Annotated in this window: 58 protein-coding genes and 1 tRNA gene (1 of these 59 only partly in view); 36 read left to right on the forward strand and 23 right to left on the reverse strand. The window is 70.7% G+C overall.

Annotation, left to right across the window (positions count from 1 at the left end):
• The 3 genes from ACZ7GX_RS29030 to ACZ7GX_RS29040 form a co-directional block, all read left to right on the forward strand.
• On the forward strand, positions 1-1,403 hold a 1,403-nt coding region (locus tag ACZ7GX_RS29030), incomplete at its 5' end, for a helix-turn-helix transcriptional regulator (RefSeq protein ID WP_498781202.1).
• Between the two features lie 71 nt (positions 1,404-1,474).
• Positions 1,475-2,050 carry a TetR/AcrR family transcriptional regulator gene (locus tag ACZ7GX_RS29035; RefSeq protein WP_498781203.1) on the forward strand — a complete coding sequence of 192 codons (576 nt, stop codon included), beginning with the start codon at positions 1,475-1,477 and terminating at the stop codon, positions 2,048-2,050.
• 75 nt (positions 2,051-2,125) lie between these two features.
• Positions 2,126-3,574: a carboxylesterase/lipase family protein gene (locus ACZ7GX_RS29040; protein WP_498781204.1), complete on the forward strand. Its 1,449-nt coding sequence runs from the start codon at positions 2,126-2,128 to the stop codon at positions 3,572-3,574.
• Positions 3,575-3,644: 70 nt separating this feature from the next.
• On the opposite strand, the gene ACZ7GX_RS29045 is transcribed toward ACZ7GX_RS29040, so the two are convergent.
• Both ACZ7GX_RS29045 and ACZ7GX_RS29050 read right to left on the reverse strand, forming a co-directional pair.
• Positions 3,645-4,118 (reverse strand): DUF2165 domain-containing protein, encoded by a 474-nt coding sequence (locus tag ACZ7GX_RS29045; RefSeq protein ID WP_498781206.1) that lies wholly within the window; start codon positions 4,116-4,118, stop codon positions 3,645-3,647.
• A 207-nt stretch (positions 4,119-4,325) separates the two neighbouring features.
• The gene (locus ACZ7GX_RS29050) at positions 4,326-8,348 is read right to left on the reverse strand and encodes an nSTAND1 domain-containing NTPase (protein WP_498781208.1); all 4,023 of its coding nucleotides are present in this window, start codon (positions 8,346-8,348) and stop codon (positions 4,326-4,328) included.
• Positions 8,349-8,699: 351 nt separating this feature from the next.
• Between ACZ7GX_RS29050 and ACZ7GX_RS29055 the strand changes: the two genes are divergently transcribed.
• The 3 genes from ACZ7GX_RS29055 (at position 8,700) to ACZ7GX_RS29065 (ending at position 10,969) form a co-directional block, all read left to right on the forward strand.
• Positions 8,700-8,864: a hypothetical protein gene (locus ACZ7GX_RS29055; protein ID WP_498781210.1), complete on the forward strand. Its 165-nt coding sequence runs from the start codon at positions 8,700-8,702 to the stop codon at positions 8,862-8,864.
• 137 nt (positions 8,865-9,001) lie between these two features.
• Positions 9,002-10,462: an AlkA N-terminal domain-containing protein gene (locus ACZ7GX_RS29060; protein ID WP_498781212.1), complete on the forward strand. Its 1,461-nt coding sequence runs from the start codon at positions 9,002-9,004 to the stop codon at positions 10,460-10,462.
• 15 nt (positions 10,463-10,477) lie between these two features.
• Positions 10,478-10,969, forward strand: coding sequence for a methylated-DNA--[protein]-cysteine S-methyltransferase (locus ACZ7GX_RS29065; protein WP_498781213.1), 492 nt, complete (start codon positions 10,478-10,480; stop codon positions 10,967-10,969).
• On the opposite strand, the gene ACZ7GX_RS29070 is transcribed toward ACZ7GX_RS29065, so the two are convergent.
• On the reverse strand, positions 10,943-11,650 hold the full coding sequence (locus ACZ7GX_RS29070; RefSeq protein ID WP_498781215.1) for a DUF2306 domain-containing protein: 708 nt from the start codon (positions 11,648-11,650) through the stop codon (positions 10,943-10,945). The genes ACZ7GX_RS29065 and ACZ7GX_RS29070 overlap by 27 nt on opposite strands.
• A 122-nt stretch (positions 11,651-11,772) precedes the next feature.
• On the opposite strand from ACZ7GX_RS29070, the gene ACZ7GX_RS29075 reads away from it, so the two are divergent.
• Genes ACZ7GX_RS29075 through ACZ7GX_RS29090 form a run of 4 tightly spaced genes read left to right on the forward strand, consistent with a single transcriptional unit; the run spans position 11,773 to position 14,545 of the window.
• Entirely contained in the window at positions 11,773-12,357 is a 585-nt protein-coding gene (locus ACZ7GX_RS29075) for an ArsR/SmtB family transcription factor (protein ID WP_498781216.1), read from the forward strand.
• A gap of 2 nt (positions 12,358-12,359) precedes the next feature.
• A complete protein-coding gene (locus tag ACZ7GX_RS29080; RefSeq protein WP_498781218.1) occupies positions 12,360-13,070 on the forward strand; it encodes an SRPBCC family protein in 711 nt (236 codons plus the stop codon).
• Positions 13,067-13,723, forward strand: coding sequence for a DUF998 domain-containing protein (locus ACZ7GX_RS29085; RefSeq protein ID WP_498781220.1), 657 nt, complete (start codon positions 13,067-13,069; stop codon positions 13,721-13,723). The genes ACZ7GX_RS29080 and ACZ7GX_RS29085 overlap by 4 nt, the downstream gene beginning before the upstream one ends.
• A 15-nt stretch (positions 13,724-13,738) precedes the next feature.
• Positions 13,739-14,545: an alpha/beta fold hydrolase gene (locus ACZ7GX_RS29090; RefSeq protein WP_498781221.1), complete on the forward strand. Its 807-nt coding sequence runs from the start codon at positions 13,739-13,741 to the stop codon at positions 14,543-14,545.
• A gap of 65 nt (positions 14,546-14,610) precedes the next feature.
• Here the strand turns inward: ACZ7GX_RS29090 and ACZ7GX_RS29095 are convergent, their stop codons facing one another.
• Positions 14,611-15,444, reverse strand: a complete 834-nt coding sequence (locus tag ACZ7GX_RS29095; RefSeq protein WP_498781223.1) for an SAM-dependent methyltransferase — start codon at positions 15,442-15,444, stop codon at positions 14,611-14,613.
• A 213-nt stretch (positions 15,445-15,657) separates the two neighbouring features.
• Here ACZ7GX_RS29095 and ACZ7GX_RS29100 point away from each other — a divergent pair, with 213 nt between their 5' ends.
• The 3 genes from ACZ7GX_RS29100 (at position 15,658) to ACZ7GX_RS29110 (ending at position 17,197) form a co-directional block, all read left to right on the forward strand.
• Complete coding sequence (locus ACZ7GX_RS29100) at positions 15,658-16,533, forward strand: Sco1979 family transcriptional regulator (RefSeq protein ID WP_498781225.1); 876 nt, start codon at positions 15,658-15,660, stop codon at positions 16,531-16,533.
• Positions 16,534-16,662: 129 nt separating this feature from the next.
• Complete coding sequence (locus tag ACZ7GX_RS29105) at positions 16,663-16,902, forward strand: DUF397 domain-containing protein (protein WP_498781227.1); 240 nt, start codon at positions 16,663-16,665, stop codon at positions 16,900-16,902.
• Entirely contained in the window at positions 16,886-17,197 is a 312-nt protein-coding gene (locus tag ACZ7GX_RS29110) for a hypothetical protein (RefSeq protein ID WP_230569898.1), read from the forward strand. Before ACZ7GX_RS29105 ends, ACZ7GX_RS29110 begins: the two co-directional genes overlap by 17 nt.
• Before the next feature lie 216 nt (positions 17,198-17,413).
• Here ACZ7GX_RS29110 and ACZ7GX_RS29115 read toward each other — a convergent pair whose 3' ends face one another.
• Together ACZ7GX_RS29115 and ACZ7GX_RS29120 are read right to left on the reverse strand one after the other, a co-directional pair.
• Positions 17,414-17,734 (reverse strand): TetR/AcrR family transcriptional regulator C-terminal domain-containing protein, encoded by a 321-nt coding sequence (locus ACZ7GX_RS29115; RefSeq protein WP_498781229.1) that lies wholly within the window; start codon positions 17,732-17,734, stop codon positions 17,414-17,416.
• Positions 17,659-18,072, reverse strand: coding sequence for a TetR/AcrR family transcriptional regulator (locus ACZ7GX_RS29120; protein WP_498781230.1), 414 nt, complete (start codon positions 18,070-18,072; stop codon positions 17,659-17,661). Before ACZ7GX_RS29120 ends, ACZ7GX_RS29115 begins: the two co-directional genes overlap by 76 nt.
• A gap of 74 nt (positions 18,073-18,146) precedes the next feature.
• Here ACZ7GX_RS29120 and ACZ7GX_RS29125 point away from each other — a divergent pair, with 74 nt between their 5' ends.
• Positions 18,147-18,689 carry a peroxiredoxin-like family protein gene (locus tag ACZ7GX_RS29125; protein ID WP_498781232.1) on the forward strand — a complete coding sequence of 181 codons (543 nt, stop codon included), beginning with the start codon at positions 18,147-18,149 and terminating at the stop codon, positions 18,687-18,689.
• A gap of 103 nt (positions 18,690-18,792) precedes the next feature.
• Here the strand turns inward: ACZ7GX_RS29125 and ACZ7GX_RS29130 are convergent, their stop codons facing one another.
• The 5 genes from ACZ7GX_RS29130 to ACZ7GX_RS29150 form a co-directional block, all read right to left on the reverse strand.
• A complete protein-coding gene (locus tag ACZ7GX_RS29130; RefSeq protein ID WP_498781233.1) occupies positions 18,793-19,566 on the reverse strand; it encodes an ABC transporter permease in 774 nt (257 codons plus the stop codon).
• Positions 19,563-20,489: an ATP-binding cassette domain-containing protein gene (locus tag ACZ7GX_RS29135; RefSeq protein ID WP_498781234.1), complete on the reverse strand. Its 927-nt coding sequence runs from the start codon at positions 20,487-20,489 to the stop codon at positions 19,563-19,565. Before ACZ7GX_RS29135 ends, ACZ7GX_RS29130 begins: the two co-directional genes overlap by 4 nt.
• A gap of 12 nt (positions 20,490-20,501) precedes the next feature.
• On the reverse strand, positions 20,502-21,671 hold the full coding sequence (locus ACZ7GX_RS29140) for a cytochrome P450 (protein WP_498781235.1): 1,170 nt from the start codon (positions 21,669-21,671) through the stop codon (positions 20,502-20,504).
• A gap of 27 nt (positions 21,672-21,698) precedes the next feature.
• On the reverse strand, positions 21,699-22,538 hold the full coding sequence (locus ACZ7GX_RS29145) for a DUF4097 family beta strand repeat-containing protein (RefSeq protein ID WP_498781330.1): 840 nt from the start codon (positions 22,536-22,538) through the stop codon (positions 21,699-21,701).
• A 76-nt stretch (positions 22,539-22,614) separates the two neighbouring features.
• On the reverse strand, positions 22,615-23,103 hold the full coding sequence (locus ACZ7GX_RS29150; protein WP_498781236.1) for a toxin-antitoxin system HicB family antitoxin: 489 nt from the start codon (positions 23,101-23,103) through the stop codon (positions 22,615-22,617).
• A gap of 433 nt (positions 23,104-23,536) precedes the next feature.
• Between ACZ7GX_RS29150 and ACZ7GX_RS29155 the strand changes: the two genes are divergently transcribed.
• Positions 23,537-24,715, forward strand: coding sequence for a Fic family protein (locus ACZ7GX_RS29155; protein ID WP_498781237.1), 1,179 nt, complete (start codon positions 23,537-23,539; stop codon positions 24,713-24,715).
• A 123-nt stretch (positions 24,716-24,838) separates the two neighbouring features.
• Here the strand turns inward: ACZ7GX_RS29155 and ACZ7GX_RS29160 are convergent, their stop codons facing one another.
• Both ACZ7GX_RS29160 and ACZ7GX_RS29165 read right to left on the reverse strand, forming a co-directional pair.
• Positions 24,839-25,690, reverse strand: a complete 852-nt coding sequence (locus ACZ7GX_RS29160) for a tetratricopeptide repeat protein (RefSeq protein ID WP_498781239.1) — start codon at positions 25,688-25,690, stop codon at positions 24,839-24,841.
• Between the two features lie 162 nt (positions 25,691-25,852).
• On the reverse strand, positions 25,853-26,083 hold the full coding sequence (locus ACZ7GX_RS29165; RefSeq protein ID WP_498781332.1) for a transcriptional regulator: 231 nt from the start codon (positions 26,081-26,083) through the stop codon (positions 25,853-25,855).
• Positions 26,084-26,247: 164 nt separating this feature from the next.
• Here ACZ7GX_RS29165 and ACZ7GX_RS29170 point away from each other — a divergent pair, with 164 nt between their 5' ends.
• Entirely contained in the window at positions 26,248-26,580 is a 333-nt protein-coding gene (locus tag ACZ7GX_RS29170) for a helix-turn-helix domain-containing protein (RefSeq protein ID WP_498781240.1), read from the forward strand.
• A gap of 7 nt (positions 26,581-26,587) precedes the next feature.
• On the opposite strand, the gene ACZ7GX_RS29175 is transcribed toward ACZ7GX_RS29170, so the two are convergent.
• Positions 26,588-27,775 (reverse strand): MFS transporter, encoded by a 1,188-nt coding sequence (locus ACZ7GX_RS29175; protein WP_498781242.1) that lies wholly within the window; start codon positions 27,773-27,775, stop codon positions 26,588-26,590.
• 54 nt (positions 27,776-27,829) lie between these two features.
• Here ACZ7GX_RS29175 and ACZ7GX_RS29180 point away from each other — a divergent pair, with 54 nt between their 5' ends.
• Positions 27,830-28,570, forward strand: coding sequence for an AraC family transcriptional regulator (locus ACZ7GX_RS29180; protein WP_498781243.1), 741 nt, complete (start codon positions 27,830-27,832; stop codon positions 28,568-28,570).
• Between the two features lie 163 nt (positions 28,571-28,733).
• Here ACZ7GX_RS29180 and ACZ7GX_RS29185 read toward each other — a convergent pair whose 3' ends face one another.
• On the reverse strand, positions 28,734-29,012 hold the full coding sequence (locus ACZ7GX_RS29185; protein WP_498781245.1) for a hypothetical protein: 279 nt from the start codon (positions 29,010-29,012) through the stop codon (positions 28,734-28,736).
• Between the two features lie 696 nt (positions 29,013-29,708).
• On the opposite strand from ACZ7GX_RS29185, the gene ACZ7GX_RS29190 reads away from it, so the two are divergent.
• A complete protein-coding gene (locus ACZ7GX_RS29190; RefSeq protein ID WP_498781247.1) occupies positions 29,709-31,094 on the forward strand; it encodes an RNA/DNA-binding domain-containing protein in 1,386 nt (461 codons plus the stop codon).
• A gap of 89 nt (positions 31,095-31,183) precedes the next feature.
• On the forward strand, positions 31,184-31,747 hold the full coding sequence (locus ACZ7GX_RS29195) for an HD domain-containing protein (RefSeq protein ID WP_498781249.1): 564 nt from the start codon (positions 31,184-31,186) through the stop codon (positions 31,745-31,747).
• Here the strand turns inward: ACZ7GX_RS29195 and ACZ7GX_RS29200 are convergent.
• Together ACZ7GX_RS29200 and ACZ7GX_RS29205 are read right to left on the reverse strand one after the other, a co-directional pair.
• Positions 31,732-32,205 (reverse strand): NUDIX hydrolase, encoded by a 474-nt coding sequence (locus ACZ7GX_RS29200; RefSeq protein WP_498781250.1) that lies wholly within the window; start codon positions 32,203-32,205, stop codon positions 31,732-31,734. The genes ACZ7GX_RS29195 and ACZ7GX_RS29200 overlap by 16 nt on opposite strands.
• Positions 32,206-32,214: 9 nt before the next feature.
• Positions 32,215-32,958, reverse strand: coding sequence for a DUF5919 domain-containing protein (locus tag ACZ7GX_RS29205; RefSeq protein ID WP_073895554.1), 744 nt, complete (start codon positions 32,956-32,958; stop codon positions 32,215-32,217).
• A gap of 159 nt (positions 32,959-33,117) precedes the next feature.
• Here ACZ7GX_RS29205 and ACZ7GX_RS29210 point away from each other — a divergent pair, with 159 nt between their 5' ends.
• From ACZ7GX_RS29210 to ACZ7GX_RS29245, 8 genes are all read left to right on the forward strand, one after another.
• Entirely contained in the window at positions 33,118-33,570 is a 453-nt protein-coding gene (locus ACZ7GX_RS29210; RefSeq protein ID WP_498778267.1) for a hypothetical protein, read from the forward strand.
• A gap of 15 nt (positions 33,571-33,585) precedes the next feature.
• On the forward strand, positions 33,586-33,783 hold the full coding sequence (locus ACZ7GX_RS29215; protein ID WP_461122786.1) for a hypothetical protein: 198 nt from the start codon (positions 33,586-33,588) through the stop codon (positions 33,781-33,783).
• Complete coding sequence (locus ACZ7GX_RS29220; protein ID WP_498781252.1) at positions 33,783-34,037, forward strand: AMED_5909 family protein; 255 nt, start codon at positions 33,783-33,785, stop codon at positions 34,035-34,037. The genes ACZ7GX_RS29215 and ACZ7GX_RS29220 overlap by 1 nt, the downstream gene beginning before the upstream one ends.
• Before the next feature lie 52 nt (positions 34,038-34,089).
• The gene (locus ACZ7GX_RS29225; RefSeq protein ID WP_498781253.1) at positions 34,090-34,749 is read left to right on the forward strand and encodes a hypothetical protein; all 660 of its coding nucleotides are present in this window, start codon (positions 34,090-34,092) and stop codon (positions 34,747-34,749) included.
• A gap of 382 nt (positions 34,750-35,131) precedes the next feature.
• Positions 35,132-36,595, forward strand: a complete 1,464-nt coding sequence (locus tag ACZ7GX_RS29230) for an FtsK/SpoIIIE domain-containing protein (protein WP_498781254.1) — start codon at positions 35,132-35,134, stop codon at positions 36,593-36,595.
• 26 nt (positions 36,596-36,621) lie between these two features.
• On the forward strand, positions 36,622-38,196 hold the full coding sequence (locus tag ACZ7GX_RS29235; protein ID WP_498781334.1) for a replication initiator: 1,575 nt from the start codon (positions 36,622-36,624) through the stop codon (positions 38,194-38,196).
• Positions 38,197-38,210: 14 nt separating this feature from the next.
• Complete coding sequence (locus tag ACZ7GX_RS29240; protein ID WP_073895559.1) at positions 38,211-38,420, forward strand: helix-turn-helix transcriptional regulator; 210 nt, start codon at positions 38,211-38,213, stop codon at positions 38,418-38,420.
• The gene (locus tag ACZ7GX_RS29245; protein WP_498781257.1) at positions 38,417-39,811 is read left to right on the forward strand and encodes a tyrosine-type recombinase/integrase; all 1,395 of its coding nucleotides are present in this window, start codon (positions 38,417-38,419) and stop codon (positions 39,809-39,811) included. The genes ACZ7GX_RS29240 and ACZ7GX_RS29245 overlap by 4 nt, the downstream gene beginning before the upstream one ends.
• Positions 39,812-39,988: 177 nt before the next feature.
• Here ACZ7GX_RS29245 and ACZ7GX_RS29250 read toward each other — a convergent pair.
• Positions 39,989-40,061: transfer RNA gene (locus tag ACZ7GX_RS29250), tRNA-Arg, on the reverse strand.
• Positions 40,062-40,261: 200 nt separating this feature from the next.
• Here ACZ7GX_RS29250 and ACZ7GX_RS29255 point away from each other — a divergent pair.
• Both ACZ7GX_RS29255 and ACZ7GX_RS29260 read left to right on the forward strand, forming a co-directional pair.
• Positions 40,262-41,116, forward strand: coding sequence for a hypothetical protein (locus ACZ7GX_RS29255; RefSeq protein WP_498781258.1), 855 nt, complete (start codon positions 40,262-40,264; stop codon positions 41,114-41,116).
• Between the two features lie 18 nt (positions 41,117-41,134).
• Complete coding sequence (locus tag ACZ7GX_RS29260; RefSeq protein ID WP_498781260.1) at positions 41,135-41,881, forward strand: FkbM family methyltransferase; 747 nt, start codon at positions 41,135-41,137, stop codon at positions 41,879-41,881.
• A gap of 179 nt (positions 41,882-42,060) precedes the next feature.
• On the opposite strand, the gene ACZ7GX_RS29265 is transcribed toward ACZ7GX_RS29260, so the two are convergent.
• Positions 42,061-45,252, reverse strand: coding sequence for a penicillin acylase family protein (locus ACZ7GX_RS29265; RefSeq protein WP_498781262.1), 3,192 nt, complete (start codon positions 45,250-45,252; stop codon positions 42,061-42,063).
• Positions 45,253-45,578: 326 nt separating this feature from the next.
• On the opposite strand from ACZ7GX_RS29265, the gene ACZ7GX_RS29270 reads away from it, so the two are divergent.
• Entirely contained in the window at positions 45,579-46,046 is a 468-nt protein-coding gene (locus ACZ7GX_RS29270) for a peptidoglycan recognition protein family protein (RefSeq protein ID WP_498781264.1), read from the forward strand.
• 141 nt (positions 46,047-46,187) lie between these two features.
• The gene (locus tag ACZ7GX_RS29275; RefSeq protein WP_230572793.1) at positions 46,188-46,835 is read left to right on the forward strand and encodes a response regulator; all 648 of its coding nucleotides are present in this window, start codon (positions 46,188-46,190) and stop codon (positions 46,833-46,835) included.
• A gap of 262 nt (positions 46,836-47,097) precedes the next feature.
• Here ACZ7GX_RS29275 and eno read toward each other — a convergent pair whose 3' ends face one another.
• The 3 genes from eno to bluB all read right to left on the reverse strand — a co-directional run bounded on the left by eno (position 47,098) and on the right by bluB (position 50,687).
• On the reverse strand, positions 47,098-48,387 hold the full coding sequence (eno, locus tag ACZ7GX_RS29280) for a phosphopyruvate hydratase (protein ID WP_498781266.1): 1,290 nt from the start codon (positions 48,385-48,387) through the stop codon (positions 47,098-47,100).
• Positions 48,388-48,465: 78 nt separating this feature from the next.
• Positions 48,466-49,980, reverse strand: a complete 1,515-nt coding sequence (locus tag ACZ7GX_RS29285; RefSeq protein WP_498781268.1) for a GGDEF domain-containing protein — start codon at positions 49,978-49,980, stop codon at positions 48,466-48,468.
• A gap of 74 nt (positions 49,981-50,054) precedes the next feature.
• A complete protein-coding gene (gene bluB / locus ACZ7GX_RS29290; RefSeq protein ID WP_498781269.1) occupies positions 50,055-50,687 on the reverse strand; it encodes a 5,6-dimethylbenzimidazole synthase in 633 nt (210 codons plus the stop codon).
• An 84-nt stretch (positions 50,688-50,771) separates the two neighbouring features.
• Between bluB and ACZ7GX_RS29295 the strand changes: the two genes are divergently transcribed.
• Complete coding sequence (locus ACZ7GX_RS29295; protein ID WP_498781271.1) at positions 50,772-51,089, forward strand: hypothetical protein; 318 nt, start codon at positions 50,772-50,774, stop codon at positions 51,087-51,089.
• Positions 51,090-51,157: 68 nt separating this feature from the next.
• Positions 51,158-52,210 carry a MerR family transcriptional regulator gene (locus tag ACZ7GX_RS29300; protein ID WP_498781272.1) on the forward strand — a complete coding sequence of 351 codons (1,053 nt, stop codon included), beginning with the start codon at positions 51,158-51,160 and terminating at the stop codon, positions 52,208-52,210.
• Here ACZ7GX_RS29300 and ACZ7GX_RS29305 read toward each other — a convergent pair.
• Positions 52,207-52,860 (reverse strand): histidine phosphatase family protein, encoded by a 654-nt coding sequence (locus tag ACZ7GX_RS29305; protein ID WP_498781274.1) that lies wholly within the window; start codon positions 52,858-52,860, stop codon positions 52,207-52,209. The two genes, ACZ7GX_RS29300 and ACZ7GX_RS29305, sit on opposite strands and share 4 nt — an antisense overlap.
• 54 nt (positions 52,861-52,914) lie before the next feature.
• Between ACZ7GX_RS29305 and ACZ7GX_RS29310 the strand changes: the two genes are divergently transcribed.
• The 3 genes in view from ACZ7GX_RS29310 to ACZ7GX_RS29320 are tightly spaced (at most 10 nt apart) and all read left to right on the forward strand, a layout consistent with a single transcriptional unit that may run on beyond the window.
• The gene (locus tag ACZ7GX_RS29310; RefSeq protein ID WP_498781275.1) at positions 52,915-53,235 is read left to right on the forward strand and encodes an EthD family reductase; all 321 of its coding nucleotides are present in this window, start codon (positions 52,915-52,917) and stop codon (positions 53,233-53,235) included.
• A complete protein-coding gene (locus tag ACZ7GX_RS29315) occupies positions 53,232-54,065 on the forward strand; it encodes a 3-hydroxyacyl-CoA dehydrogenase family protein (RefSeq protein WP_498781277.1) in 834 nt (277 codons plus the stop codon). The genes ACZ7GX_RS29310 and ACZ7GX_RS29315 overlap by 4 nt, the downstream gene beginning before the upstream one ends.
• A gap of 10 nt (positions 54,066-54,075) precedes the next feature.
• Positions 54,076-54,525 carry the 5' portion of a GNAT family N-acetyltransferase gene (locus ACZ7GX_RS29320; protein ID WP_498781278.1) on the forward strand. Its footprint extends 681 nt past the window's final position, so only the first 450 of its 1,131 coding nucleotides appear in the window; the start codon lies at positions 54,076-54,078; its stop codon lies beyond the right edge, outside the window.

Consider the following 54,525-nt stretch of genomic DNA (forward strand, 5'->3'; position numbering starts at 1 on the left):
GCGACCTCGACGCGGCGATGCGGCTCGCGGACCAGGTGATCTCCGGCGGCGACGTCGAGCACCGCGGCGCGGCGGCGGAGGTGGCCGCGATCGCGCTGGCGCACCGGGGCCAGCTGGCCCGCGGCACGGAGCTGCACCGGTGGTCGCCGAGCTCGACGTCCTCGGCGTTCGCGGTCATCGGCCAGGTCGGCACGGGACGGCTGCCGACCGAGCCGCTGCCCGTCGCGCCGCCGACCATGCTCGACGGCGGCGCTTCCCTGATGGCGCAAGGCGTGGTGGAGTCGGTGACGTCGTCCGCGACCACGGCACTGTCCACTTTGGTGCGTGCGGCCGGGTTGCTCGAACCGGCCGGGCGGGCCGTGCTGCTGCCGGACACGCCCGCCGCGCTGGCCGCGCTGGTGGCGCTGCACAGCGGCGAGCCGGGCGTCGCGGAATCGGTGCTGGACCGGGCGATGGCGACGTCGTCGGGCGGCGCGCTGATGGTCGTGCGGCACCGGTTGCTGCGGGCGTGGATCGCGATGCAGCGCGGCAACCTCGCGCAGGCCAGGGAAGCGCTGGTGGCGCTGCGGAAGGTCGGCCGCCCGCTGGAACCGCGGGACTGGCTGTTCGCGGTGGCGCTGGAGATCGGCGTCGCGCGGCGCAACAGCGACCTGGCGACGTTGAAGCGGACGTGGGAGCAGGCGCACGAGGCGGTGCTGAGGCACCCCGTGGACCTGTTCACGTTCCTGCCGCTCGGCGAGTTCGCCACCGCCGCCGCGCGGCTGCGCGACCAGCACCGGCTCGCGCCGCACCTCACCGCCGCGCGGGAGGTGTTGCGGGACTTGGGTGAGCCGAGCCTCTGGGCCGTGCCGCTGCACTGGAGCGCGCTGCACGCGGCGATCATCGCCGAGGAGACGTCCGTCGCCGAGGAGCACGCGGCGTCACTGGCCGCGTGCCGGGACCGCAGCCGGTACGCCGGGATCGTGTCGGCGGCGGCGGAGAGCTGGCTCGACGTGGTGGCGGGCAAGGTGGACGCCGACCAGGTCGAGGAGTCCGCGCGCGGCCTGCAGGCCGTCGGCCAGTGGTGGGACGCGGCCAGGCTCGCCGGCCAGGCCGCGATCAGGACGTCGGACCGCCAGGCGATGGTGCGGCTCCTGGACTGCGCGCGACTGCTCCAGGGGCGCACCGCCACGACCGCGCGCAAGCAGCCCGAACCGGCGGTGGAGGCCGACGCGGGCAAGCTCAGCGACCGCGAGCGCGAGGTGGCCGAGCTGGTCGTCGGCGGGCTGACCTACAAGCAGGTCGGCGACCGCCTGTTCATCTCGGCGAAGACGGTCGAGCACCACGTGGCGCGCATCCGCCAGCGGCTGGGCTGCACCAGCCGGGCGGAGCTGCTGGACCAGCTCCGCCAGATCGTCGGCTGATCGCACCCGACCTGACCTGCGGTTTCCACGCGACCGCGCACGATCTTGCTCAGCCGTGCTAACTTTTGCTCATGCGAGCAAAGTCCGTGACCGAGCAGGCACGACGGGCGCAGATCGTCGCCGCGGCGATCGAGGCGCTGGCCGAGCTCGGCTACGGGGCGACCTCGTTCAAGCAGATCGCCGCCCGCGCGGGCCTGAGCAGCACGGGCCTGATCTCGTACCACTTCAAGGGCAAGCAGGAACTGGTGGACGAGGTCTACGCGCAGGTCAGGCGGACGTTCGCCGCGTTCGTGCTGGAGCGGATGGACCACAGCGCCACCGCGGCCGGCGAGCTGCGGGCGTTCCTGAGCGCCAACCTGCGGTTCATGCGCGCCCACCGGGCCCACATGGTGGCGTTGGCACAGGTCCGCCCGCACGTGTCCGAGGTGGACACCGCCGACGACGACCACCGCGCGATGGCCGACCTGCTCCGGGAGGGGCAGCGGCGCGGCGAGTTCCGCGGGTTCGACGCGGACACCATGGCGATCTTCGTCCTGGCCCTGCGCAACGGGGTGCTGGCCAGGGCGGCCGATCACCCGGAGGTCGACCTCGACCTCTGCGAACGCGAGCTCGTCACCGCGGTGGAGCTCGCCACCACGAGGGGGTGACCCATGCGTCGGGGGACGCGAGCACTGATCACGGCGACGACCGCCCTGGTCGTGACGGCATGCGGGGGGAACGACGTGGGACCACGCGACATCGCGAAGGTGGAGAACGGCGAGGTGCGCGGCGTCGCGCACGCCGACCACACCGTCTTCCAAGGCATCCCGTACGCGGCGCCGCCGAAGGGCGAGCTGCGCTGGCGGTCGCCGCGGCCGGCGGCGGACTGGGACGGGACCAGGGACGCCACCGAGCCGGGCAACCCGTGCCCGCAGGTCGGCTCGTCCTACTCGGACACCAAGGCGACCGACGAGGACTGCCTGTTCCTCAACGTCACCACGCCGTCCACCACGGGCCGCAGGCCGGTCATGGTCTGGGTGCACGGCGACGGCGCGATCGGCGCGGGCCACCACTTCGACGCCGCCGCGCTGGCCACCAAGGGCGACGTGGTGGTCGTGACGCTCAACTACCGGCTCGGCGTGTTCGGCGGCTTCGGCCTGCCGGGCCTGGCGGGCTCCGGCGCGTTCGGCCTGCAGGACCAGCGCGCCGCGCTGGAGTGGGTCAGGCGCAACGTCGCGGGCTTCGGCGGCGACCCGGGCAACGTCACGCTGTTCGGCGTCTCCTACGGCGCGTCGGCCACCGCCGCGCACCTGATCTCGCCGAAGTCGCGCGGCCTGTTCCACAAGGCGATCATGCACAGCGGGTTCGCGCTGGTCGACCTGCCCGCGGAGGCGTGGTACCCGGACCTGGGCGCGCTGCCGTGGCTGGCCTGGCGGGACACGGCCGAGATCGAGGGCATCGGGCAGGGGGTCGCCGCCGAGCTCGGCTGCGCGGACGTCGACTGCCTGCGCGGCCTGCCCGCCGAGCGGCTGCTGGACCACCCGCAGGTGATGAACATCTTCCAGCCCTTCGGGTACGGCAACGAGGACCTGCCGGCGCTGCCCGTCGAGGCGTTCGCCGCCGGCGACATCGCGAAGGTGCCCGTGCTGGCCGGCAACACGCGGCACGAGCACCGCGGCATCGTGGAGATCTTCCGCGGCCCGGTCGCGGCCGAGGACTACCCGCGGCTGCTCGCGGCGGCGTTCGGCGACCGCGCGGCCGAGGTGGAGCGGGAGTACCCGTTGAGCGCGTTCGAGAGCCCGAGCCGGGCGTGGGCGGCGGTGCTGACCGACCGCGTGTGGGCGCGACCGACGTTCCGGCAGCACGAGCTGCTGTCCGCGCACACGCCCACGTTCGCGTTCGAGTTCGCCGACCCGGCGGCCTCCGAGCAGGGCGCGAGCCACAGCACCGACATCGGCTACCTGTTCCCGGAGGAGGAGTTGGCGGGTCCCCGGCGCGACCTGTCGGACGCGATGATCCGGTACTGGACGGAGTTCGCCCGCACCGGTGACCCGAACGGCGACGGCGCGCACGGCCTGCCGCACTGGCCCGCGTTCACCGAGGGGCGGCACGTGCAGTCGCTCGTGCCGGACGCGATCACCGGTGTGGACTACCGGGCCGAGCACCGGCTGGACTTCTGGGAGGACGAGTAGGGGACCGCCGGACCGGAGACCGCCACGAGGGGAGGCGGCCTCCGGTCCGGGGTGCGGACGGGGGGGAAGGTCAGTCGCGCTTGCCCGCGTGCAGCAGGACGAGGCCGAGCGCGGCGATCACGAAGTTCTGGAACGCGGCCGACAACCCGTTCCAGTCCTTGGACTGCCACATCACGAACCACTCGCCGCCGATCGCGATGAAACCGCCACCGAACAGCAGCGCCTGCATCACCCAGCCCGTGGACGACAGCCGGCGCGCCACCTCCTCGCGGCGGCGCAGCCAGGCCACCAGGCCGGCCAGCAGCACCAGCGCGGTGACCGCCTCCCAGGTGATGATCAGCACGTACGCCGCGGTCACGACGGTCGGGTTCGTGATCGCGCGCCACGTCGTGGTGGGCGAGCCGAACGTGGTGTCCATCGCGAACACGTGCTGGACGAACGCGTGGTTGGTCTCGTAGTCGGTGATGTTCCCGAACACCACCAGACCCATGTAGAGCGCGGTGATCCCGGTCAGCGCGGTGATCGCCGCCTTCAGGCTCCCCACCCCGGCAAGTAAACGCATGATCTGTAGAACGTAGTCACGATCGACCGGAAGTCCATGAGCGGATTTCACTTCCACCGGCCCGCGCCGGGTCCGCGCCGGGCCCGGGAGCACGTCGAACCGGCAGGTCGGCGCGGGTGGTCGCCCGGGAGGGAACGCCCACGTCCCGGATGCGGTCTGGACCACTCGGAGGTTCGGGGTGGACGTCGCTCAGGGGCAGGGCGGCTCGTACTCCAGCTGCGGCAGGTGCTCGGCCCACCGCTCCTCCGGCAGCACGCCCTTGGTCTTGAGGCAGAGCCGCCCGATCACGTGCGGCAGGTCGAGGTCCCACACCCGGACCGTGCTGTCGGAGCTGGTGGACGCGAGCCGGCGGCCGTCCGGGCTGAACACGACGTCCCGCAACCCGCCGTCGTGCCCGGTCAGCACCTGGCCGACGGGGACGGGCCGCTGGAGGTCGTGCACGTCCCACAGCCGGATCGTGCGGTCCTCGGCGCCGCTGGCCAGGGTCCGCCCGTCCGGGCTGAACGCCACGGTCACCACCGCCTCGACGTGACCGGTCAGCGGCTGGCCGAGCTGCTTGACCCGGTTGGGCACGGTCAGGTCCCACAGCCGGACCGTGCCGTCGTCGCTCGCGGTGGCCAGGGTCCGGCCGTCCGGGCTGATGTCGCCCGCGCGCACCGCCAGGCTGTGCCCGCTCAGCGGGTGCCCGATCGGCTGGGCGGTGGCCGGGTCGGTCACGTCCCACAGCCGCACGGTCTTGTCCGCGCTCGCCGTGATCAGCGTCTTGCCGTCCGGCGTGAACCCGACGTAGTGCACGTACCCGCCGTGGCCGACGAGCGCGCCTCCCAGCGGCTTCGGGTGCTCCGGGTCGCCGAGGTCCCACAGCTGCACGGAGCTGTCGTCGGAACCGGTGACGAGGACCTTCGCGTCGGGTCGGAACGCCACCGGCGAGCTGTAGCGGGTGCCCACCCCGATCGGCTCGCCGAGCGGTCTGGGGTCGTGCGGGTCGGTGAGGTCCCACAGCCGCACGGTCTTGTCGCTCACGCTGGCCAGCGTCCGGCCGTCCTCGCTCAACGCCAGCGACCACACGCCACCGCCGTGCGAGAGCACGGTCGGCGACGTCGGCCGGCGCGGGTCGCTGGTGTCCCACACCCGGATCGTCCCGTCCTCGCTGGCCGACAGCAGGTGGTGGTCGTCGGGGGTGAAGCGGGGCCCGATGGTGCGCGCCGAGTGCCCGATGAGCACGCTGTGCGGCAGGGACCACAGCCGCACCACCGAGTCGTGGCTGCCGGTGGCCAGGGTGCGGCCGTCCGGGCTGAACGACACCGCGTAGACGATGCCGTTGCGGCCGGTCATCGGCCGGCCGAGGGTGGTGGCGTGCGCCGGGTCGGTGATGTTCCACAGCCGCGTCGTGCCGTCCGCGCCGGACGCCGCGAGCACCCGGCCGTCCGGGCTGAACGCCACCGACCACACGCCCTCGGCGTGGTCGGTCAGCGGCCGTCCCACCGGCCGCGGCGACGCCGGGGCCGCCACGTCGAACAGCTGCACGGTGTGGTCCTCGCTGCCGCCCGCCAGCAGGCGGCTGTCCGGGCTGAACGCCAGCGAGTGCACGGTGTTGTCGAACCCGGTGATCGGCTCGCCGACGCGCCGGGGGTCGCGGGGGTCGCGCACGTCGAACAGCACCACGGTCCCGTCGTCGCCGGCGGTGGCCAGCAGCGCGCCGTCCGGGCTGATCGCGACCGCGCGCACCTGGTCGGTGTGCGCGCGCAGCGGGTCGCCCAGCCGCCGCGGGTCGGTCGGGTGGCTCACGTCCCACAGCCGCGCCGTGTGGTCGGCGTTGGCGGTGACCAGCGTGCGGGAGTCCGGGGTGAACGCCACCAGGTAGATGGTGCCGTTGTCGCCGCGCAACGGCTCGCCGAGCGAGCGCGGGCGTTCCGGGTCGCTGACGTCCCACAGCCGCACGGTGGTGTCGTCGCCCGCCGTGGCCAGCGTCCTGCCGTCCGGGCTGAACACCGCCGAGGTGACCCAGCCGCGGTGCCCGGGCAGCGGCGAGCCGAGCGGCTTGGGGTCGTCCGGGTCGCGCAGGTCCCACAGCCGCACGGTCTGGTCGAAGCTCGCGGTGGCCAGGAACTTCCCGTCCGGCGAGTAGGAGGTGAGGTACACCGGGCCGGTGTGCCCGATCAGCGGCACCGCCAGCGGCGTCGTCTGCGTGGACAGCAGCCGGGTCTGCACGTCCCGGTCGTCGGGCCGCATCCGGTGCGCCACCAGGGCCAGCTGCGCCGACAGCGACGGGTCGGACTCCTGCAACCGGTCCGCCTCGGCCACGACCTGGCGGAACACCGCGTCGTCGCGCTGCCGCACGGCCAGCACGGCGGCGGTCGCGGCGATGAGCGCGAGCACGGCCACGCAGGCCACGGCCGCCCGCCTGCCCCACGCGGCGCGCCTGCGGTACTGCATCGACACGGCGAGGAAGTCCTGGGCGGTGCCGGTCAGCCCTTCGGGGCCCGCCGCGTCCGCCCAGTGCCGCGCGGTCTCCAGCCGCGCGCCCCGGTAGAGCAGCGACGGGTCGCGGTCCTGGGCCGCCCACGTCGCCGCGTCCTCCTCCAGCCGCTGCCGCAGCAGCTGGCCCTCCCGGTCCTGGTCGATCCAGCTGCGCAGCCGGGGCCACGCCTGCAGCAGGGCCTCGTGCGTGATCTCCACGGAACCCGCGTCGAGCGTGACCAGCCGGGCCCGCGCCAGCACCTCCAGCGCCTCCTCGCCCGCGGCCCGGTTCGCGGCCTGCTCGACCAGCTCGTGCCGGGTCGAGCGGCGGCGGGTGTCCTGGGTGTCCTCGCCGACGCGCACCAACCGCAGCAACAACGGCCGCGCGGCCTGCTGCGCCTCCGGCGCGAGGTCGGCCCACGCCCGTTCCGCGGTGGCCGCGACCGCGCCCTGGATGCCGCCCGCCGAGCGGTAGCCGGAGATGGTCAGCTTGCCCGCGGCGCGGCGCTGCCAGGTGGCCAGCAGGGCGTGCGACAGCAGCGGCAACGCGCCCGCGTCGTACGCGCCCTGACCCGCCCGCGCCTGCGCGCGCCCGCTGCGCACGCCGAGGTCGCGCAGCATCAGCTCGATCAGCCCGGGCTCCAGTTGCAGGCCGGCCGCCTTCGCGGGCCGCGACACCGCCTCGCGCAGCTCCGCCGACGTCATCGGGCCGAGCACCATCTGCCGGTCCTGCAACGCGTCGGCCAGCTCCGGGAACGCCAGGCAGCGGCCGTAGAAGTCGGCCCGCACGCCGACCAGCACCAGCGCGGGCGGCGTGCCGCCGGGCGCCGCGGGCGTGCACGCCACGTGCAGCGCCTGGACGAACACCTGCAACCGGTTCTCGTCCGAGGACAGCGTGAACGCCTCCTCGAACTGGTCGACCACGACCACCACCCGCTCGCCGCCGTGCCGCGCCGCGTACGCCGCGAACGCCGCCCGGATCTGCGCGGCGAACCGCAGCACGCCCATCAGGGTCTGCCCGAGGAACGTGTCCGGACCGTGCCCGGAGGCCACCAGGTCCTGGTCCATCCCGTCCAGGGTGAGCGCCATGTCCAGGATCTCGGCCAATTCCGGGACCTGCCGGATCAATTCCTTCACCGGGTCCGCGCCGGGCGTTATGACGACCGACGGCCAATTCGTCGAGCCGGCCACGCCCAACGCGCCGGCACGAATGGACGGAATGACCCCGGCGCGCACCAGCGACGATTTTCCGGCACCCGAGGCGCCGACCAGCATCACGATTCCGCCGGTATCCGCGGCATTGCCCAACCGGGACACCAGCGCGGCCGTGCTGCGTTCCCGCCCGAAGAACCAACCGGAATCCTCGGGTTGGAACGCGGCCAATCCCCGATAAGGGCACACACCGATCTCGTCGGAGCTCGGCGGGTCCTCGTCGTCGGGCGAGGACACCGGGCTGGCCAGCGCCTCCTCCCACAGCGCGCGCCACGCGTCGAGGTCGTACAACCCGGCCACCGGCGGCTGCGGACGTGACTTCCTGGCCTCACCGATCAAAATTTCAAGTACTACCGAGAGTGCCGAGAACCGGGCGGGCACGTTGCGGCCACGACGCCAGTCGCTGACCCGTTGCGCGGTCGCCCGGATCGGTCTGCCGCGCTCGTCGGCGCGCCGCGCGCGGCCGACCGACTCGGTCACCTTCTTCAGAGGTGGATCGCCCGCCTCCGCGTAGAGCAGTGCGAACCGCTCCGCGAACACGGCACGGGGACCTGACCCCTGACCGGAACCAGCCATCCGCGGCGTGCCTCCTAGAGGTCCGGTGTTCCGGACCGGAAAACCGGGTGTGAGCGCGTGAACAGGCCGTTTGTCGACCGGTGGTGCTCTTCTCGGTCCACCCTAACGACTTGCGCTGACAAGCTGAGCGGGACGTTCCGGTGACGTCGACAAGTTGTGCGAAGGGACCGGTCAAAGTGGTTTCGCAGGCAACTACCGCGAGTGGCGGCTCGATCGTCGCTGAGGGGTCCTGGGGGTCTTCTCAGCGATGCGCGCCGAACCGACCCGCTCGGTGGAACGGCGCGGCGACCTGCCGCGCCGACCGGAGTTGACCCGGTGCGGACCACCCGTCAGCCGGTCACGGCCCGTGAGGACCGGGGAGTCCCCGGTGAAGCACGGGTCTGCCCGATCCTGAGGACGGTGCTCGACGCGCACGGCCGCGACGGGGCCGAGGTGAGGCTGGACCTGCTGGCCCGCCTCGCCGCCCCGGCGCACAGCTAGTCGGTGTCCGGCCGAAGGGCGTCGCCGCCCTCCGGGAGCGCCGCACAGCGCGGTGCGGCGCGACCGGCCCGGCGGCGTTTTCCACCATGTCGCATTTCCGCCGGCCACGGGCCCCCGCTTTGACCGATGCTGGTGTCGTGCACGAAGACGCGGAACGTTGTGTCCGGGCCGTGCGGTCGAAAGACGCCCGGTTCGACGGGTGGTTCTTCACCGCGGTCCTGACCACCCGGATCTATTGTCGGCCGAGTTGTCCGGTGGCGCCGCCCAAGGTCGAGAACATGCGGTTCTACCCGAGCGCGGCGGCGGCGCAACAAGCGGGATTCCGGGCGTGCAAGAGGTGCCGGCCCGACGCGTCGCCCGGTTCGCCGTTGTGGAACCACCGCGCCGACTCGGTGGCGAAGGCGATGCGGTTGATCGCCGACGGCGTGGTGGACCGGGAAGGCGTGCCCGGCCTCGCCGTCCGCCTCGGCTACAGCGTGCGGCAGGTCGAGCGGCTGCTGCTGGCCGAGCTCGGCGCGGGGCCGTTGGCGCTGGCCAGGGCGCAACGCGCGCAGACCGCCCGGCTGCTCATCGAGACGACCGCGCTGCCGATGGCTGAGGTCGCGCCGGCGGCCGGGTTCGCCAGCGTGCGCGCGTTCAACGAGACGGTGCGCGAGGTGTTCGCGCTGTCGCCGACCGACCTGCGCACCCGCAGGCGGCCCCCCGCGCCCGACACGCCGGGCGTGCTGTCGCTGCGGCTGCCGTTCCGCGCGCCGCTGCGGCCGGACAACCTGTTCGGCCACCTCGCCGCGACCGCCGTGCCGGGGGTGGAGGAGTGGCGCGACGGCGCGTACCGGCGGACGCTGCGGCTGCCGCGCGGCCACGGCGTGGTGTCGTTGACGCCGCAGGAGGACCACGTGGCGTGCAAGCTGGCGCTGAGCGACCTGCGCGACCTGTCGATCGCCATCGCCCGGTGCCGCCGGATGCTCGACCTCGACGCCGACCCGGTCGCGGTGGACGAGCAGCTGCGCTCGGACCCGCTGCTCGCGCCCGTGGTCGACGCGGGCCCGGGACGGCGCGTGCCGGGCACCGTCGACGCCGCCGAGTTCGCGGTGCGCGCCGTGCTCGGGCAGCAGGTGTCCACGGCCGCCGCCCGCACGCACGCCGGTCGGCTGGTGCGCGCGGCGGGCGACCCGATCGCGGACGGCGGGCTGACGCACCTGTTCCCGACGCCGGAGGCGCTGGCGGCGTTGGACCCCGCCGTGCTGGCCGTGCCGCAGGCGCGCCGGACCGCGTTCCGCGCGCTGGTCGAGGCGCTGTCCGGCGGCGCGATCGACCTCGGCGTCGGCGCGGACTGGGCGAAGGCCCGCGCGGACCTGCTGGCGCTGCCCGGGTTCGGGCCGTGGACGGTCGAGGTGATCGCGATGCGGGCGCTCGGCGACCCGGACGCGTTCACCCCGACCGACCTGGGCATCCGCGTCGCCGCCCGTGCCCTCGGCCTGCCCGACACCCCCGCCGCCCTCGTGCGGCGAGCCCAGGCGTGGCGCCCTTGGCGCGCCTACGCCGTCCAGTACCTCTGGGCCACCGGTGACCACGCGGTCAACCGGCTGCCCGCCTGAAAGGACCTCGCACCGATGAGCCACACCACCGTCGACAGCCCCGTCGGACCGCTCACACTGGTCGCGCACGGCGACGTGCTGTCGGGCCTGTACATGACCGGGCAGCGATACCGGCCGGCGGACGACGCGTTCGGCCCGGAGGACCCCTCGCCCTTCGGGGACGTGGTCGTGCAGCTGGCCGAGTACTTCGCCGGCACGCGCACGGCGTTCGACCTGCCGTTGGACCCGATCGGGACGCCGTTCCAGCGGACCGTGTGGCGGGCGTTGGCCGAGATCCCGTACGGCGAGACCGTGACGTACGGGGAACTGGCCCAGCGGCTCGGCCGGCCGTCGGCCGCGCGGGCGGTCGGGCTGGCCAACGGCCGCAACCCGATCGGGATCATCGTGCCGTGCCACCGGGTGGTCGGCGCGAACGGCGACCTCACCGGGTACGGCGGCGGGCTGGAGCGCAAGCGGCAGCTGCTCGACTTCGAGCAGGGCTCAGACGACTACCGGCTGCCGATCTGACCTGTCCGCGCGGCGGGCGCGGCGCTTGCGGGCGTCGCCCCGCTCCAGCCACCACTCGGCCACCAGCAGCGGGATCACCCAGCCGAGCCACGCGGCCATCCCGGAGATCGCCTGCAGCAGGGCCACCTCGCTGCCGCCGAACGTCGTGTCGAGCTGTGGCGAGAGCGTGATCGTCGCGACGACCCCCCAGATCCGGTTGGTCATGATCGACGCGGTGAGCGCGAAGCTGCGGATCATCCACCGGCGGTGGTCGACGAACCGGCGTTGCCGGGCCATCCGGAACCCCACCGCGGTGAACACCAGCCACAGCGAGCCCATCAGCACGTTGCCCGCCTGGTTGAGCGGCCCGAACGGCGACACCGCGCCGATGGCCAGCGCCGTCACCCCGGCCGGCAGCACCCCGCCGAGCACGTAGACCCGGCCGACCCGCCGGTGCGCCACCGGGTACCGCTGCCGGAACCAGGGCCAGACCTGCACCACGCAGGTCAGGATCGCCACGGACCCGAACACCACGTGCGCCACCAGCACCGGGAAGTGCCACGGGTGCGCGGGCGGCTCCGGCACCCGTGACAACGCCGGGTCCAACGTCAAGTACGGCGGCAACGAGAACGCCACGAACACCAACACCAAGAACGCGAACGGCGCCACCCAAGGCCGCCGGAACCACTTCGTCTTCCCCATGCCCCCACCCTCCCCACCACCGCGCACCACCCCCGCACCAACCGCGCACCACCACCCCTCCCACCGGAACCGACAAGAGAAGTTGTCTTGACAGAAGAAGTTGTCGGTGAGAGGGTTGGCCCATGCTTGACGTGGCAGTGATCGAGGACCCGGCGACGGCCGAGGTCTCGTTGGACCCGGTGCGGGCGAGGTTGTTGGCCGAGTTGGCCGAGCCGAGCTCGGCGACCATGCTGGCGGCGAGGATCGGCCTGCCCCGCCAGAAGGTCAACTACCACCTGCGCACCCTGGAGCAGCACGGGCTGGTGGAGCTGGCCGAGGAACGCCGCAAGGGCAACATGACCGAACGGGTCATGCGCGCCACCGCCGCGTCCTACGTCATCTCGCCCACGGCGCTCGCCGCCGTCCAACCCGACCCGGAACGCGCGCCCGACCGCCTGTCGGCCCGCTGGCTCCTGGCCGTCGCCGCGCGGCTGGTCCGCGACGTCGGCAACCTCCTCACCGGCGCCGCCAAGGCCGACAAGAAGGTCGCCACCTTCGCGCTGGACGGCGAGGTCCGCTTCGCCACCGCCGCCGACCGCGCGGCGTTCGCCGAGGAGCTGGCCACCGCCGTCACGACCCTGGTCGCCAAGTACCACGACGAAGCCGCCACCGGCGGACGCCCGCACCGCGTCGTCGTCGCGGTCCACCCCAGCATCCCGAAGGAGTGACAATGGGTCACGCGTTCGAAGGCGTCAACGAGGTCGAGCTGGACGGCGTCACGCCGGAGCAGGTCTGGGAGGCCATCGCCACCGGTCCCGGCATCGACTCCTGGTTCATGGGCGCCAACGAGGTCGAGCCGGGCGAGGTCGTCCGGCAGGCGTTCGGCGGGTACGAGCCGACCCACCGGATCACCGCCTGGGAACCCGGCAAGCACCTCGCCTACGGCGGCGACCCGGCCCCGGACGGCCGGTTCATGGCCTACGAGTTCCTGGTCGAGGGCCGCGAGCGGGGCAGCACGGTCCTGCGCATGGTCGCGAGCGGTTTCCTGCCCGGCGACGACTGGGAGGACGAGTTCGAGGCCATGACGGCGGGCGGCGAGATGTTCTGGCAGACCCTCGTCACCTACCTCCGCCACTTCGCCGGGCGCACCGCCCGACCCGTCACGGTCATGGGGCCGCCCGTCGCGGACTGGCCCGCGATGTGGCCCCGCCTCGGCCGCAAGCTCGGCCTCGACGGCGCGCCGAAGACCGGGGACCGCGTCGACCTGGACGACGGCGTCGTCTACTTCGCGAACTCCCAGACCGTCGGCATCCGCACGGAGCACGCGATGTACCGCTTCTTCCAGGGACACCCCGGCGCCCTGATCGCCATGCACCACGTGTTCGCCGACGACCACCGCGACGAGCGGACCTGGTCGACCTGGATGGGAGACCTGGCATGACCACCCTGCGGCACAACGACACCAGCACCGGCGCCGGCGCCCGCACCGGCGCCCGCACCCAGACCACCAGGCTCCTGCTCGGCTGCGGCGTCCTGGCCGGCCCGCTCTACCTCGTCACCGGCTTCGCCCAGGCGTTCACCCGCGAGGGCTTCGACCCGACCCGCCACCCGTTCAGCTTCCTCTCCCTGGGCGAGGGCGGTTGGCTCCAGATCGCGAACTTCGTCCTCACCGGGCTGCTGTTCCTGGCCGCCGCGGTCGGCGCGCACCGCACGGGCGCGGTCGGCCGGTGGGCGCCGGTCCTCATCGGGGTCTTCGCGGTCGGCATGGTCGGCGGCGGCGTGTTCGTGGCCGACCCGGCGTTCGGCTTCCCGGCCGGCGCGCCGGAAGGCCAGGCGGCGGCGCTCTCGTGGCACGGCGTGCTGCACGGCGTGGCGTTCTTCCTCGCGTTCCCCGCGCTGGTCGCGTCGTTCTTCGTGCTGGCGCGGAAGCTCACCGGGCCGTGGGCGCGGGCGAGCGTGGTCGCGGGTGTGCTGTCGCTCGCGCCGATGCCCTTCCTGGGCACGGGGTTCGGCACGGTCCTGCTGTACGGCGGCGCCGTGGTGGGTTGGTTGTGGGCGTCCGCCGTCGCGGCGAAGCTGCGCTCCGGGATCTGAGGGGACGGGCACATCATGGGACAGGTCGTTTCGAAGGACGGCACCGCGATCGCCTTCACGCGCATCGGGTCCGGGCCGGCGTTGATCATCGTGGACGGCGCGCTGTGCTACCGGGCCTTCGGCCCCTCGACGGCGTTGGCCGAGGCGTTGTCCGAGCACTTCACCGTCTACACCTACGACCGCCGCGGCCGGGGCGAGAGCGGCGGCGGCACCGCGCCGCACGAGGTCGGGCGCGAGGTCGAGGACATCGCCGCGCTGATCGAGGAGGCGGGCGGGTCGGCGCACCTGTTCGGCATGTCCTCCGGCGGCACTCTGGTCGCCGAGGCCGCGCACCGGGGCGTCGCCGCCGAGCGGATCGCGATCTACGAGTCGCCGATGATCGTCGACGGCACGCACGAGCCGATGCCCGAAGACCTGCCGGCCCGCGTGGCTCGCGCGGTCGCGGAAGGGCGCCGGGGCGACGCGGTCACGCTGTTCATGCGGTACGTCGGCACACCGGGCCTCGTCGTCGCGGTCCTCCGGCTCATGCCACCGTGGAAGAAGCTCAAGGGCGTCGCGCACACGTTGCCGAACGACTTCGCGCTGGTCGGCGAGTTCCAGCGGGGGACGCCGCCGCCCGCCGACCGGTGGTCGCGCGCGGACGCGCCCGCGCTGGTGATCGCCGGTGGCAAGAGCCCGGAGTACATGCGCAACGCGCAGCGGCACCTGGCGTCGGCGCTGCCGCACGGCGAGCTGACCGTCCTGCCGGGACAGACCCACATGGTCAAGCCCAAGGCGACGGTCCCGGCACTCGTCGACTTCTTCCACCGCGGCGAGGGCTGAGCGGGCGCGCGGAACCTGGTGGTGGGCGAGGACTTCCTCGTCCACCACCGTCGCGCGCGACGGCTTCAGGGCTTGCGGCCCACCGCGCCCGCGATGCAGTAGCTCACCGAGTCGAGCTCCTTGAGCCGCGGCCCGTCCGGCCACCAGTCCGCGCAGATCACCAGCCCCGGCTCGACCAGCTCCAAGCCGTGGAACAGCTCGTGCATCTCACGCCTGGTGATGAACCGCCCGCTGCCCATCGGCGAGTGCAGGAACGTCTCCTCCATGCGCCGTGCGATGGCGGAGTGCTCCTCGGTCTCCGGGTCGAGGAAGTGGGAGATCGCCACGTACGAGCCGGACGGCAGCGCGTCGATGTACTCGGCCATGATCTCGGCCGACGTCGGCGCGTCGCCGTTGTAGTGGTGCAGCGTGCCCATCTGGAACAGCGCGAGCGGCTCGGTGAAGTCGATGTGCTTGCGCACGACCTCGTCGTTGAGGATCTCGCGAGGCTTGAAGATGTCGGCGGCCGAGAAGTGCGTCCGGTCGTTCTCCTCGAGCAGCGCGCGGCCGTGCGCCAGTACCACCGGGTCGTTGTCGACGTACACGACTCGGGCATCCGGGTTGACCCGCTGGGCCACTTGGTGGGTGTTCTCCGCGGTCGGCAGACCGGACCCGCAGTCGAGGAACTGGTTGATGCCCGTCTGGCTCGCGACGAACCGGGTGGCGCGGATCAGGAAGCTGCGGTTGTCCACCGCGAGGGTGGCCGCCTCGGGCGCGATCTGCTGCACGCGACGCAGCACCTCGCGGTCGATCTCGTAGTTGTCCTTGCCGTTGAGGAACGCGTCGTAGACCCTGGCGATGCTGGCCTTGGTGGTGTCGATGTAGACGGGGGCGGCGGCGTCCGAGGACGTACCCGGCATTGTGGTGACCTCGCATTACGGGGGTGGGAGTGATGTTGTGTGCACCGCGTCACAGTCCGGTCAGCGTAAGGGTATGGGCTCAACGCGCGAGTGAGCCTCGTGCATCTGACCGGGCAAGATCATGGGTGTACGTTCAGTGACGATGCGAGTAGGCCCTCCTCGGGCGCAACCGCTGTTCGGGTGGGACGGGCACGACGGGCGGGAGGATCGGCTATGGCGGCGGACGAATCCACGCCGGAGCGGGACAGCGGTCCCACCGCGCTGCGCATCGTGCTCGGCGCCCAGCTGCGCCGCCTGCGCGAGGCGTCGGAGATCACCCGGGCGGACGCGGGCTACGCCATCCGCGGCTCGGAGTCGAAGATCAGCCGGATGGAGCTCGGGCGTGTCGGGCTGAAAGAGCGCGACGTGAACGACCTGCTGACCATGTACGGGGTCGACGACGCGGGCGAGCGGGCGAAGTTCCTCGACATGGTCCGCCGGTCCAACTCGCCGGGCTGGTGGCACCGCTACACCGACCTGATGCCCGACTGGTTCCACGACTTCGTCGGCCTGGAGGAGGCGGCGTCGCGGATCCTGATCTACGAGACGCAGTTCGTGCCCGGCCTGTTGCAGACCGAGGACTACGCGATGGCCATCGCGAGCCACGGCCGGCCGGAGCTGGTGACGCCCGACGTGCGGCGGCGGGTGTCGTTGCGGATGCAGCGGCAGAGGATCCTGTCCCGGCCGGGCGCCCCGAGGGTGTGGGCGGTGATCGACGAATCGGTGCTCTACCGGGCGATCGGTGGCCGCGAAGTCCTGATCAATCAGCTCGACCACTTGCTCAGCGTGACCAAAGACGGGCCCGTCACTCTGCAGGTAGTGCCATTTCCCTTGGCCGGTTACGCGGCGAAGGGTCCCTTCGCGATGTTGCGGTTCGGCGAGCCCGACCTGCCGGACATCGTGTACCTCGAACACCTCGCCGGTGCCCTCTACCTGGACAAACTCGAAGAGCTGGAGATCTACAGCCGGGTCTTCGACCGCCTCACGGTGGACGCCGAGACGCCGGACCGGAGTCGACAAATGCTCGCAAAACGGCGAGCTGAGCTTTAGTTGTCGTCCGACCGGGTGGGATTCACGCTCTGCATCTGCACGTGCATTTACCCGTGCACCGGCCGGTGCTACGGTCCGTGCACAACCGGATGCACGTGCAGATGCATCTCTGGCTCGGAAGGTGAGTCGATGGCCACCAAGGTTCACAACGGCATGTCCGCGGCCGACCTGAACGGCGTCACGTGGACCAAGAGCTCCTACAGCGACGCGATCGGCAACTGCGTCGAGTTCGCCGTGGTCGACGGCGGCGAGATCGCGATGCGCAACTCCCGGTTCCCCGAAGGCCCCGCGCTCGTCTACACGCGAGCGGAGATGGCCGCGTTCGTGGCCGGGGCCCGGGACGGGGAGTTCGATGACCTCGTCGACTGACCACCCCTCGCGGACGACGTTCCAGCTTCGCGAGTTGATCGCGCGGGGGTTCCAGTTCCTCCACCCTCGCGACGCCAGGGGAGAACTGGCGGCGGTGGTGGGGGTGCGGGCGCACGACGCGGTGATCGACGTCGTGCGACTGCACAACGAGGACGACGCGGTGGCGATGCGGATGCCCGCCGACGAGGTGAACGTCCTGTCGCCGAGCCGTTTCTCGTGGCGCCGTCGCGGTCCGGCCACGCACGTGCTCGAAGAGCTGCTCGACCTGCCCGACGAGGACGAGCGGACCGCGTGAAGGCTTCCCGTCCACATCCGCGGTGGTGGACGGGACGAGAGGGGAGAGCCCTCTCACCGGCGAACCTGACCTGGAGACGCAGCGGGAGTCGACTCCGCGCCGGACAAGGCGTCGACACCACGCTCGGAGCGCAACTCCGTGTTCGTCGCGGTCGGTGCGGAGGCCGAGGTCGGCTTCGGCCTCCGCACTGGCCACTCCCCGGGCGGGGGTGGCGGTTCACGGGCGGCGCAGGCCGCTCAGCACCACGTCCAGGCCGCGGCGGAACTCGATGTCCGGCGGGATCACCCGGGCGGTGCCCGCGGTCTCGGCCAGGAGCGGGTACTCCTCGCCCATCCGGGACATCGCGTCGGTGCCCAGGCCCGACAGCGGGCTGCGGTGCTCGGTCTCGGTCGCGCCGATGAGGTAGCTCAGCAGCGCGCGCAGGGCGAAGACCCGCTGCTCCCCGGTGAACCCGGCCTCGGTCAGCACCACCAGCACGGCCTCCGCCCAGCGCAGCAGGCTCGGGCACCGGTGGCGGTGCGCCATCGTGAGCGGCACGGCGTTGGGGTGGGGGGGGGGGGGGGGGGGGGGAGGGGGGCGGGGGGGGGGGGGGGGGGGGGCTCCCCCCCCCCCCCCCGGACCCGTTCGACCAGGACCGCGAGCTGCTTGTCCCACAACGCCTTCGGCGGCACGGTGTCCACTCCGGACATCGCCTGCTCGACCGCGAGCGCTTCCAGCTCGTCGCGGTCGGCGACGTACCGGTACAGCGACATCGTGCCCATGCCGAGCTCGGCGGCGACGGCGCGCATCGACAACGCCGCCAGCCCGTCCCGGTCCAGGACGGCGAGCGTGGCGGCGGCGAGCGCGGATCTGGTCAACGACTTGGGGCGGGGCATCGCCTTGACAGCGTACAAGTTACGCGCATAACTTGCGTAGGCGTACACCGCACGCTTACGTCGAGGGGGATGCCGTGAAGGTCAGCGCACGTGAGTGGGAAGCCGTGCTCGGTGGCACGGTGCGGGTGCCCGACCCGCGCAACCTGGTCCACCTGCAGTTCCGCCGCTTCGCCGGCTGCCCGGTGTGCAACCTGCACCTGCGGTCGATCGTCCAGCGGCACGACGAGATCACCGCGCACGGCGTCACCGAGGTGGTCGTGTTCCACTCCTCGGCGGCCGAGCTGCGCCCGCACGCCGCGGACCTGCCGTTCGCCGTGGTCGGCGACCCGGAGAAGCGGCTGTACGTGGAGTTCGGCGTGGAGTCCGCGCCGCGCTCGGTGCTCGACCCGCGCGCGTGGGGCGCGATCGTGCGCGGCGTCGTGCGCGACCTCGGCCCGGTGCTGCGCGGTCGGCGCCCGCTGCCCAAGCCGGAGGGCGGGCGGCTCGGCCTGCCCGCCGACTTCCTCATCGCGCCGGACGGCGAGGTCGTCGCGGAGAAGCGTGGACAACACGCGTACGACCAGTGGTCGGTGGACGAACTGCTCACCCATGCACAGGCTCTGACCAGCAAGAACTGAGTTGTCCACAGGGTTGTCCCCAGTTGTGGACGGATCGAACACGCGTTCGATCAACGACGAGGCCCCGCCCGTCGGCCAGGGCGGGGCCTCGTCGGACCAGGGCTCAGCGCGACGGGTCGCGGTTGAACAGGACCCGGGCCCTCGCGTACCCGACGGCGCTGAGGACGAGGCACCAGCCGACCGCCCAGTACCCGCTGTCGCCGATCGGCGTGCCGATGAGCAGCCCGCGCAGGGTGTCGGTGATCGGCGTGAACGGCTGGTGCTCGGCGAACCACGCCAGCCCGCTCGACATCGAGTCGGTCGGCACGAACGCGCTGCTGACGAACGGCAGGAACTGCAGCGGCAGCGCGGAGCTGTTGGCGCCGGCCACCGTCTTCGCGCCCATGCCGAACGCGATGCCCAGCCAGGTGAACGCGAACGCGATGAGCACCAGCAGCCCGGCCGCGGCGAGCCAGCCGGCGAGGCCCGCCGACGGGCGGAACCCGTTGAGCAGGGCCACCCCCACCACCAGCGCCAGGCTGAGGACGGTGTTGAGCAGGCTGCTCAGCGCCTGCCCGGTCAGCACCGAGTAGCGGGAGATCGCCATGGTGCGGAACCGGGCGATGATGCCCTCGCCCATGTCGGTGTTGATGTTCACCGACGTCCACGCGGCGCCGGCGCCGACGGCCATCACCAGGATGCCGGGCACCAGGTAGTCGACGTAGGACGCGCCGCCGGCGATCGTGGTGTCGAGCGAGCCGCCGAAGACGTGCACGAACAGCAGCATCATCACCACCGGCATGCCGATCGTGCCGATCGACATCATCGGGAAGCGCTGCATGTGCCGCAGGTTGCGGCGCAGCATGGTGGTGGTGTCGCGGATGGCCATGGTGCTCATCGCAGCACGGTCCTCTCGGTGGTCAGGGCGAAGAAGACGTCGTCGAGGTCCGGCGTGTGCACGGACAGGTCCTGCACGTCGACCGCGGCGTCGTCGAGCCGGTCGAGCAGGGCCCGCAACTGGTGCACGCCACCGTCGCCGGGCACGTCGAGGGTCAGGCCCTCGTCGTCGCGGGTGGCGTCGCCGATCGCCTTGGCGGCGAGGTCGAGCGTGTGCGCGTCGGCGAAGCGCAGCCGCACGTGCCCGCCCGGGATCAGCCGCTTCAGCTCGGCCGCGGTGCCCTCGGCGACGAGCCGGCCGCCGTTGAGCACGGCGATCCGGTTGGCGAGCTCGTCGGCCTCCTCCAGGTACTGGGTGGTGAGGAAGATCGTGACGCCGTCGGCGACCAGGCCGCGGATGACCTGCCACATGGCGTGCCTGCTGCGCGGGTCGAGGCCGGTGGTCGGCTCGTCGAGGAAGATCAGCTTTGGCCCGCCGACCAGCGTCATCGCCAGGTCGAGGCGTCGGCGCATGCCGCCGGAGTAGGTGGAGACGGGCTTCTTCGCCGCCTCGAGGAGGTCGAACTGCTCCAGCAGCCGGGCGGTGCGGCGTCGTCCGTCCCGGCGGTCCAGGTGGGCGAGGTCCGCCATGAGCCGGAGGTTCTCCTCGCCGGTGAGCAGGTTGTCCACGGCGGAGAACTGGCCGGTGACGCCGATGGCCTCGCGGACGCCGGCCGGGTCGCGGGCGAGGTCGTGGCCCGCGACCTCCGCCCGGCCGCCGTCGGCGGTGATGAGGGTCGACAGGATCTGCACGGTCGTGGTCTTGCCCGCGCCGTTGGGCCCGAGCAGGGCGAACACCGTGCCCGGCTCGACCCGCAGGTCGAGGCCGTCGAGCACGACGTGGTCGCCGTAGGACTTGCGCAGACCGGTGGCGGTGATCGCCATGGTCGTCTCCTTCTAGTCGGTGAGCAGCGGCAGGGACCGCACGCCGGTGAGGTTCGGCGACGGCATGAACGTCGGCCGCCGGTCGGGGTCCGTGCGCAGCTTCGGGAAGCGGTCGAGCAGGACGTCCAGCGCGAGCCGCCCCTCCAGCCGCGCCAGCGGCGCGCCGAGGCAGAAGTGCACGCCGCGGCCGAAGCCCAGGTGGGGGTTGGGGTAGCGGGTGACGTCGAGGACGTCGGGGTTCGCGAACTGGCGCGCGTCCCGGTTGGCCGCGCCGACCCACAGCATCAGCAGCTGGTCGGCGGGGATCTCGACGCCGCCGAGCGTCTCGGGCTTGTTCGTGACCCGGGCGAGCACCGCGAACGGGGTGAGGAACCTCAGCGACTCCTCGATCGCGGCCGGGATCAGCGCGCGGTCCCGGCGGACCTCCTCGAACTGGTCCGGGTGCGCGTCGAGGGCCAGCACGGTGTTGCCGAGCAGCATCGTGGTGGTGATGTGGCCCGCCACCAGCAGGACGGCCGCGAAGTTCACCACCTGCGCGTCGGTCAGGCGCTCACCGTCCACTTCGGCCTGGACGAGGTCGTTGAGCAGGCCGGGGCGCGGCGAGCGGCGGCACTGCGCGGCGTGCTCGCCCAGGTAGTCCATCAGCGGCCGGATGGCCTCCACGCTGTCGCGCAGCTCTTCGCGCTGCTTGGCCTGGTCGTCCTTGAGCGAGAACTGGTTGGTGCTCTCGAACATCTTGTCGACCCACACCTTGAACAGGTCGCGGTCGCTGCTCGGCACGCCGAGCAGTTCGGCGATCACGATCACCGGCAGCGGGTAGGCGAGGTCGCGGACCAGCTCGAAGTCGTCGCCGCTGACGTCGTCGAGCAGTTCGCCGGTGAGCTCGGTGATGCGCGGTTCGAGGTCGGCGACGACCTTCGGCGTGAACGCGTGGCTGACCAGGCGGCGCAGTTGGCGGTGCTCCGGCGGGTCGATCTGGATGATGTTGCCCTCGGTCAGCGACGCGTCGTCCACCGGGAACAGCCGCGTGGTGTCGGACGAGAACCGGGCCCAGTCGCCGAGGACCTCGACGGACTCGGGGTGGCCGTAGACGTTCCAGAAGCCGAGCTGCTCGTCGTACTCGACCGCGTGCTCGGGTCGTTCTCCGCGCAGCCAGAACTGCTGCGGGTTGGTGTCCCACATTGTCGTTGTCCCCCAATGGTGTTGTGTTTACGCGCGGTGGATGACGATGTCCCCCAGGGAGGTGCGAGCGCGCACCTCGACCCGCTCTTCGGCCTCGCCCGGGGCGTCGGCGCTGGTCAGCTCGTTGCGCACGCGGCCGGTGATCGCGCGCACGTCGAGCCAGGCGGCCGTGCCCTCGCGGATGCCGACCTCCAGCTCGCCGGCCGAGGTCTCCATGACCACCGTGCCGCGCACGACCTCGTCGAGGCGGATGCGGCCGTTGGCGGTCTTGGCGTGCACGTCCCCGGCGGCGTGGCCGACGAAGATGTCGCCGTTGGCGGCGCCGATCCGCACGTCGCCGGTGACCTCGCCGATCCGGGTCGAGCCGTTGGAGTTCTTCACGGTGCCGGAGCCGTCGAGCCGGTCGACGCGCAGCTCGCCGGAGCCGGTCGACAGCTCGGCGCGGCCGGTGACCGACTCGACCGCCACGTCGCCGTGGGAGGTGGCGGCCTTGAGCGCGGCCGTGCCCTGGAGCCTGATGTGGCCGGCGGAGGTCTTGAAGCGGCACTCGCCCAACGCGCCCTCGGCGCGGAAGTCGGCGAGCGAGCCGTGCGCGACGACGTGCGAGCCGGCGGGCAGCCGCACCACCACGTCGACCGTGCCGGATTTGCCGAAGATGCTGCGGGACCTGGGTGTCCGGACGGTGAGGCGGCCGGCGGCGAAGTCGACCGAGGTGCCCTCGGCGGCCGTGACGTCCTTGCCGTTGTCCGCGTCGGCGGGCTCGACCTCGACCACGGTGTCGTCCCGGTCGGAGGCGGTGATGAGGACGCTGCCGGCGACGATGTCGAGGTCGAGCGTGATGGTCTCGGGCGTGGCGAAAGAAGGTATGGCTGTCCCCTGGGAGTGTGTCTGGTCGGCGTTTGCGCTGGTCGTGGGCCTGGTACGGGTTGCGGTGCCGGTGTGGCTAGCGGACCCAGCCGGTGTAGCTCTGGCGCGAGGCGGAGCGGCCCGCCGGTCGACCGCCGTGCCCGAGCCCGGCCGCGGCGGCCCGCACCAGCCAGGCGTTGACGGAGACGCCCTCGCGGCTCGCGGCCTCCTCGACCCGGAGCTTCAGGTGCTCCGGCAGCCGCAGGTTGATCCGCGCGACCGCACCCTCCTCGGAGACCACCGGTGGCAGCTCCGTGGCATCACCTTGGCTCGGCGTGGCATCATCCGGCACCGAGACGACGAACTCGGGGTCACGGCCACGCAGCCGCACGTCGACCGATCCCGGCGCGAGGTCGCGGGTGATCTCGTCCACGGCCGTGGAAAGGGCTTCCAGCAGCGTCAACCGCACCGCTGACTCCAGCGGGGCCACGAGTCGTTCGGCCAGTGCCCGTGCCTCCGCGCCGCCCGCCTCGGCGGCGGTGGCGAGCTCCCGGCGGAGGTTGTCGACGTACGGCGTCAAGTCCATGGCACCACTATGGCACCACTGTGGTGCCAACGCAAGCCCGGCTGGTGCCACGGCGGTGCGTGGTGGCTCCGGGTCTGTTGCCACCCGATCGGATGAAATTGCGGTACAGCGAGACCAGTGGCCCATTTCGGAACGTGACGCGAGGCCGTGATCGTTTTCCGGCTTGGTCGCGTCGGGTGGAATAACGCAGCTCCCGGCCGAGCGTGCGGGAATCGCCGACGGTCGTGATCGAATGGCGCTAGCATGGGTGCTGAGCTGGTCATATGTCCCGATCGCGGGTGGTGATCCGTAATTTTGCGGACGTCGACCAAAGTGTTGACTCGAACGGCCTAATCGAGCTATCCGGATGGATGTGTAGTGAAGGGCTTGCTGACTTCACATCGGTTGAAGAATGCCTTGCCAAGGCGTCGGCCGTCGTGGAAGTCTTCCGCCCATGAATTTCCGCCCTCTGCCTGACGGGCAGTGGTCGCCGGTGCCCCACCTGCCCGGCATCCCCGAAGCACTCCGGCGCGAAGGCGCCTACCTGCCACCGCCGCTGCCCTCGGACCTGCAGCTGCCGGTGTCGACCTACCGCCGGTGCGCCGAGGCCGAGCACGCGCTCGGCCGGCTGGACGAGGCGGCGGGCCGGCCGAACGTCCGGCCCGCGCTCGTCCGGGCGACGCAGGTCCGCGACGCGAACAGCTCGGCCGGGCTGTCCGGTGTCGCCGTCGGTCTGCGCGAGACGTTCGCGGCGGACCTGCTGGCGTCGCAGGACGGGGCGCCGCCGACCGACAGCGCCGCGCCGTCCCAGCTGGTGGCGCCGTTCCTGCGGGCGTACGACCACGGCCTGGCGCGGGTCCGCGACGGCGCGGCGGTCGACGCCGAGGTGGTCGGCGAGGTCGCCGCGATCATGACCGGCGGCACGCCCGGCCGCCGCCTGACGGACGTGCTGCGCGACGCGCCCGGCCGGTTGGGCGTCAGCGACGCGCGGGCCTACCTGCTGACCGCGACCGGCGCGCACCTCGTGGCGCTGCTGGAGCAGTGGTCGACGTGGGTGCGCGAGGAGGACGAGCAGCCGCGGATCGCCAAGGTCGCGCTCGCGCACTACCAGCTGGAGGTGCTGCAACCGTTCCCCACGGCCAACGGGCACGTCGCGCGCACGTTCTCGACGTTGGAGATGGTGCGGTGCGGGCTGGTGCGCGACCAGGTGCTGCCGCTGTCGGTGTGGCTGGACACCGCGTTGGCCGAGTACCAGCGGCAGCTCCGCGCGGTGGTCGACACCGGCCGGGTGGACCGCTGGGTCGAGTTCTTCGCGACCGCCGTCCGCGACCAGGCGCTGGCGCAGCTGCGGCTGATCGGTCACCTGGAGGAGTTGGCCGCCGAGTACGCCGCCCGGTTGCCGCGCAAGGGGAAGCTGCCCCTGGTGGCGGCGGAGCTGATCGGCTTCCCCGTGGTCGACAACCGGTCGCTGCGCACGCGCTACGGCGTCTCCGCGAAGGCCGCCACCGACCTCACCGCCCGCCTGGTCGAGCTGGGCGTGCTCGTCCCGTGGGAGTTCCTGCCCTACCGCCGGGTGTTCCTGTGCCGCGACGTGCTGCGCCTGCTGGCCGACCACCCCGACACCACCGCCTGACCACCGTCCGACGACCCGGAAAGAGACGCGACGACGACGATGAGCGCACTCCCCGACGAACCGTCCCCCCGATGCCGCCGCACCGGCTGCCGCCGGCAGCACTGCCGCCGCCGACGCCACCGCTCACGGGGCCTGCCGCGGGTCCGCCTCGTGGTCGGCCTGCTGATCCAGGTCGGTGTCGCCCTGCTGCACTGGTTCCGCGACTGACTCCAGTCCGGCCACCAGGTCGCGCACGCGCTGCGCCGCGTCGTCGTCGACGCCGATGAGCAGCGCGAGCGCCCGGTTGAACCGCCGGTGGGCGACGGCGCGGTCGCCGGAGAGCCACAGCGCCCGGCCGAGCGCGGTCAGGGTGCGCGCGCGTTCGACGGGGTCGGGCAGGTCTTCGAGGATCTTGTCCGCCCGGGACAGGTACTTGATCGCGGAGTCGGGCCGGCCGACCTCGATCATCAACTCGCCGAGGTGGGCCAGCGCCCGCGCGGCGCCGGGCCGGTCGTCGTGCAGCAGGTAGAACTCGAGCGCCTCGTCGGCGCACCCGATGACCTTGTGCATCCGGCCCTCGGCGCGATAGGTGGCGGCCAGGTCGTGCAACGCGCCCGCGGCGGCGTCCGGGTCGTCGTCGCGGAGGCGGTGGACCGCCAGTTCGCGCATGCCGGCGACGGCGGCGAGGCGGAGCGCTCCCCGCCCGCGTAAGTGCGCCGCGGCCCGGCGGAAGCCGGTGGCCAGCAAGAGGGACGTGGGCAGCGCGGCGGCGAGCTCGGCGCCGACGTCGAGCAGGTCGCGCGACCACGCCTCGTCCACGTCGGCGGGCAGCGCGGGCCACACGTCGGCGAACAGCGCGACGGCGGCCTCCGGCTCGGCCAGCGCGGCGCGCAGCGTCGCCGGCAGCTCGTCCCGGTGCGCGTCGAACCAGTCGTGCCCGGTGGTCCGCAGTTCCCGGCGCAACCGCGCGACCTCGTGCCGTGGCTCGTCGCTCACCTCGTGCCGTCCTTCCGCGTTCCCGTGCCGAACCGACCCCTGGTCTCATCGCCCCGCGACGTCACTTGATCACGAGTGTCAACCAGACGGGTGAGACCGCACACCGCTGGAAGTGGCCGACTGTCGGCGGACCGGGTCACCCGCGCGCACCACGCACCGTCATCACCGCTGGCCGGGGGCGATCTCGAAGAGGTCGTCGAACTGCATCGGCGCGAGTGCCGTCAACGCGCCGCCGATGAACGCCGCCCCGGGCTGGAGGTCGCCGCCGAGGACGCGCGCGACGGTGGAGCGGTTGACGTCCATCGCCTTGGCCAGCGCGTAGTCCGAGCGGAACCCGGCGAGCCGTGCGGCTTTCGTGAAGACATCGGTGCGGAGCTTGATCGTGTACGGCATGGCCTGCCTCGTGTTGTGCACGCCCAACGCATGTTGTGAGGCCACAACGCTAGGCACTTCGTTTTGTATGCGCAACTAATGTTGTGCGTGAACAACGTGCAGGTCGGCGGCCGCCTGGGGGGAGTGCCCAACCAACGTTGCGTGCGCGCACGTACCATGTCGGGGTGACCAAAGCCGAGAGTGCGGACTCGTCCTGGTCGGACTTCGTCCAGAAGCAGATGGACGACCGCGGGATGAGCACCGGAGAACTGACCGACAAGACCGGCTTCGACCGGAGCAGGCTGACGGCGTGGCGCAAGGGCGAGCGCCCGAACCTCGCCACCGCCCGCGTGGTGGCCAAGGCGTTCGGCATGAGCCCGCTGGAAGTCATGGTGGCCGCGAAGCTGATCACCGCGGAGGAGGCGGACCTGAAGGGCGTGTCCAGCCCCGATCCGGGCGCGCTGACGGATCAGCAGCTGGTGGCCGAGCTGAGCCGCCGGCTCAAGAACCGGTCCTGACCCTCGGTCAGCCCGCCGACGACCGGTCCGGAACGACCCCCGGGCCGGTCGCGGCGTCCAGGGCGGTGGGTTCGCGCAGCGTGCGGATCACGAGCCAGCCGAGGGCGGGCAGGACGATCAACGGGGTGAGCGCCGTCCGCAGGGAGGTGTGGTCGGCGAGCGTGCCGATGAGGGGGCTGGTGATGCCGCCGATGCTGACGGTCAGGCCGAGGGTGACGCCGCTCGCCGTGCCGACGCGGCTGGGCAGGTAGTCCTGGGCGAGCGTGATCTGCAGGGAGAACGGGACGTAGAGGCCCGCGGAGGCCAGGGCGACACAGGGGTAGAGGGCCGGGCCGGGGACGAGCACGACACCCGCGACGGCGCCGACCGTGATCAGGTACGACCACCGCACGATGGTGATCCGGTCCCAGCGGTTGGCGAGCCTGCTGCCCACGACGGTGCCCGCGGCCCCGCCGAGGTAGAGCAGGACCAGCGCGGCGGTGCCTGCCGCCGTGCCGCCGGTGGTCCGTTGCTGGGCGTGCAGCGCGATGAACGCGCTGAGGCCGACGAATACGACGGACCGGCAGACCACGGCCAGGGACAGCTTCAGGAACGAGGCCTTGTCGTCGCCGGCGCGGTGGCTTGCCGCGGTCGGGGTGGTGCGGACGGGGTCGGCGAGCGCGCGCAGGACGGGCAGGCACAGCACGCTGCCGGCGAGGGCCGGGACGATGAGCAGCGGGGACCACCGCAGCCCGCCGACGGCCACGACCGCGGCGACCAGGACGGGTGCGGCGGCGAGCCCGAGGTTGCCGCCGAGGAGGAACCAGCCCATCGCGGTGTGGCTGCCGCCGCTGACGGCTCGCGCGGTGCGGGCGGCCTCGGGGTGGTAGGCGGCGACGCCGATCCCGGCCACCGCCACGAACGCCAGCGTCAGCGCGTAGGAACCGCTGAGGCCGCTGAGCGCGATGCCGAGCCCGGCGAGCACGGTGCTCACGGGCAGCAGCCACGGCAGGGCCCACCGGTCGGTCAGCGCGCCGAAGAGCGGTTGTGCCACCGAGGACAGCAGGGACGCCGCGAGCACGATGCCCGAGACCGCCGCGTAGCCGTAGGCGCGTTCGGCGACGAAGAACGGCACGAGCGAGGCGACCGCGCCTTGGTAGACGTCGACGCACGCGTGGCCGACCGAGAGCAGGGTGATCGATCTTCTGCGCGACACCACGCCATGCTCGTGACCGAGGGAGGTGTCGCGCTTCCGATAACCTGCCGTTCGATGACGGAAATCCGCCACAACCCCAGGGCGCCGACCCAGGCACGGACCCTGGCCCCCGGCGCGGGGATCGACGCGCACCGGCACGACGACCACCAGCTCGTCTACGCCGCCAGGGGAGTCCTGGCCATCACGACCGACCGGGGTTCCTGGGTCGCGCCGGCCAACCGCGCCGTCTGGGTGCCGGCCGGGACCGTGCACGCCCATCAGGCGCACGGTGAACTCGAACTGCACCTCGTGGGTCTGCCCGCGACGGACAACCCGCTGGGGCTGGTGGAGCCGGGCGTGCTGTCCGTCGACCCGTTGCTGCGCGAGCTGATCCTCGCCTACACCGGCTCACCGCACGACGACTCGCCCGAGCGGCAACGGTTGCGCGCCGTGCTGCTGGACCGGCTCCGGGTCGCGCCGCAGCAACCCGTCCACCTGCCCGTGCCGACCGATCCCCGACTGGCGGCGCTGTGCGCGATCCTGCAGGCCGACCCCGCGGACAACCGCACGTTGGCGGCCCTCGGAGCGGTCGTCGGCGCCAGTGACCGCACGCTGACCCGTCTCTTCAAAGCGGACCTGGGCATGACGTTCCCGCAGTGGCGCACCCAGCTGCGGCTCTACCACGCCCTCGTCCTGCTCGCCGAGAACACCCCGGTCACCACCGTGGCCCACCGCTGCGGCTGGTCGTCCACCAGCGCGTTCATCGACGTCTTCCGCCGCGCCTTCGGCCACACCCCGGGAACCCACAACCGCTGACGCCCGCCCCCGCTACCCTGGTGTCGGCTGCAATCCCGGTGCTGCAACGACGGGCGACCGGACGACGGCCACCGGGACTTCCCGCCGTTCGCGCCCGTACCAAGCCCGCGAAGGTCCTCGGTCGCCTTGACCGGGGACCTTCCGCTCGGGTGCCTGCCGGCGTTCAACGGTCGGTCGCGAATCCCTCGACGAAGTAGCTGACCCCGGGGACCGGCGGTCCGCACCGGAGCAAGGCTTGGACATGGGGCCAGACGTCCGCCGAGACCGGGTAGGAGTCGGCGAACCAGAGATCGCCCGCCACGTCGAAGAACGGCCGGAGCCGGATCAGTTGCTCCCGCGTGACGACGTGCTCGCCGACCGCCTCCTCCGTCCGGTCCGAGTAGCCGACCAGCGCCCATCTCATGTCGTCGCCGTTCGCGTACCTGCGCGGGTCATCTCTCACCGGCTCAGTGTGTCCACCCCGACGACCGCAGCCAACCGGGTTCGCCAAGGGCCGGGCCCCGACTGACGGCTACTGCCGGAAAAAAAAGATCAAGCCCCGAGCGCGTTGCCGCAGCTCAGGGCCTGATTCACCCGGCGAAAGGTGAGTGCCCCCGGCAGGATTCGAACCTGCGACACACGGTTTAGGAAGGCGCGTGGCCCAACCCTGCGGTCACGTCTCCTGACCTGCGCCGAAGCGGCATCCCATCGCCCACGTCCACGGAGTCATTTCGCAGTGGCTTCGCGTTTCGCGCTGACAGCTCTCAACCGGCTCAAGCCTGCTCGATGGCAAGACGGCGAAGCCGTCGCGGCAGCCGATCGCCGGGCCCAGCCCACCCTAGCCGCGTGACCGCGCGATCGTCCCGACTGGCGAACCTCGGAACTCCTCGGACTCCAGCTCGCCATCACCTCGCGCGCCGCCTCCGGACCACGTGCACCGACTCCGCGCACGGCCGACGGGCGGAGCGAAGCGGGAGCCCGGCGTGCCGTGATGCGGGGAGTCGGTGCCAACGTGGGACAGCCCAACCGTGCGCTGCCGCAGGCGGCGCGCGCCTTGATCCTGTAGAGCGCAATTCGGCAGAAGCCACGCATGAAGGGTGGACGCTTGCCTTCGGCGACTTGTCGTTTAGGATCAATGGCCACCGAGGCAGGAGGCGCAGTGACGGATCGCATCCAGATTAGCTCGATCGACGTCGACAAGATTCTGTCGCTCCAGGAGGATTACTATGTCGACTTCAAGTCGAAGGATGTGAAACCTGCCAGTCTTTCAAAATGGATGAGTGCTTTCGCGAATTCGTCGGGCGGTGACATCTATGTCGGGATATCAGAACCGCAGAAAGGCGTCTTTGTCTGGGACGGCTTCGAAAGAATCGAAGATGCGAACGCGCACCTCGCGGTCCTAAGCCCGATCTTTCCCGGTGGAGATGACTTTAGGTACACATTCTTGGAGGCGGCGGGCCGCTCCGGCGCTGTATTGCGTATCGAAGTTGGTAAAACGCAGACCATCAAGAAGTCGTCTAACGGTGATGTGTACAAGCGTGTGGGTGCACAGATCCAGAGGGTCGAGACGAGTGAAGACCTCGATATCCTAAAGCTTCAAAAAGGATTGGTAACCCATGAGGTTGAGACCGTAAATGCGCCGTTGGAATTGGTCACTGACTCGCTCCAGGTGCTCGAATTCCTGGTAAGTGTCATTCCGTCGGTCGACTCTGCCGAACCGTGGATCAGGAAGCAGCTTCTAATTCGTGAGAACCGCCCCACTGTCGCTGCCCTGGTGTTGTTTGCCGATGACCCCCAGGTAGCGCTGCCGAAGGCGTCGGTGATCGTCTATAGGTATGCTACAAGCAACCCTACCGGTAGTCGTGAGTTCCTGGTCGACGGTAAGACTCATCTGATCGAGGGGTCAGCATACAGGCAAATCAAAGATTCGGTTGAGCTGGTAACTCAGCTTATCGAGCAGATCAAGAGTGAGTCGCTGGATAAAGTTGAGTACCCAAATGAGACGCTTCATGAGATCGTGACAAACGCGGTGATTCACCGCGACTACGCTCAACCGGATAACGTGCATGTGCGTATTTTCGATGATCGTGTTGAAGTCGAGAGTCCTGGGCGTCTCGGTGGACACGTGACGCCCAGGAATATCCTAACTGCTCGCTTTTCTCGGAATCAGCAGATTGAGCGCTGGTTGCACAAATTCCCGGACCCGCCTAACAAGAATGTCGGCGAAGGTTTGCAGACCGCGTTCGCTGCTATGAAGAAGATGCGACTCAAAGACCCCGAGATTTACGAGCGGGAGAATTCTGTCCTTGTGGTGATCAGGCACGAGAAGCTCGATTCCCCGTCGACCTTGATCGTGGAGTTCTTGAAGAGTTCAGGTACTGGCACGATCACGAATCGTCAGGCGAGGGAAATTACCGGTGAACCTCGCGAAGGGGAAATTCGAAGGATCTTCGCGAAACTTATCGCTAAAGGTGAAATCGAGAAGGTGCCAGGTACGCAGAAAGGTGGCACGAAGTACCGCCTCGTAGGAACGAGCAGCATCTAGCGTTGACGCAGCACCTGCCACTACATGTTGTCTTTGGCATGAGGGGCGATGTTACGTAACGCACTAAAGGTTAGGATAACCTAGTGGCCATGGACTACAGGGCGTCCGTTAAGCTGGCTGCGTCACTTCTTTCGTCCGAGTTGCCTCGGCGTTGGAGACACGTTCAAGGTGTTGCTAAGCGTGCCGCAAGTGTGTCGCCACTGCTCGACCCCGGCGATGCTGAGGTTTTGATTTCCGCTGCTATTCTTCACGATATTGGATACTCGCCCGGTATAGCGAAAACTGGATTTCACCCGCTCGATGGTGCACTATATCTCTCGTCGCACGGTGTTTCGCGGCGGCTGTGCTCACTAGTTGCTCGTCACACTTGCTCCTATCGAGAGGCGGAGCTGCGAGGCCTTTCGACTGAATTGGAGAAATGGGAGGACGAGATAACGGCGGTCCGTGATGCGCTCTGGTGGGCGGACATGACGACTTCTCCGGACGGGATGATCGTAAGCTTTCGTGAGCGGATTGACGAGATTCGAGCGAGGTACGGTCCGGATGACATAGTCACAAAGTTCATTGAACAAGCGGTACCTGAGTTGACCGCGGCCGTGGAGCGGACTGAGGAGCGGTTGCGGGCGGCTGGGTTGGGTCACTTGGCGAAGTAGGGAGTGGTCCGCGGTTCAAAGCCGTGTTCGATCCGAAGACGGATCGACGGGTGGATGTTGAGGGCTTCCAGGTCCTCGCGGGCTACCCAGTGGACTTCGCTGGACTCGTTGCTTGTGCGCAGCTCGCCTCCGATGGGCTGAGCGCGGAAGCAGATGGAGAACTCCTGGCGGACTTCGCCGTCCGTGTAAGAGATGACGTGGGCTGGGTCGGAGTAGACGCCGATGATGTCGGTGGGGTCTACGTCGATGCCGGTCTCTTCTTTGACCTCGCGGATGACGGTGTGGCCGATGGTCTCGCCTACGTCTTGGGCTCCGCCGGGGATGGAGTAGAGGTCGTTGTCGGTGCGGCGGATCATGAGTAGGCGGCCTTGGTCGTCTTGGACGAACGCGGTCACGGCTACGACGATGTTGGTTGCCTTGGGGGCGTTTGGGTCGTTGTAGTGGTCGGTGCGCGCCATGGTTCCTGCCTACCACTTGGGTGGCTTGGCGTCGTCCCAGACGCCCTGGAAGCTCTCGGCGTAAGTCTCGAAGAGGTCGCCTCCGGAGAGGCGGCGCAGGTGGAGGACCGGGGCGTGAGCTGCCATGAAGCCATGTACGTGGGTGTTGACCAGCATCTCGTCATCGAAGCGGTAGATCGAGTTGTAGAGCGTCGTGCGGTGGCAGCGGATCTCGGCGTGGCCGGTGTCGGCGAGTGGCTTGAAGAACGCGAGGGCGTTGCGGACCTTGGCGGCGAGGGTGCCCTTGCCGATCCCCTCTTCCTCGCTGCGGCGGGCCACCTCGCGGCTGGCCGGGTCACCCAGGAGTAGGCGGATCTTGACGCCTGCCTCGGCCTTCTGGCGGAAGGTCTTGATCAAGCTCGGGTTGTCGGTGAGGAACATGCCCGAGTAGATCAGGATCGAGATGTTCATCCGGGCCTGGTCGACCAGGTGGGACCACTGCTCCTGCGGGACGGAGTGGCGGTGCGGGTAGACCTGTACGACCTCCGATTGGGTGATCTCCTTCTTGGCATCCGGGGCGAGTGCGTTGGGCCAGAGGTAGGTCTCGGCCTCTCGGACCATGGCCGCGATGGTGCGCCGGTGGCGTGGGTACGGGGTCCGGTCGAGGTTGATCCAGCGTTCGACGGTCTTGGGGTCCACGCCGGTGGCCTTGGCAACCTGGTTGAGGTCAAAACCGTTGCGTAGCAACGAGTCTCGTAGGCGTTGGTTCGGCACGATTCCCCCTGTCGAACGAGTTGGGACGTCTTCAAGCTACCAAGGACGTCTGTAGTTGTCCCGCTGTGCGGTGCTGCCGTCCCGCATTTCTGCCGAAAGTGGTTGGTGTCAAGGTGCTGGACAGAGGGTCCAGCCGACACCGACGTCAGGAGAACGGCTGTGGCGATCTCGGGTGGGAGCAGGCTCCCCACGTCGCACGACTTCGTGTTCCCGCGTGGCGCGCTGGTGATGGGTGTGGAGCCGGTGCTCAAGTTCCAGTCCGCTGAGGAGCGGGCGAAGGGGCTGCCGGTGCAGCAGGAGACGGACAAGGAGACCGGGCTGTTGGTGTGGTCGGTCCTGGTGATCGACCAGGCGGCGGAACGCAAGGCAGAGGCCGCGGTGACGGTGAAGATCGCGGCTCCTCACCAGCCGGTGCCGCCGGAGGCGATTCCGGGGACCGATGTCCGGCCGGTGGTGTTCGAGGGGTTGACGGTGACGCCGTGGATTGACGACAAGGCGTGCCGGGGCAGCCACGGTGGTGAGCGGCACAGGTGCCGGGCGAAGCTCGGGTACAGCCTGCGGGCGACCGGGATGAAGCCGGTCGTCGTCAAGTCCGCGCCCAAGGCCGCGTGACCCCCGGTGGCTGACATGGTCCGTCTGCATGTCACCGCTGACCTGCCGATTCGGGTCGAGCCGCTGGTGTTCGCCGGGAGGGTGGAGTTCCGGCTCGGTAACGCGTTCCCGGCGGTGCTGGTCGTTGATCGGGACGCGTTGCCGCGTCTGGCCCAGGCCGTCGCCGAGGGACAGGCCGCGTTGGGGACGCCTCCTGAGGTTGGGGGTGCGTGATGGCTCAAACGAAGAAAGTCGACCCGTGGGCGGCGGCGTACGCGGTGACGTTGCTCAAGGACGCCCACGAGGCGTTGACGCACCTGATGCCTGCGCCGGACGCGTCGCCTGAGGTGTGGCGAGAGTTCTACCTGCGGTCGGCCGAGGTGTACGCGCGGGTCGCGGAGGTTGATCGGGGTCATCACCACGAGGCGCTGTATTGGGCCAAGCGCGAGCGTGCCAAGGCGGAGGGGGTTGTTTCGGATGAGCGTTGATCGGGCTGTGCGGCGGGGCCGTGGTGGGGTCGGTGGCGGTTTGGTACGCGTGGTGCGGGACGGGTTGCCGCTGGCTGAGCTGGCCGACGCCGGGTACACGCCGTTCATGTTCGAGGCGGTGATGCGGCAGTTCGTCGGCTTCCCGTACGAGAACTGGTCGGTGCGGGCGCTGGAGAAAGCGACGAAGATGCCGTACTCCGCGGTGCGTCACATCTGCCGTGACCTGGTCGACCTCGGACACCTGACGGTCGATGAGGGGACGTTGCAGGGTGCGGTGTCCGTGCACCGCCATCGGTTGTCGCCGGAAGGGCTCGCTTACTGGGGTGGGCCGGTGGTGGCGCACGACTGGCTGCATGACGCGGACGTGTGGCGTGATCCGCGAGTGGTGCCGGTGATGGGGTCGCGCCTGTCGGCCGAGGACCGGGCGCAGGGCGAGGTGGTGGGTTACTCGCTCCCGGTGTTGTACCGGGTGGCTGACGCCCTGGTGTTGGTGCCGTCGCGGGAGTGGCGCATCGAGGACTTGGTGACGGCGGCCGGTGCGGCTGAGGAGATGGTGCGTCTCGCCTGCCTGGACCTGGTCGCGGCCGGACACGCCTCCGCGCACGAGTGGCGAGAGGACGGCGGAGAGGAACGCGAGGAGACGCGGTTCAAGGTCACCCTGGCCGGGATGGTGACGTGGCTGCCCTGGATGCCTGACCCGCTCGACTACTAGCCGGTGGTGTGGGCGGGCATCGGATGCGGCGGTGTCCGCTCACATCGGTAGTGACAACTGAAGACGATCACTGACCTGTCGGTCGTGGTCGTCGGTGAACGGACCTCAAGTCTTGGCGGGCCTGGAGCTGTTCACCGACGACGCAACGACCGGTCTTCTCGCGCGCTTTTGTTGACACACAAGGGGTTTCGGTCATGTCAAGGCTATCGGTACGTGGGGGTCACGCGTCAAGTCGGCGCGGTGCCCCGTCTGTGTGGAAGCTGTCCAACGGTCGCCCCTGCGGGGCGTGCAAGCGGTTCGGCGTCTACGCGCCCAACCAGCCCATCTGCTGCGGATGTCTGGGCTGGCTGCCGCTGATCTTCGCCCCCGTCGGGCGTGTGTGATGGGCGGCAAGTGGGTGGATCCGGCCCCGTTCGAGGGTGCTCGGCCTCGGGTGCCGTGGTGGGCGCTGGTGCCCGGCAAGCTGCGGTGGATCGCGTTCTTGGTGGCGCTGGTGTGGCTGGGACTGGTCGGCGTCGTGCGCCTGGTGCTCGTCGTCGTCCGGTACCCGGTGGTCACGCTGGTGCCGTTGTCGGCGGCCTGGTGCTGGTGGCGGTTCGGGATCTCGCCGCTGGTTCTGGCCCTGTTGTCGCTGGTCGCGGCCCTGACGATTTGGGCGGGCCTGGATCGCGGGTCGTTCCTGCGGCACGCCTGGTACCGGCTGGTCACCGAGTGGCGACGGTTGACGGTGTACGTGCCGAAGTGGCGCTCGGTGATGCGGCTGTCGGACCTCGCCAAGCGGGACCGTGGCCGTGAGTACCGGCCGAAGCTGCGCCGGGTCCGGTCGGAGGGCTGGCGGGATCGCGTCCGTGTGCGGATGGTGCCCGCGCAGTCGCCTGAGGCGTGGGAGCTGCGTCGGGACGGGTTGGCGCACTCGTTCGGCGCTCGGTCGTGTCGGGTGCGGGTGTTGCGGCCGAGGGTGGTCGAGCTGGACTTCGTCCACCGTGACCCGCTGCTGCGTCCCCTGGCCGTTCCCGCGTTGACGGATGCCGAGGTGGATCTCAAGCGGGTGGTGGTCGGTCGGACCGAGACCGGTAAACCCTGGCGGCTGCGGCTGCTTGGCGCTCAGGTGCTCGTGGTCGGCGTGCCCGGTGCGGGCAAGGGCTCGGTGCTCTGGTCGCTGGTGTGGCAGCTCGCCCCGGCTGTCCGTGCGGGCTTGGTTCGGCTGGTCGGGATCGATCCGAAGGGCGGGATGGAACTCGGGCAGTGCCCGGACGCTTTCGACCGGGTCGTGTACGACAACGGACCGGAAGCCGTTGCCCTGCTTGAAGAAATCGCCGCAGAGGTCAAAGAGCGGGCGACGCGGTACCGGGGTGTTCGGCGGTTGTGGGCACGGTCAACGGGGGAGCCGTTCACGGTCCTGGTGGTGGACGAGCTGGCGGACCTGATCGCCTACCAGCCGGACAAGCAGCTCCGGGAGCGCGCGGTGCGGGCTATCCAGACGATCACCTCGCAGGGGCGTGCTCCTGGGTACGCGGTTGTCGGCCTGGTCCAGGACCCGCGTAAGGAGGTCGTGTCGTTCCGGCACCTGTTCAGCACTCGTGTGGCGCTGCGCCTGGACGAGCCGCAGCAGGTGGACATGGTGCTTGGGGACGGTGTCCGGCAGCGCGGCGCGGCGGCTCACGAGATCAGCGAGAACACGCCCGGTGTCGCCTGGATCAAGGAGGACGGGCAGCGGGAGCCGGAACGGGCTCGGGCCTTCCACGTCACCGATGCCGACTTGGTCGAGCTGGGGGTGTTCCTGGCCGATGCGAAGGTGCACGACTTCCCGACTCGGCCGGACGGTTCGGGGGAGGTTGCGGCGTGAGTGAGTACCTGACTCGTGCGGACCGGATGAAGCAGCCGGCGGCGCTGGATGTGGCTCGGGCCGTGGCTGAAGAGCACGGCGTCTGCGTCCGACCGCTGGCCAAGGAGCGGATCGACCTGGACACCGGACGGGTCGAGATCGTGCCCGTGGCGTGCGGCTCAACCGTGGCGAGTGTGTGCCCCACCTGTGCGGAGAAGAACCGCAGGTTGCGGATGGCGCAGTGCCGTGAGGGATGGCACCTGACCGAGGAACCCGACTTCATCCCGGACCCGCCTAGCGACGATCAACGGGCGCTGACCGCCTACCGGGCCGACCTGGTGAAGGTGTACCGGCAGGCCGTCGAGGAGGGCGACGAGATCGGGGCGGAGGAGGTTCGGGAAGAGGTTGCGGGGGTCGACGCCGAACTTCGGCAGCTCGGAATCCGCGGTTCACTCCCCGCCCTGGAGGCTCATCCAAGGATCACCCGGAAGCGGTCGACCAGGCGGCGGCAGGATGCGCCGAACCTGCCTCGGCGACCGGTCCAGAAGCGCACGATCGGACGGGTCTTCGGCGGCAAGTATCAGCCCTCGACCTTCCTCACGCTGACCTTGGACAGCTACGGCAAGGTGCGGTCGGACGGCACCCCGGTTGATCCGGCCCAGTACGACTACCGGCGGGCGGCTCGGGACGCGGTGCACTTCGCGGCCTTGCTCGACCGGTTCGTGCAAAACCTGCGACGGTGCGTCGGCTGGGACGTCCAGTACTTCTCGACCGTCGAACCTCAGCGGCGACTGGCGCCGCACTGGCACGCCGCTATCCGTGGCTCGATCTCGCGGGCGGAGCTGCGCGCGGTCGCGGAGGCCACCTACCACCAGGTCTGGTGGCCCGACCACGACGAGATCAAGTACAGCGGCGACAACCGGCCGGTGTGGGACTCGCGAGCGAAGGGGTTCGTTGACCCGACCACCCGCGAACCGCTGCCCACTTGGGAGGAAGCGCTCGACCAGGTAGAAGCGCCCGCGCACGTCGCCCGGTTCGGGGTGCAGGTGCACTCCAAGGGCATCCTCGGCGGCACGGAAGAGGCCGGGCGGCACATCGGCTACCTGACGAAGTACCTGACCAAGAGCATCGGGGAGTGCTTCGACGCCCGGACCAGCCGTCAGGAGGAGCACGCCGAACGGCTGTGCGCTGAGCTGGCCGTCACGCCCTGCTCGCCGCAGTGCCCGGTGTGGTTGCTCTACGGCGTCCAACCCAAGGGCGCTCGCCTGTCGATGGAGCCGGGCAAGTGCAAGGGCAAGGCGCACAAGCGCTCGACCCTGGGCGTCGCCGGTCGACGCGTGCTCGTGTCGCGGAAGTGGTCCGGGAAGTCGCTCGCCGACCACAAGCACGATCGCAAGGAATTCGTTCGGCAACTGCTTGCCGACGTGGGGATCACCGGGGACGACCGGCCGAAACGGGTCGTCTGGAACAACGTGCAGCCCGGTGACCCGAACGTGCCCCCAAGACCACACCTGCTGCTGCGGGCGGTCGCGGAGCGGCGTCGATGGAAGGCCGAGTACACGGCGGCTCTGCTCGCCTCGGCCAGTCCGCCAAACCGTTCGGCAACGTCTCAAGCTGCGTAAACGGGGGTTCGGGGATGAGTGGCAAGGTGCGTGAGCTGGCTGAGTTGATGTCCGTTCCGGAGATGCTGGAGGCCTTGGGCGGGGAGGTCTCGCGGGACACGTTCTACAAGTGGCGGCAGACGGGGAAGGGGCCTCGGTGCTTCTCGCTGCCCAACGGTGAGCTGCGGTGCAAGCGGGTGGACTTCCTCGCTTGGCTCGATGACCTGTACCGGGCGGCGGCATGACGACCACGTTTAAGGTTCGGTTCTGGGAGATCGCGGACTGGTCGAAGAAGAAGGGCAAGGACGGGAAGCGGAAGGCTCGGCCCTACGGCGTGCGGTGGGTGACCGACACCAAGTCGCACTCGGAGTGGTTCGGGACCAAGGCCCTGGCCAACAGTCGGCGGTCGGAGCTGATGCAGGCTGCTCGGCGGGGTGAGGAGTTCGACGTCGAGACGGGCCTTCCGGTCTCGGAGCTTAAGCGGCGCAACTCGCTGTCCTTCGTGGAGTTTGCGCAGTCCTACATGGACATCAAGTGGCCGGACGCTGCCGCAACCACGCGGGGCAGCACGGTGGAGGCGCTGGCTACGGCTGGGGCGGCGTTCGTCCGGGATGGAGCGGGGCGACCGGAGGTGAACGAGCTGCGGGGCGTGCTCACGCGCAACCTGCTGCCTCCGACTACCCGAGACAACGAGCTGTCGCGTGAGGGGCGGGAGGTCGTTGACTGGCTGGTCCGGAACTCGCGTCCGCTGTTCGAGCTGACAGACGCGGTGGCGGTCCGTGAGGTGCTGGACGCACTGGCGGTCAAGCTCGACGGCAAGGCGGCGGCTGCGACGGTCTACCAGCGGAAACGGGCGGTGTTGTTCAACCTGCTGTCCTACGCGGTGGAGCTTGGGCTCATCCCGGACAACCCGCTGACCAGGGTGAAGCGCAAGGTCGCGAAGGTGGTCGAGCAGGTCGACCCGCGTGTCGTCGCCAACCCCGGTCAGGTGGAGCGGCTGTTGACCGCGGTGACCTACGTCGGGCGGCGGAACCAGGAGCGGGGCGCGCACCTGGCGGCGTTCTTCGCGACCGGCTACTACGCAGCGGCTCGGCCCGCTGAGGGCCTGGGGCTCCGTGAGGACGACTGCACCCTGCCGGAGGAGGGTTGGGGTCTGCTCATGCTCGGTGAGTCGCGTCCGGCGGCCGGGAAGCGGTGGACGGACTCCGGGGAGGTCCACGACCGGCGCGGCCTGAAGCATCGTGGGGTGAAGGACGTGCGGCCGGTGCCGATCCCGCCGGTGCTCGTCCGCATCCTGCGGGATCACCTCGACCGGTTCGGCACCGGGCCGGACGGGCGGCTGTTCCGCTCACCCGGTGGAGGGGTCGTGTCCTCGTCCACCTACTACCGGGTGTGGGAGGAGGCTCGGCAGTACGCCCTGACGCCCGTTCAGGCGGCCTCTCCGCTGGCTGGGCGGCCGTACGACCTTCGGCACGCCGCAGTCTCGCTGATGCTCAACGGCGGCGTTCCTGCCACTGAGGTGGCGGAGCGGGCGGGGCACTCGGTGGACGTGCTGCTCAAGGTGTATGCGAAGTGCATCGACGGGCAGCGCGAGAAGGTCAACAAGCTGGTCGAAGCGCTGTTCGGTGACGAGTAGCGCAGGTCTCACCGCGACCCCCTGGGAACCCCGACCCAGGGGGTCGAGCCGTTTCGCAGTGGTTTCGCGGACCCCGGCAAACAGGGGCAGATTCCGGCTGACGGCGACTGATGAAAAAGATCAAGCCCCGGCCGCGTTTCCGCTGGCCAGGGCCTGATTCACCCGGCGAAAGGTGAGTGCCCCCGGCAGGATTCGAACCTGCGACACACGGTTTAGGAAACCGATGCTCTATCCCCTGAGCTACGAGGGCGCGGTGGTGAGCGTACCCGGTCGGGGATCCGGCTTCCGGTGGTGGGGTTGTCACTCGGTGGGCCTAGGAACGTGCACCTTGGGTTAGGGGGTGGGCCTCACCGGGTCGGCTGTCCGGGGGATGTGGGCGACCGCACCTGTTCCGCATCGGTCCAGTGAGGTACAGAAGGGGCCATATCCCCCTCCGACGAAAGCCATCCCATGAGCAGCCGACCCTGGCCTGACTTCCGTCCCGGCCCCCTGGGCTCCGTCGGCGCGTGGTGGCGGCGGCTCCGCGCCCGCCCCAACGCCGAGCAGTACACCTTCGTCCCGGCCTCGACCTCCCACCAACACCCGTTCGAGTCGCCGCTGCCCAGCGCGGTCTACGGGCTCGACTTCCACGCCAAGATGACGATCCACTGGCGCGTGGACCTGACGACGGGCGCACGGCACAACGCACCGCGCAGCGCCGCCGTCAACGACGTCATCCACCGGGCCAAGGCCCTCACCGAACGGGCGATGCTCGTCCACCACGCCCCGCTCCAGCACCAGCTCGGCGCGGAACTGGCGGCCGAACGGCAGGTCGAGGGCACGCACGTGTGGGCCCGCGCGGACGCGGTCGAGCTGACCGTGGACGAGCACGACCTGGCGATGGCGCGCAAGCACATCGAGCTGCTCCAGACCACCACGATGCGCCAGGCCGAACGGGACGCCGAACGCGCCGAGATCAAGTACCTGCGCGACGAGGTGCTGACCGACCTGTCCACCGCGACCATCTGGTGGCTCGTCCGCAACGGCTACGAGGTCGAGCAGGCGGTGGTGCTGAGCAGGCACCTGGCCGAACTGGTCGGCATCGCCTCGCAGCGCCGCGACCGGCACTGGGCCGACACGCTCGTCACCTCCTTCGAGAGCGCCCTGCCCCGCCTGGACGACGGGCACCGCGCCGACGTCCGCCTCCACCTGGCCAAAGCGCTCGGCATCTACGGCGGCTCGACGGTCGCCGCGGAGTTCGCCGAGCAGGTCGGCCTGCCCGCCCAGCTCCAGCAGAACCAGAACGGCGCCAAGCCCCTGACGTGATTCCCTAATCTGGTCCTCGTGACCCACAACCTGACCGAGGTGCGCGGCGCGGCCGTGGCTGGCGCGTTGCGCGTCCTCGCCCGGCTCACGCCGTTCGTCGAACCCGAGTTGATCGGCCTGCGCGAGGTGGTGCGGCCCGGAGACGTGTGCGTCGACGTCGGCGCCGCGCTCGGCCTCTACACCGTCTCGCTGTCCCGCCTCGTCGGTCCACACGGGACAGTCCACAGCATCGAGCCGCTGGTGTTCGCGCACCCCGCGCTGTCCTACCTGCTGCGCCCGCGCGAGGGCCGCAACATCGTCCGGCACTCCGTCGCGCTGGGAGTGAGCGAGGGCCGCCAGGTCATGAGCGTCCCGGTCCGGCACGGCACACCGGTCACCGGCCGCTCGTTCCTCACCGCCGGCGCGGACGGCCTCGGTTCCAACGCCGAGTTCGCCGAGCACCTCGAGGTGCTGGTCCGCACGGACACGTTGGACCGGTTCCGCGCGGCCAACGCCATCGACCGGCTGGACTTCGTCAAGGCCGACGTGGAAGGCGCGGAACTGCGCGTGCTGGAAGGCGGAGCGGAGACCATCGAGAGGTTTCGACCGAAACTTCTCCTGGAGATCGAGGAACGGCACGTGGCGCGATTCGGCTACCGGGCGCGCGACGTGCAGGACTGGCTCGCCGAACGCGGCTACCGGATGCACGCCTGGCACCGCGACACGTGGCGCCAGGTCGACCGGATCGATGATCGCGTGCGCAACTACCTGTTCGTCGCACGGTGACGGTGACGGCGGCGCGGCGGTCGGAGTGCCGGGTGGAGTGCGTGACGGAGCGCGGGATGGGGCGCGGGACGCGGTGCTGGTCGCGGCGGCGCGGCGGCGGTAGGTAGGCGCTGGTCAGGCCCGGAACAGCGGAAGACCCCGGTCCCTGGGGGTGGACCGGGGTCTTCCTGTGGGCCGGTCTACAAGGCGTAGACCTCAAGTTCGTAAATCGAGTATCCGTATCCGGTGGCCCGTTGGATACCCGTCATTCGTACGAATCGTGCCGCATCAGGGGCGAAGGACGCAAGATCCCGGCCACCATCTCCCGCGGAAGTCGTGTACGCGGTCCGCCACGTGCTGCCGTCGGTGGACAGTTCTATGCGATATGTCTTGGCATAAGCCGCTTCCCAGGAAAGCACGACGCGGCCGACGGTGCGCGTCGCGCCCAGGTCCACCTGCACCCACTGCTGGTCGGACCAGTCGCTGGCCCAGCGGGTGTCCGGCTTGCCGTCCACGACGTGCGACGGCGGTGAGCTGAACCAGCCGCGCTCGTGGCTGCTGGCGGTGGCCGCGGCGCCCGCGGCGAGGTTCGCCAGGTTCGTGCCGCGACGGGACGGGAACTGCACGACCTGCTGGTAGGTGGGCCGGTTCTGCCAGTGCACCTTGTCGTGCGTGATGCCGCCCATGGCGCGGTGGATGATGGTGTCGGCGCACCACTGGTCACCGGCGGCGCACGAGTCGTCGCCGGGGTAGACGGTGGACGGTGGGACGGCGGCGGCCGCGTTCAGGGTGTCGAGCAGGACCTGGCGGCAGGCCGCCACGTTCCCGTTGCCGCAGTAGCGGGCCCCCAGGGCGCCGTCCACGCGATCGCCGAGCACGGCGCGCAGGTCCTTGTCGACGTAGCTCCACCAGCCGTTCTGGAACGACGAGCCCTTGTGCGGAGCCGCGCCGTGCGTGTCCGAAGGCGGTTCGTCGATCTGGAGTGCGCCGGTGAGCCGGCCGTAGAGCGCGTCGCCCAGGCCGGGCTTGAACTGCGCCTCCACCAGGCGCGGCCACCACGCGTCGAGCAACCGGATGGCGTCGGCGTGCGCGTAGGCCTTGCTGCCGCGCGAGGTCTCCTTGCGCAGCGACCCGGATCGGTGCCAGTCGCGGAGCTTGGTCACGGCGGCGGCGAGGGCGGGATCGGTGATCGGCGTCGTGTCGATCACGCGGAGGAGGTCGGGCAGGACCTGTTCGGCGCGGAGGTCGGCGACTCCCGCTTCGGCCATGGCCTGGGTGAGGGAGGTCCGGGTGACCTTGCCGCGGGCGATGAGCGCGCGCACCCGGTCGTCGAGCAGGTCGCCGCGGTGCACCGAGCCCATGCCGTAGCCGGACGCGGAGTAGTCGAGCGCCTGCTTGTTGTTCCAGCTGATGTAGTAGTCCTGGTTGACGGAGTTCGGGTGCTGCGCGAACGGCGTGTACGCGGCCGTGTTGCGGTCGGCGTCCCAGCCCTCCCACTCGTACGCGGCCTCGGCCTTCACCGGGAGGTGCGGGTCGACGGTCGCCTTGCGCACGGGGTTCGCGCCGGAGTTGAAGTACGCGGTGTCGCGGGAGTCCACGTAGAACCAGTTGAACGCGTAGCCGATGTGCTCGGCCGCGCGCTGGAAGTCCGCGGCCGACTTGATCGCGTCGGGGTCGTTGAACTCCTGGAAGCCGATGATCGAGTCGACCTCGTGCAGGTAGGTGGAGCGCAGCGAGGTGTACGCGACGAACTTGCCGTCGACCGCGGCGCGGCTCTGCACGAGACCGTACTTGGTGCGGTGCATGACGAGCGTGTACGAGCCGGCGGGCGTGGGGTCGGCGACGGTCGGCTTCCACGCGTTCTTGCGCTCGAGGCGTTCCATCGGCAGGCACTGGCCGTGGTAGCGGTAGTGCAGCGACGCGGCGGTGGGCGTGCCGTTGCCGGGCTCGCACAGCTCGACGGCGTAGGTGTCGGTGATGTCCTGGCCGGCCGAGGTCGCGCTCCACGAGTAGTCGACGCCGCGCCCGAGCTGCACGTACATCGACACGCCTGCGAACGACACTCCGCGTGCGCGCAGGCCGGGGCCGTGCAGTTCCTGCAGCATGAGGAGTTGCGGCGCGAAGTAGCCGGTCTGCGGGCCCCACACGGCGATCGGGTTGCCGGTGTCGGTGTGCCGGCCGGACACCGCCAGCGCGTTGGACATGCCGTGCTTCTTGGTGAGGAGGTCGGGCGGGAGGACGCCGTCGGCGAAGAGGCCTTCGAGGGGCTTGAGGTCCGGCGGCGTGTCCACTGTGGAGTGCGCGGTGGTGGTCTGGTCGTGCACCATCGGTTCGGGCGTCACGACGCCGTTGTCCGGCAGTGCCACGCCCTGGGGTGCGGTGGGCGTCGTGCCGTAGGGGAAGCGCCGGCCGTCGTGCAGGGTGAGCACGGCTTCGGGGTCGTTCTGCTCGCGGAACGACCGCCACACCTGGTCGCCGACGGTGGCGCCGTACTTGTTCTGCGCGGCCAGCTTCACCAGGGCGTTCTGCACCTCGCCGCCACCGCCCGCCCCGAACAGCCCGCCCACGACGGCGGCGATCGCGACCAGGTCGGTCGGCTGGAACGGCTTGATGTCGTTCCAGTTGGTGATCGCGTCGGCGTGCCCGGTCAGGACGTACTCGCCCGGGAACGTGCGGTTGGCGACGGACTTGGCGATGTAGGCGTTGATGCCCGCGATGTAGTCCTTGACGTCCTGCAACGCCTGCGCGCCGCGCGGGCCCTGCGCGGCCACCTGGTCGATCTGCGCCTGGAGGTCGGCCTCGGTGTAGGGGATCTGGTTGTAGAAGCTCTGCTCCAACGCCCGGTTGCCCTCGGCGCCGCCGGCGAACCCGGACAGCTGGCCGCGACCGAGGTGGCGGAACAGGTCCATCAGCCAGAGCCGGTCCTGCGCGGCGGCGTAGCCGGCGCCGAACTCCGTGCCGGAGCGGGTCGTGCCGTAGATGTGCGGCATGCCGAGGGCCTTGTCGCGAACGATCGTGACGTCGGCGCGCGGTTTGACGGTGCTCTCGACCTGGTCGGCCGCGACGCCGAAGGAGGCGTCGTTGAAGAACGTGCCCAGCTGCTCGTTGGTCAGGCCGCCGTAGCCGGAGACGAGGGAGTCGTAGCGGCCCAGTTGGTCGGCGGAGTGCGCGGGACGGGTGCCGAGCGCGCGGTGGGCCAGGATCTCGGCGAGGGTGGCGTTGCCGTTCTGGCCGGGCGGCAGCAGGTCGTGGCACTGGCCGAGGCAGTGGTCGTCCGAGGTGAAGGCGGTGGTCCTGACCTCGGTGGCGGTGGCGGTGGGGGTGGTGATCGGGGTGGCGGCCGCGGCGGTGAGGAGTGCGACCACGGCTAGCGATCGGGCGGCTCTCCGCATGACGCGAAGCTCCTTCCAGGCAGGGATCGTGTGACGCACGTTACTGGCTGGTCAAGGATTCGCGAAAGAGCTTCGCGTTTGGGGTGGGCGCGGTTGGCGGTCTTCGCCCGTCCGGGTGTGGAGTCTTGACCTATTGGCCTGATATTGGGAAAAAGGTCAACATGATGCGACGTCGATCGCTGCTCACCGGTCTCGCCGGCGCGGGGGTGCTCGTTGGTCTGGGCTCCTCGCCGGCCCTTGGCTCGCCCATCCTGCCCATCCGCAGTTGCGCCGACTGGGGCGCGAGGCCGCCGGCGCAGCCGACGAGCGTTGTGAACGAGCGGCCCGTGCGGATCCTCATCCACCACACCGCGTCGGCGAACGTGACCGACTACTCGCAGGCGGCGGCGTACGCCAACGCCAGGTGGATCCAGAACCTCCACATGGACACCAACGGCTGGATCGACTCCGGCCAGCACTTCACCAACAGCCGCGGCGGGTTCCTCATGGAGGGCAGGCACGGCAGCCTGGCGGCGTTGCGGGCCGGCGACCGGGTCGTGGTGGGCGCGCACTGCCCCGGCCAGAACACCGCGGCCATCGGAATCGAGAACGAAGGCCTCTACATGGACGTGGAGCCGCCCAAGTTGCAGTGGGACTCGCTGGTGTCGTTCTGCGTGTACACGTGCGAGCAGTACGGCATCCCGCCGTCGTCGATCCAGGGCCACCGGGACTACCGGGACACCCTCTGCCCGGGCGACAAGCTCTACGCCCTGCTGCCGCGACTGCGCCAGGAAGTTGCGCAGGTCCTGAGCTGACCTCGGTTATTTCCTGGCAACTGTGAACAGGCTGAACCCGCGTCTTTCCGTGGTGAGATAACGGGGAATTAACGTCAGCTTGCGTGTTCGTGCACGAGGCTGGGCGGGCACGGACACGAAACGCCAACGCGGGGAGGCGTCGTGATCAAGGTGATGCTGGCCGATGACGAAGACCTCGTCCGGTCCGGCCTTCGCATGATCCTCAGCAGCGCAGGCGACATGGAGGTCGTGGCCGAGTGCGACGACGGGCACCTGGTGGCCGACCTGGCACGCCGGCACCGCCCGCACGTCGTGCTGCTGGACATCCGGATGCGGTCGTCCGACGGGTTGATGGCGCTGCGCAGGCTGCGTGCCATCCCCGACCCGCCGAAGATCGCCATGCTGACCACGTTCGACGTGGACGAGTACGTGTCGGAGGCGCTGCGGTTGGGCGCTTCGGGGTTCCTGCTCAAGGACACCGAGCCCGAGCAGCTGGTGCGGGCCGTGCGCGACCTCGCGCTGGGCGGAGCGGTGCTCGACCCCGGTGTGGCGGCGCGGGTGCTGGCGGCGGTCGCCGACGGTGAGCGGGCGGCCGAGCCGGCTCGGCGGTTGCTGGCGTCTTTGTCCGAACGGGAGCGCGAGGTGTTGGTCCTCATCGGACAGGGGATGTCGAACGCCGAGATCGGTGGGACGTTGCACCTGTCCGAGGCGACGGTGAAGGGGTACGTGTCGTCGGTGTTGGGCAAGATCGGTGCGGTGAACCGGGTGCAGGCGGCGTTGGTGGCGTTTCGGGGTGGGTTGATCGCGTGAGGGTTGGGGCGGGGTTTCCGGGCGGGGCGGTGGTGGTCTCGTTCGGCTCGATTTGACATGGGGCCCTTACGGGCACCCCAGGCAGGCCAAAGCCGGGCAGGCCTGGCGGGAAAAGCGTCCGCCAAGCCTGCCCGGCTTCGACCAGCCTATGGCACCCGAACCCATGTCAAATCGGGCCTAGGTGGGGATGTGCGGGTCCGTTGTGGGCGGGTGGGGGATGTTCCAGGGTGCCGGTTCCGGGGCCGTTGGGGGGCAAGTGGTCTCAGTGGGTGCGGTGGCCGCGGAGGGAGCGGCTGCCGGCGTATTCGGCTTGTGAGCCCAGCTCCTGCTCGATGCGGATCAGTTGGTTGTACTTGGCGGTGCGGTCGGAGCGGGACAGGGAGCCCGTCTTGATCTGGCCGCAGTTCACCGCCACGGCGAGGTCGGCGATGGTGGAGTCCTCGGTCTCGCCGGAGCGGTGGGACATGACGACCGAGTAGCCGGCGCGGAAGGCCGTGTTGACGGTCAGCAGGGTTTCGGTGAGGGTGCCGATCTGGTTCACCTTGACCAGGATCGAGTTGGTGATGCCGAGGTCGATGCCCTTGCGCAGCAGGTCGACGTTGGTGCAGAAGACGTCGTCCCCGACCAGTTGGCAGCGGTCGCCGAGGGTGTCGGTGATCAGCTTCCAGCCGTCGAAGTCGTCCTGCGCCATGGCGTCCTCGATCGAGACGATCGGGAACTTGTCGACCAGTTCGGCCAGGTAGGCGACGTGCTCCTCGACCGACCGCTTGAGGCCCTCGCCCCGGTAGTCGTACACGCCGTCGGCGTAGAACTCGGAAGCGGCGGGGTCCAGCAGCAGCGCCACGTCCTCGCCGGGGGTGTAGCCGGACTTCTCGATCGCGTCGACCACGAAGGACAGCGCCTCGTCCGCGGAGTTGAGGTTCGGGGCGAAGCCGCCCTCGTCGCCGACGTTGGTGTTGTGGCCGGCGTCGTGCAGGCTCTTGCGCAGGGTGTGGAAGACCTCCGAGCCGACCCGCACGGCCTCCTCGAAGTTCTCCGCGCCGATCGGCGCGATCATGAACTCCTGGAAGTCGATGGCGTTGTCGGCGTGCGCGCCACCGTTGATGATGTTCATCATCGGCATCGGCAGCACGTGGGCGAACACGCCGCCGACGTAGCGGTAGAGCGGCTGGCGGTGCGCGGCCGCGGCGGCCTTGGCCACCGCGAGCGAGACGCCCAGGGTGGCGTTGGCGCCGAGCCTCGCCTTGTTCGCGGTGCCGTCCAGCTCGATCATCGTCTGGTCGATGACGGCCTGCTCCTCGGCGTCCAGACCCTTGACCGCGTCGGCGATCTCGCCGTTCACCGCGGCGACGGCCTTGCGCACGCCCTTGCCGTGGTAGCGGGACCGGTCGCCGTCGCGCAGTTCGACGGCCTCGTTCGTGCCGGTCGACGCGCCCGAGGGCACCGCGGCGCGGCCGAGCGAGCCGTCCGCCAGTTCGACGTCGACCTCGACGGTCGGGTTGCCGCGGCTGTCCAGGACCTGTCGTCCCACGACGCGCACAATCGCGGTCATGTCGCTCCTCAAGGCAGGTGTATCGGTCAAGACACATCCTGCACCGACCCGGCCCCGTCGAGCCACCCCGGCGGGTGGCTAGTTGCCGGAGACGGTCTCGGTGACGACCAGGTGGGGTTCGACCTCGACGCGGTTGCGGCCGTGGCGCTTCGCGCGGTAGAGGGCCATGTCGGCGGCGGCGAAGAGCTCGTCCAGCTTGGCCGGGCCGGCGGCGACGCCGATGCTCACGGTGGGGTGGCAGGCGGCGCCCAGCACGACGGTCCAGTCGTGGCCGTCCACGGCGGCGCGGATGCGCTCGGCGACGGTCGGGCCCACTTCGACGGTGCTGCCGTCGGCGTCGCCGAGCAGGACCACGAACTCGTCGCCCGCCCACCGGGCCACGAGGTCGGCGGCGCGGCACTCGCGGCGCAGCAGTTGGGCGATCTCGCGCAGGGTGGCGTCGCCCGCGGCGTGGCCGGCGTCGTCGTTGACGCCTTTGAAGCGGTCGACGTCGACGAGGACGAGCCAGGGCACCCGGCCGCGGGCCGCGGTGCTCTCCAACAGGCCCGCGGCGGCGCGCTCCAGGCCGAGGCGGTTGGCCAGGCCGGTGAGCGGGTCGCGGGCGGCGGCTTCCTGGGCGGCGACGGCCAGGCGTTGGGCCTGGACGGCGACGCGGCGTTGTTCCAGCGCTTGGCCGAGTCCTTCCTGGAGGGTCTCGGTGGCGGTGCGGCTCGCCGCCACGGAGCAGCGCAGCGCGGTGGCCTCGCCGACGTGGTCGCCCATCTCGGCGCAGATGTCGGCCAGGTCGAGGGAGAACCGCAGGAGCAGGGACGGGTCGTTGATGGACTCCGAGGCGGCGACCGCGCGGCTGGCGAGGGTGCGGGCGCTGACCAGGTCGCCCTGTTCGCGGCGGACCACCGCGAGGACCCAACCGGCCACGGCGGACGCCCACTTGTCACCGGCCTCCTGGGCCTGGCGCAGCGCCTCTTGGGCGTTCTCCTCGGCCTGGCCCAGCTCGCCGACGCCGGCCAGCGAACGGCTGTACGCGGCGAGCAGGGCGCGCCGCATCTGCTTCTCCTCGGCCAGGTCGAGGCCCTCTTTGAGGTAGCCGCGGGCCTCTTCGAAGATCGCGCGGGCCCGTTCGGGCGGTGAGGAGATCGCGCGGAAGTTCAAGGTGCCGCCCAGGCCCTGCAGGCAGTGGCCCAGGACCTCGACGGCGGACGGCGAGCGCTCGGCGGCGCGGCGGGCCACCTGGACGGACAGGCGGAGCATGTCCACCGCGGCACGGCGGTTGCCGATGCCTTCCAGCAGGTAGGCCAGGGCGTGCATCGCCTGGGCGGCGGCCGGGTTGTCGCTGTGCTCGCCCTCGAGGTCGGTCCAGCCCTCGGCGGCCAGCTCCAGCGCGAGCGGGATGCGGCCCAGGCGCCAGGCGAGCTTGGCGCGGTTGACCAGCACGGCGGAGCGCTGCCAGCGGTCGGCGCCCGGTGGCACGCGGCTCACCACCTGGTCGAACAGGGTGTTGGCCTCCGGCAGGCGGCCAGCGTTCAGCAACGCCTTGACCTCGAGGTCGAGTTGCGGAACCTGTCCGGCTACCAGCCGATCTCGCTGCTCCACTCGTGCTGACACTCCATTCCGACTCGGCGATGCGGTACGCGGTGACCGCTCGCCGCCGGCACGGCTACCACAGGCTACCGGCCCGAACGCCGGGTGTACCGCTCCTCGTGGAGCACTGCCTCCAGGGGCAGCCGGTTGCGCCAGCCGTGCCGCTCCAGGTCGGGCGTGTCCGGCAGGCACTCGACGGGGCCCACGCACAGCCAGGCCACCGGGCGCAGGGGCGGCGGGATGTCGAGCATCCGGCGGAGCACGTCCTCGCGGTAGAAGCTGACCCAGCCGACGCCGAGGCCCTCGGCGGTGGCGGCCAGCCACAGGTTCTGGATGGCCAGGCACACCGAGTACAGCCCGGCGTCGGCGATGGCGTGCCTGCCGAGCACGGCGGGCGAGCCGCGGTCGGGGTCGTAGGTGACGACGATCCCGACCGTGGACTCCAGGATGCCCTCGACCTTGATCCGGGAGAACAGCTCGGCCTGCCCGGCGTCCAGTTCGGAGGCGAAGACGCTGCGCTCGGCGTGGACGTGGTCGCGGAACGCGCGGCGGGTGTGCTCGTCGCGCACGACGATGAAGTCCCACGGCTGGGACAGGCCGACGCTGGGCGCGGCGTGCGCCGCGGTGAGCACCCGGCGCAGCACGTCGGGCGGGATCGGGGCGCCGGTGAACTCGCCCCTGGTGTCCCTCCGGCGGTGCAGGACGTCGTAGAAGCTCATTCGGACGATCGTGCCTCACGCGTTCCGGTGAACCTGACCGGGAGAGGGTGGCGTGCGTCTCAGCTCGGCGTTGAATGGCCGGTCATGGTCGGAACGGTGCACGGGTCCGCGCTGGGTTTCGCGGGCGGAGTGGTGGTGACCGCGCTGGCGGGGAGCTGGCCGGTGTTCGCCCTGCTCCTGCTGGTGGTGGTCGTGGTGGTCGTCTCGTGGTGGACGACCGTGCTCGGCGCGGCGCTGACCGCGGTGCAGTGCTGGGGCCTGTACGGGAGCTTCGTCGTCGGCGAGGAGGGGCTCCTGGTGGCGGACTGGCCGGCGTTGGCGGTGCTGGCGGTGGCGGGCACGGTGTCGCTGAGTGGACTGGTGCGCGACCGCTCCGCCATGGTGGATTCCGCGGTCGGTTGACCTTCACCCCGGGTGAAGCCGCACGGTGGTCCCAGCCGGGCCGTCGGGGTCCGGCCGGGGGAGGGGTCGTGCAGCTGCTGACGATCGGCGCGTTCGCGCGCGCCGCCCGCCTGTCGCCGAAGGCGTTGCGCCTCTACGACGAGCTGGGGCTGGTGACGCCGGCCAGGGTGGACCCGAGGTCGGGCTACCGGCTGTACTCGCCGGACCAGCTCGAGCGGGCCCGGCTGGTGGCGTGGTTGCGCCGGCTCGGGATGCCGCTGGCCCGCATCCGAGGGGTGTGCGAGCTGGCGCCGGCGGACGCCGCGGCCGAGGTGCGCGCCTACTGGGCGCGGGTCGAGGCCGACACCGCGGCACGGCGGAGCCTCGCCTCCTTCCTCGTGGAACAGCTCTCCGGGAAGGACACCACCATGACCGTCGCGCTCAGGTACGCGGTGCGGACCGACCGAGGACTGGTGCGGGACTCGAACCAGGACGTCGGCTACGCGGGCGAGCGGCTGCTGGCCGTCGCCGACGGGTTCGGCGCCCGCGGCGAGCCGCTCAGCTCCATGGCCATCGACACGCTCGCCCCGCTGGACACCGCCATCCCCGCGGGCGAGTTGCTCAACACGCTGGCGGACGCCGTGCACCGGGCCGGCGCGGCGGTCGGCGAGTACCTGTCGGCCAACCCCGCCGACGAGTGCAGCGGGACGACGTTGACCGCGCTGGTGCTGTCCGGCTCACGGCTCGGCCTCGTGCACGTCGGCGACGCGCGGGTGTACCTGCTGCGCGGCGGCCGGCTGTTCCGCATCACGCACGACCACACGGTGGTGCAGTCGCTGATCGCCGAGGGCCGGCTGACGGAGGAGGAAGCGGTCAGCCACCCGCAGCGGTCGATGCTGCTGCGCGCCCTGCACGGCAAGGCGGTGGAGCCGGACCTGGCGCTGCACGACGCGCTGCCCGGCGACCGGTACCTGCTGTGCTCGGACGGCCTGCACACCGTCGTGCCCGAAGCCGACGTGCGGGACGTGCTGGCGTCGGAGCGCGAGCCGGAGGAGGCGACGCGGCGGCTGGTGGAGCTGGCCAACGCCGGTGGCGGGCCGGACAACGTGGTGTGCGTGGTCGCGGACGTCGTGCCGGGCTAGCCGATCGGTCCCTGGGTCTCGCCGTCCGGGGACTCCCGCCACTGGTCGAACGGCCGGTCCAGGCGCCACGCCCGGCCGTCGTGGGTCAGGACCCGGTCCTCGCACGTCTCCAGGTTCGACAGCGACTCGAACAGCTCGATGCTCCACCCGAACAGGCGGCGGCACAGCAGCCGGATGGTGAGGCCGTGCGAGACGACCAGGACCGTGCCGGGGTGCGCCGGGTCCCGCATCCGGGTCTCCAGGTCGGTCAGGAACGCGGCCAGGCGGTCGTCCACGTCCGCGCCGGACTCGCCGTTGGGCAGCCGGAAGAAGAAGTGCCCGAACGCGTGCCGCTGGTGCTTGAGCACCTCCTGCCGCACCGGGTCCTGGAGGTTGCCCCAGTCCTGCTCGCGCAACCTCGGCTCGGCGACCGTGCGCTCCAGCTGGTCGCCGAGGCCGAGGTTGCGCAGGGTGGCCCTGGTCCGCACGTACGGGCTGACGTACCCGGCCGCCCGGTCGCCGCCGAGGAGCTCCTTGATCCGCGGCCCGGCGGCCCGGGCCTGCTGTTCGCCCAGCTCGGTCAACGGGAGGGCGTGGTCGGGTATGCGGCAGTACGCCAGCTCGTCGACGTTGCCCAGGCTCTGTCCGTGGCGCAGCAGGATGATCCGCACCGCTCCATGGTGCCGGTGTTACATTCGCAGGCGAAACCGGACGGAAGGTGTCACATGGTCAAGTACGTCGCCCTGTACCGGAAACCGGCCGACGTCGAGGCGTTCGACGAGGCCTACTTCGCGTCCCACCTGCCGTTGGTCGACCGGACGCCGGGCCTGCTGCGCGCCGAGGTGGCGAAGGTCTCGCGCGTCTTCGCGCCCGGTTTCCTCGGCGAGCACGAGCCGCACGTCGTGGCCGAGATGTACTTCGAGTCCGCCGAGGCCATGAAGGAGGCCTTCCGCTCGCCCGAGTGGCAGGCCGCGGGCGCGAACCTGGCCGAGATCGGCGGCGTCGAGCTGGTGGCGATGTTCGCGGCGGAGGTCGTGGACCGGTGATCGCGGTGGTGATCGGCGGCGGCACGATGGGCGCCGGTGTCGCCCACCTGTTCCTGGCCGGCGGGCACGAGGTGGTGCTCGTCGAGGCGGGCGCCGACCGGGCGTCGGCCGCGCGGCGCGCGGTGGAGGCGTCGCTGGCCAAGGCGGCCGACCGGGGCAGGCTGGACGCCGTGCCGCACGAGCTGCTCCAGCGCCTGACCGTGGTCGAACGGCTCGACACGCGGGTCGGGCGTGGTGCCGCGCTCGTGGTCGAGGCCGTGCCGGAGGACCTCGGGCTGAAGCGGCAGGTGCTCGGCGACGCCGCGCGGGCCTGCCCGGACGCGGTGCTGGCGTCGAACACGTCGTCGTTGTCGATCTCGGCGTTGGCCGAGGGCCTGCCGGGCGAGCGGGTGCTGGGGATGCACTTCTTCAACCCCGTGCCCGTGCAGCAGCTGGTCGAGCTCGTGCACCACCCCGGGGTCGCCGCCGACGTGGTGGCGCGGGTCCGCGGGTGGGCCGAGGAGCTGGGCAAGACCGTCATCGAGGTGCGGGACGCGCCGGGGTTCGCCACGTCGCGGCTCGGGGTCGCGGTCGGCATGGAGGCGATCCGGATGCTCGAGGACGGCGTCGCCTCCGCCGAGGACATCGACACCGGCATGCGGCTCGGGTACGGGTGGCCGATGGGGCCGCTGCGGCTGACCGACCTGGTCGGGCTGGACGTCCGGCTGGCCATCGCCGAGCACCTGGCGGCCGAGCTGGGGCCGCGCTTCGAGCCGCCGGCGTTGTTGCGGGAGAAGGTGGCGGCCGGTCAGCTCGGCCGCAAGACCGGCCAGGGGTTCTTCACCTGGTGAGGAGGACGGCGTGCGGATCCGCGAGCTGACCCAGGACGACGTCGGCGAGGCCGACCGGCTGCGCCGGGTGGCGTTCGGCGGCATCGGCGAGCCGTCGTTGCGGCCCGGTCGGCGAGGGCTGCTCGCCGAGGTCGACGGGCACGTCGCCGGCCTGCTCACGATCAAGGACTTCCACCAGTTCTGGGGCGGCACGACGGTGCCGATGGGCGGGGTCGGCGGCGTGGCCGTCGACTCCTGGGCGCGGGGGCGCGGGGTGGCCGGGGCGCTGCTCGACGCGGCGTTGCGGGACCTGCGCGAACGCGGGCAGGTGCTGTCCGCGCTGTACGCGACCGTGCCCGCGGTGTACCGGTCGCGCGGGTGGGAGCGGTCGGGCGTGTTCGAGTGGCTGGAGTTCCCGCTGGACCGGATGCCCGCGGGCGCGCGGGCCGCCACCCGGCCCCTGGTCGAGGGCGACCTCCCG

Source organism: Actinosynnema sp. NPDC037264 (assembly GCF_055603705.1).

What these genes read in the sequence shown, in the direction of transcription:
- ACZ7GX_RS29035 (WP_498781203.1), top strand. Translation starts at nt 1,475, where the DNA reads ATGCGAGCAAAGTCCGTGACCGAGCAGGCACGACGGGCGCAGATCGTC.
- ACZ7GX_RS29065 (WP_498781213.1), top strand. Translation starts at nt 10,478, where the DNA reads ATGAGCCACACCACCGTCGACAGCCCCGTCGGACCGCTCACACTGGTC.
- ACZ7GX_RS29070 (WP_498781215.1), bottom strand. Translation starts at nt 11,650, where the DNA reads ATGGGGAAGACGAAGTGGTTCCGGCGGCCTTGGGTGGCGCCGTTCGCG.
- ACZ7GX_RS29075 (WP_498781216.1), top strand. Translation starts at nt 11,773, where the DNA reads ATGCTTGACGTGGCAGTGATCGAGGACCCGGCGACGGCCGAGGTCTCG.
- ACZ7GX_RS29080 (WP_498781218.1), top strand. Translation starts at nt 12,360, where the DNA reads ATGGGTCACGCGTTCGAAGGCGTCAACGAGGTCGAGCTGGACGGCGTC.
- ACZ7GX_RS29085 (WP_498781220.1), top strand. Translation starts at nt 13,067, where the DNA reads ATGACCACCCTGCGGCACAACGACACCAGCACCGGCGCCGGCGCCCGC.
- ACZ7GX_RS29090 (WP_498781221.1), top strand. Translation starts at nt 13,739, where the DNA reads ATGGGACAGGTCGTTTCGAAGGACGGCACCGCGATCGCCTTCACGCGC.
- ACZ7GX_RS29095 (WP_498781223.1), bottom strand. Translation starts at nt 15,444, where the DNA reads ATGCCGGGTACGTCCTCGGACGCCGCCGCCCCCGTCTACATCGACACC.
- ACZ7GX_RS29100 (WP_498781225.1), top strand. Translation starts at nt 15,658, where the DNA reads ATGGCGGCGGACGAATCCACGCCGGAGCGGGACAGCGGTCCCACCGCG.
- ACZ7GX_RS29105 (WP_498781227.1), top strand. Translation starts at nt 16,663, where the DNA reads ATGGCCACCAAGGTTCACAACGGCATGTCCGCGGCCGACCTGAACGGC.
- ACZ7GX_RS29110 (WP_230569898.1), top strand. Translation starts at nt 16,886, where the DNA reads ATGACCTCGTCGACTGACCACCCCTCGCGGACGACGTTCCAGCTTCGC.
- ACZ7GX_RS29120 (WP_498781230.1), bottom strand. Translation starts at nt 18,072, where the DNA reads ATGCCCCGCCCCAAGTCGTTGACCAGATCCGCGCTCGCCGCCGCCACG.
- ACZ7GX_RS29130 (WP_498781233.1), bottom strand. Translation starts at nt 19,566, where the DNA reads ATGAGCACCATGGCCATCCGCGACACCACCACCATGCTGCGCCGCAAC.
- ACZ7GX_RS29135 (WP_498781234.1), bottom strand. Translation starts at nt 20,489, where the DNA reads ATGGCGATCACCGCCACCGGTCTGCGCAAGTCCTACGGCGACCACGTC.
- ACZ7GX_RS29140 (WP_498781235.1), bottom strand. Translation starts at nt 21,671, where the DNA reads ATGTGGGACACCAACCCGCAGCAGTTCTGGCTGCGCGGAGAACGACCC.
- ACZ7GX_RS29150 (WP_498781236.1), bottom strand. Translation starts at nt 23,103, where the DNA reads ATGGACTTGACGCCGTACGTCGACAACCTCCGCCGGGAGCTCGCCACC.
- ACZ7GX_RS29155 (WP_498781237.1), top strand. Translation starts at nt 23,537, where the DNA reads ATGAATTTCCGCCCTCTGCCTGACGGGCAGTGGTCGCCGGTGCCCCAC.
- ACZ7GX_RS29165 (WP_498781332.1), bottom strand. Translation starts at nt 26,083, where the DNA reads ATGCCGTACACGATCAAGCTCCGCACCGATGTCTTCACGAAAGCCGCA.
- ACZ7GX_RS29180 (WP_498781243.1), top strand. Translation starts at nt 27,830, where the DNA reads ATGACGGAAATCCGCCACAACCCCAGGGCGCCGACCCAGGCACGGACC.
- ACZ7GX_RS29195 (WP_498781249.1), top strand. Translation starts at nt 31,184, where the DNA reads ATGGACTACAGGGCGTCCGTTAAGCTGGCTGCGTCACTTCTTTCGTCC.
- ACZ7GX_RS29200 (WP_498781250.1), bottom strand. Translation starts at nt 32,205, where the DNA reads ATGGCGCGCACCGACCACTACAACGACCCAAACGCCCCCAAGGCAACC.
- ACZ7GX_RS29215 (WP_461122786.1), top strand. Translation starts at nt 33,586, where the DNA reads ATGGTCCGTCTGCATGTCACCGCTGACCTGCCGATTCGGGTCGAGCCG.
- ACZ7GX_RS29220 (WP_498781252.1), top strand. Translation starts at nt 33,783, where the DNA reads ATGGCTCAAACGAAGAAAGTCGACCCGTGGGCGGCGGCGTACGCGGTG.
- ACZ7GX_RS29230 (WP_498781254.1), top strand. Translation starts at nt 35,132, where the DNA reads ATGGGCGGCAAGTGGGTGGATCCGGCCCCGTTCGAGGGTGCTCGGCCT.
- ACZ7GX_RS29235 (WP_498781334.1), top strand. Translation starts at nt 36,622, where the DNA reads ATGAAGCAGCCGGCGGCGCTGGATGTGGCTCGGGCCGTGGCTGAAGAG.
- ACZ7GX_RS29240 (WP_073895559.1), top strand. Translation starts at nt 38,211, where the DNA reads ATGAGTGGCAAGGTGCGTGAGCTGGCTGAGTTGATGTCCGTTCCGGAG.
- ACZ7GX_RS29245 (WP_498781257.1), top strand. Translation starts at nt 38,417, where the DNA reads ATGACGACCACGTTTAAGGTTCGGTTCTGGGAGATCGCGGACTGGTCG.
- ACZ7GX_RS29255 (WP_498781258.1), top strand. Translation starts at nt 40,262, where the DNA reads ATGAGCAGCCGACCCTGGCCTGACTTCCGTCCCGGCCCCCTGGGCTCC.
- ACZ7GX_RS29265 (WP_498781262.1), bottom strand. Translation starts at nt 45,252, where the DNA reads ATGCGGAGAGCCGCCCGATCGCTAGCCGTGGTCGCACTCCTCACCGCC.
- eno (WP_498781266.1), bottom strand. Translation starts at nt 48,387, where the DNA reads ATGACCGCGATTGTGCGCGTCGTGGGACGACAGGTCCTGGACAGCCGC.
- bluB (WP_498781269.1), bottom strand. Translation starts at nt 50,687, where the DNA reads ATGAGCTTCTACGACGTCCTGCACCGCCGGAGGGACACCAGGGGCGAG.
- ACZ7GX_RS29295 (WP_498781271.1), top strand. Translation starts at nt 50,772, where the DNA reads ATGGTCGGAACGGTGCACGGGTCCGCGCTGGGTTTCGCGGGCGGAGTG.
- ACZ7GX_RS29310 (WP_498781275.1), top strand. Translation starts at nt 52,915, where the DNA reads ATGGTCAAGTACGTCGCCCTGTACCGGAAACCGGCCGACGTCGAGGCG.